The sequence below is a fragment of the Paractinoplanes abujensis genome, from assembly GCF_014204895.1.
Classification (GTDB): Bacteria; Actinomycetota; Actinomycetes; order Mycobacteriales; family Micromonosporaceae; genus Actinoplanes; species Actinoplanes abujensis.
In genome coordinates this window covers 3700298-3755412 of the sequence record NZ_JACHMF010000001.1, presented here as the reverse complement: position 1 = coordinate 3755412, position 55115 = coordinate 3700298, and the positions used below count along the sequence as shown (strand labels likewise).

General features: G+C 71.9%; 58 protein-coding genes. 28 read left to right on the top strand and 30 right to left on the bottom strand.

The window, feature by feature from the left end:
- The first annotated feature begins 36 nt into the window (after positions 1 to 36).
- Both BKA14_RS16710 and BKA14_RS16705 read left to right on the top strand, forming a co-directional pair.
- Complete coding sequence (locus BKA14_RS16710) at positions 37 to 1575, top strand: alpha/beta hydrolase (protein WP_203722852.1); 1539 nt, start codon at positions 37 to 39, stop codon at positions 1573 to 1575.
- Positions 1576 to 1966: 391 nt separating this feature from the next.
- Positions 1967 to 2512: a sigma-70 family RNA polymerase sigma factor gene (locus BKA14_RS16705; RefSeq protein ID WP_184951860.1), complete on the top strand. Its 546-nt coding sequence runs from the start codon at positions 1967 to 1969 to the stop codon at positions 2510 to 2512.
- A 151-nt stretch (positions 2513 to 2663) separates the two neighbouring features.
- Here BKA14_RS16705 and BKA14_RS16700 read toward each other — a convergent pair whose 3' ends face one another.
- Positions 2664 to 3413, bottom strand: a complete 750-nt coding sequence (locus BKA14_RS16700) for an SDR family NAD(P)-dependent oxidoreductase (protein ID WP_184951859.1) — start codon at positions 3411 to 3413, stop codon at positions 2664 to 2666.
- A 127-nt stretch (positions 3414 to 3540) separates the two neighbouring features.
- Here BKA14_RS16700 and BKA14_RS16695 point away from each other — a divergent pair, with 127 nt between their 5' ends.
- Positions 3541 to 4149, top strand: a complete 609-nt coding sequence (locus tag BKA14_RS16695) for a TetR/AcrR family transcriptional regulator (protein WP_239093608.1) — start codon at positions 3541 to 3543, stop codon at positions 4147 to 4149.
- Between the two features lie 45 nt (positions 4150 to 4194).
- Positions 4195 to 5058, top strand: coding sequence for an alpha/beta fold hydrolase (locus BKA14_RS16690; protein ID WP_184951858.1), 864 nt, complete (start codon positions 4195 to 4197; stop codon positions 5056 to 5058).
- A gap of 134 nt (positions 5059 to 5192) precedes the next feature.
- Here the strand turns inward: BKA14_RS16690 and BKA14_RS16685 are convergent, their stop codons facing one another.
- The 4 genes from BKA14_RS16685 to BKA14_RS16670 are packed head-to-tail and all read right to left on the bottom strand — an operon-like array spanning position 5193 to position 8714.
- Positions 5193 to 5906 (bottom strand): class I SAM-dependent methyltransferase, encoded by a 714-nt coding sequence (locus tag BKA14_RS16685; protein ID WP_184951857.1) that lies wholly within the window; start codon positions 5904 to 5906, stop codon positions 5193 to 5195.
- On the bottom strand, positions 5903 to 6673 hold the full coding sequence (locus BKA14_RS16680) for an ABC transporter ATP-binding protein (RefSeq protein ID WP_184951856.1): 771 nt from the start codon (positions 6671 to 6673) through the stop codon (positions 5903 to 5905). The genes BKA14_RS16685 and BKA14_RS16680 overlap by 4 nt, the downstream gene beginning before the upstream one ends.
- Positions 6670 to 7629, bottom strand: a complete 960-nt coding sequence (locus tag BKA14_RS16675) for an ABC transporter substrate-binding protein (RefSeq protein WP_184951855.1) — start codon at positions 7627 to 7629, stop codon at positions 6670 to 6672. Before BKA14_RS16675 ends, BKA14_RS16680 begins: the two co-directional genes overlap by 4 nt.
- Positions 7626 to 8714 carry a FecCD family ABC transporter permease gene (locus BKA14_RS16670; protein WP_203722844.1) on the bottom strand — a complete coding sequence of 363 codons (1089 nt, stop codon included), beginning with the start codon at positions 8712 to 8714 and terminating at the stop codon, positions 7626 to 7628. The genes BKA14_RS16675 and BKA14_RS16670 overlap by 4 nt, the downstream gene beginning before the upstream one ends.
- A 241-nt stretch (positions 8715 to 8955) precedes the next feature.
- Here BKA14_RS16670 and BKA14_RS16665 point away from each other — a divergent pair, with 241 nt between their 5' ends.
- Positions 8956 to 9468 (top strand): STAS domain-containing protein, encoded by a 513-nt coding sequence (locus BKA14_RS16665; protein WP_184951853.1) that lies wholly within the window; start codon positions 8956 to 8958, stop codon positions 9466 to 9468.
- Between the two features lie 88 nt (positions 9469 to 9556).
- Here BKA14_RS16665 and BKA14_RS16660 read toward each other — a convergent pair whose 3' ends face one another.
- Entirely contained in the window at positions 9557 to 10150 is a 594-nt protein-coding gene (locus tag BKA14_RS16660) for a TetR/AcrR family transcriptional regulator (RefSeq protein ID WP_184951852.1), read from the bottom strand.
- Positions 10151 to 10271: 121 nt separating this feature from the next.
- Between BKA14_RS16660 and BKA14_RS16655 the strand changes: the two genes are divergently transcribed.
- Positions 10272 to 10682 carry a Dabb family protein gene (locus BKA14_RS16655; protein ID WP_184951851.1) on the top strand — a complete coding sequence of 137 codons (411 nt, stop codon included), beginning with the start codon at positions 10272 to 10274 and terminating at the stop codon, positions 10680 to 10682.
- 44 nt (positions 10683 to 10726) lie between these two features.
- Here the strand turns inward: BKA14_RS16655 and BKA14_RS16650 are convergent, their stop codons facing one another.
- Positions 10727 to 11725, bottom strand: a complete 999-nt coding sequence (locus BKA14_RS16650; protein ID WP_184951850.1) for an NAD-dependent epimerase/dehydratase family protein — start codon at positions 11723 to 11725, stop codon at positions 10727 to 10729.
- Positions 11726 to 11810: 85 nt separating this feature from the next.
- Here BKA14_RS16650 and BKA14_RS16645 point away from each other — a divergent pair, with 85 nt between their 5' ends.
- A complete protein-coding gene (locus tag BKA14_RS16645; RefSeq protein WP_184951849.1) occupies positions 11811 to 12662 on the top strand; it encodes a helix-turn-helix transcriptional regulator in 852 nt (283 codons plus the stop codon).
- On the opposite strand, the gene BKA14_RS16640 is transcribed toward BKA14_RS16645, so the two are convergent.
- On the bottom strand, positions 12659 to 13213 hold the full coding sequence (locus tag BKA14_RS16640; RefSeq protein WP_184951848.1) for a hypothetical protein: 555 nt from the start codon (positions 13211 to 13213) through the stop codon (positions 12659 to 12661). The two genes, BKA14_RS16645 and BKA14_RS16640, sit on opposite strands and share 4 nt — an antisense overlap.
- Before the next feature lie 93 nt (positions 13214 to 13306).
- Between BKA14_RS16640 and BKA14_RS16635 the strand changes: the two genes are divergently transcribed.
- From BKA14_RS16635 to BKA14_RS16610, 6 genes are all read left to right on the top strand, one after another.
- Positions 13307 to 13846 carry a SigE family RNA polymerase sigma factor gene (locus tag BKA14_RS16635; RefSeq protein WP_184951847.1) on the top strand — a complete coding sequence of 180 codons (540 nt, stop codon included), beginning with the start codon at positions 13307 to 13309 and terminating at the stop codon, positions 13844 to 13846.
- Positions 13843 to 14841 carry a hypothetical protein gene (locus BKA14_RS16630; RefSeq protein ID WP_184951846.1) on the top strand — a complete coding sequence of 333 codons (999 nt, stop codon included), beginning with the start codon at positions 13843 to 13845 and terminating at the stop codon, positions 14839 to 14841. The genes BKA14_RS16635 and BKA14_RS16630 overlap by 4 nt, the downstream gene beginning before the upstream one ends.
- A gap of 85 nt (positions 14842 to 14926) precedes the next feature.
- Positions 14927 to 16369 carry a PQQ-dependent sugar dehydrogenase gene (locus BKA14_RS16625; protein WP_184951845.1) on the top strand — a complete coding sequence of 481 codons (1443 nt, stop codon included), beginning with the start codon at positions 14927 to 14929 and terminating at the stop codon, positions 16367 to 16369.
- 156 nt (positions 16370 to 16525) lie between these two features.
- Positions 16526 to 18742, top strand: coding sequence for an MMPL family transporter (locus BKA14_RS16620; RefSeq protein ID WP_184951844.1), 2217 nt, complete (start codon positions 16526 to 16528; stop codon positions 18740 to 18742).
- 96 nt (positions 18743 to 18838) lie between these two features.
- A complete protein-coding gene (locus BKA14_RS16615; protein WP_184951843.1) occupies positions 18839 to 19942 on the top strand; it encodes a sensor histidine kinase in 1104 nt (367 codons plus the stop codon).
- A complete protein-coding gene (locus BKA14_RS16610) occupies positions 19939 to 20598 on the top strand; it encodes a response regulator (protein ID WP_184951842.1) in 660 nt (219 codons plus the stop codon). The genes BKA14_RS16615 and BKA14_RS16610 overlap by 4 nt, the downstream gene beginning before the upstream one ends.
- A gap of 106 nt (positions 20599 to 20704) precedes the next feature.
- On the opposite strand, the gene BKA14_RS16605 is transcribed toward BKA14_RS16610, so the two are convergent.
- Positions 20705 to 21526: a formate/nitrite transporter family protein gene (locus BKA14_RS16605; protein WP_184951841.1), complete on the bottom strand. Its 822-nt coding sequence runs from the start codon at positions 21524 to 21526 to the stop codon at positions 20705 to 20707.
- Positions 21527 to 21652: 126 nt separating this feature from the next.
- On the opposite strand from BKA14_RS16605, the gene BKA14_RS16600 reads away from it, so the two are divergent.
- Positions 21653 to 25342 (top strand): SpoIIE family protein phosphatase, encoded by a 3690-nt coding sequence (locus BKA14_RS16600; RefSeq protein WP_239093605.1) that lies wholly within the window; start codon positions 21653 to 21655, stop codon positions 25340 to 25342.
- 61 nt (positions 25343 to 25403) lie between these two features.
- Here the strand turns inward: BKA14_RS16600 and BKA14_RS16595 are convergent, their stop codons facing one another.
- On the bottom strand, positions 25404 to 25661 hold the full coding sequence (locus BKA14_RS16595) for a 2Fe-2S iron-sulfur cluster-binding protein (protein WP_184951840.1): 258 nt from the start codon (positions 25659 to 25661) through the stop codon (positions 25404 to 25406).
- Positions 25652 to 26515: an FAD binding domain-containing protein gene (locus BKA14_RS16590; protein WP_184951839.1), complete on the bottom strand. Its 864-nt coding sequence runs from the start codon at positions 26513 to 26515 to the stop codon at positions 25652 to 25654. Before BKA14_RS16590 ends, BKA14_RS16595 begins: the two co-directional genes overlap by 10 nt.
- A gap of 311 nt (positions 26516 to 26826) precedes the next feature.
- Here BKA14_RS16590 and BKA14_RS44020 point away from each other — a divergent pair, with 311 nt between their 5' ends.
- The gene (locus BKA14_RS44020; protein WP_260416519.1) at positions 26827 to 26958 is read left to right on the top strand and encodes a hypothetical protein; all 132 of its coding nucleotides are present in this window, start codon (positions 26827 to 26829) and stop codon (positions 26956 to 26958) included.
- A gap of 26 nt (positions 26959 to 26984) precedes the next feature.
- On the top strand, positions 26985 to 27800 hold the full coding sequence (locus tag BKA14_RS16585; RefSeq protein ID WP_184951838.1) for an alpha/beta fold hydrolase: 816 nt from the start codon (positions 26985 to 26987) through the stop codon (positions 27798 to 27800).
- Between the two features lie 204 nt (positions 27801 to 28004).
- Here BKA14_RS16585 and BKA14_RS16580 read toward each other — a convergent pair whose 3' ends face one another.
- Together BKA14_RS16580 and BKA14_RS16575 are read right to left on the bottom strand one after the other, a co-directional pair.
- Positions 28005 to 28454, bottom strand: coding sequence for a DUF1707 SHOCT-like domain-containing protein (locus BKA14_RS16580; RefSeq protein ID WP_184951837.1), 450 nt, complete (start codon positions 28452 to 28454; stop codon positions 28005 to 28007).
- A complete protein-coding gene (locus tag BKA14_RS16575; RefSeq protein ID WP_184951836.1) occupies positions 28451 to 28972 on the bottom strand; it encodes a TetR/AcrR family transcriptional regulator in 522 nt (173 codons plus the stop codon). Before BKA14_RS16575 ends, BKA14_RS16580 begins: the two co-directional genes overlap by 4 nt.
- 134 nt (positions 28973 to 29106) lie before the next feature.
- Between BKA14_RS16575 and BKA14_RS16570 the strand changes: the two genes are divergently transcribed.
- Positions 29107 to 30207: an alpha/beta hydrolase family protein gene (locus BKA14_RS16570; RefSeq protein WP_184951835.1), complete on the top strand. Its 1101-nt coding sequence runs from the start codon at positions 29107 to 29109 to the stop codon at positions 30205 to 30207.
- Between the two features lie 33 nt (positions 30208 to 30240).
- Entirely contained in the window at positions 30241 to 32355 is a 2115-nt protein-coding gene (locus tag BKA14_RS45070) for an alpha/beta fold hydrolase (RefSeq protein WP_184951834.1), read from the top strand.
- A 144-nt stretch (positions 32356 to 32499) separates the two neighbouring features.
- Here the strand turns inward: BKA14_RS45070 and BKA14_RS16560 are convergent, their stop codons facing one another.
- Positions 32500 to 32649 (bottom strand): hypothetical protein, encoded by a 150-nt coding sequence (locus BKA14_RS16560; RefSeq protein WP_184951833.1) that lies wholly within the window; start codon positions 32647 to 32649, stop codon positions 32500 to 32502.
- A 76-nt stretch (positions 32650 to 32725) separates the two neighbouring features.
- Between BKA14_RS16560 and BKA14_RS16555 the strand changes: the two genes are divergently transcribed.
- Entirely contained in the window at positions 32726 to 33148 is a 423-nt protein-coding gene (locus BKA14_RS16555) for a hypothetical protein (protein ID WP_184951832.1), read from the top strand.
- 103 nt (positions 33149 to 33251) lie between these two features.
- On the opposite strand, the gene BKA14_RS16550 is transcribed toward BKA14_RS16555, so the two are convergent.
- Complete coding sequence (locus BKA14_RS16550; protein ID WP_184951831.1) at positions 33252 to 34001, bottom strand: helix-turn-helix domain-containing protein; 750 nt, start codon at positions 33999 to 34001, stop codon at positions 33252 to 33254.
- A complete protein-coding gene (locus BKA14_RS16545; RefSeq protein WP_184951830.1) occupies positions 33982 to 34710 on the bottom strand; it encodes a GOLPH3/VPS74 family protein in 729 nt (242 codons plus the stop codon). The genes BKA14_RS16550 and BKA14_RS16545 overlap by 20 nt, the downstream gene beginning before the upstream one ends.
- Positions 34711 to 34793: 83 nt before the next feature.
- On the opposite strand from BKA14_RS16545, the gene BKA14_RS16540 reads away from it, so the two are divergent.
- Positions 34794 to 34979 (top strand): hypothetical protein, encoded by a 186-nt coding sequence (locus BKA14_RS16540; RefSeq protein WP_184951829.1) that lies wholly within the window; start codon positions 34794 to 34796, stop codon positions 34977 to 34979.
- 14 nt (positions 34980 to 34993) lie between these two features.
- Positions 34994 to 35194: an alpha/beta fold hydrolase family protein gene (locus BKA14_RS16535; protein ID WP_184951828.1), complete on the top strand. Its 201-nt coding sequence runs from the start codon at positions 34994 to 34996 to the stop codon at positions 35192 to 35194.
- A 76-nt stretch (positions 35195 to 35270) separates the two neighbouring features.
- Here the strand turns inward: BKA14_RS16535 and BKA14_RS16530 are convergent, their stop codons facing one another.
- The 3 genes from BKA14_RS16530 to BKA14_RS16520 all read right to left on the bottom strand — a co-directional run bounded on the left by BKA14_RS16530 (position 35271) and on the right by BKA14_RS16520 (position 38857).
- Positions 35271 to 35411, bottom strand: a complete 141-nt coding sequence (locus BKA14_RS16530; RefSeq protein WP_184951827.1) for a hypothetical protein — start codon at positions 35409 to 35411, stop codon at positions 35271 to 35273.
- A 90-nt stretch (positions 35412 to 35501) separates the two neighbouring features.
- The gene (locus BKA14_RS16525; RefSeq protein WP_184951826.1) at positions 35502 to 37070 is read right to left on the bottom strand and encodes a ricin-type beta-trefoil lectin domain protein; all 1569 of its coding nucleotides are present in this window, start codon (positions 37068 to 37070) and stop codon (positions 35502 to 35504) included.
- A gap of 317 nt (positions 37071 to 37387) precedes the next feature.
- Positions 37388 to 38857, bottom strand: coding sequence for a family 43 glycosylhydrolase (locus BKA14_RS16520; RefSeq protein WP_184951825.1), 1470 nt, complete (start codon positions 38855 to 38857; stop codon positions 37388 to 37390).
- A gap of 174 nt (positions 38858 to 39031) precedes the next feature.
- Between BKA14_RS16520 and BKA14_RS16515 the strand changes: the two genes are divergently transcribed.
- Positions 39032 to 39547, top strand: a complete 516-nt coding sequence (locus BKA14_RS16515; protein ID WP_184951824.1) for a hypothetical protein — start codon at positions 39032 to 39034, stop codon at positions 39545 to 39547.
- Here BKA14_RS16515 and BKA14_RS16510 read toward each other — a convergent pair.
- Complete coding sequence (locus tag BKA14_RS16510) at positions 39531 to 39803, bottom strand: hypothetical protein (protein ID WP_184951823.1); 273 nt, start codon at positions 39801 to 39803, stop codon at positions 39531 to 39533. The genes BKA14_RS16515 and BKA14_RS16510 overlap by 17 nt on opposite strands.
- 210 nt (positions 39804 to 40013) lie before the next feature.
- Between BKA14_RS16510 and BKA14_RS16505 the strand changes: the two genes are divergently transcribed.
- The gene (locus BKA14_RS16505; protein ID WP_184951822.1) at positions 40014 to 41309 is read left to right on the top strand and encodes a sensor histidine kinase; all 1296 of its coding nucleotides are present in this window, start codon (positions 40014 to 40016) and stop codon (positions 41307 to 41309) included.
- Positions 41306 to 41980, top strand: coding sequence for a response regulator (locus tag BKA14_RS16500; RefSeq protein ID WP_184951821.1), 675 nt, complete (start codon positions 41306 to 41308; stop codon positions 41978 to 41980). The genes BKA14_RS16505 and BKA14_RS16500 overlap by 4 nt, the downstream gene beginning before the upstream one ends.
- Here the strand turns inward: BKA14_RS16500 and BKA14_RS16495 are convergent.
- Positions 41975 to 42646, bottom strand: coding sequence for a GOLPH3/VPS74 family protein (locus tag BKA14_RS16495; protein WP_203722842.1), 672 nt, complete (start codon positions 42644 to 42646; stop codon positions 41975 to 41977). The genes BKA14_RS16500 and BKA14_RS16495 overlap by 6 nt on opposite strands.
- The gene (locus BKA14_RS16490; RefSeq protein ID WP_184951819.1) at positions 42636 to 43538 is read right to left on the bottom strand and encodes a CPBP family intramembrane glutamic endopeptidase; all 903 of its coding nucleotides are present in this window, start codon (positions 43536 to 43538) and stop codon (positions 42636 to 42638) included. Before BKA14_RS16490 ends, BKA14_RS16495 begins: the two co-directional genes overlap by 11 nt.
- A 65-nt stretch (positions 43539 to 43603) precedes the next feature.
- Here BKA14_RS16490 and BKA14_RS16485 point away from each other — a divergent pair, with 65 nt between their 5' ends.
- The 4 genes from BKA14_RS16485 to BKA14_RS44005 all read left to right on the top strand — a co-directional run bounded on the left by BKA14_RS16485 (position 43604) and on the right by BKA14_RS44005 (position 47654).
- Complete coding sequence (locus tag BKA14_RS16485; RefSeq protein WP_184951818.1) at positions 43604 to 44752, top strand: hypothetical protein; 1149 nt, start codon at positions 43604 to 43606, stop codon at positions 44750 to 44752.
- 90 nt (positions 44753 to 44842) lie between these two features.
- Positions 44843 to 46222, top strand: coding sequence for a DUF2252 domain-containing protein (locus tag BKA14_RS16480; RefSeq protein ID WP_203722840.1), 1380 nt, complete (start codon positions 44843 to 44845; stop codon positions 46220 to 46222).
- A gap of 88 nt (positions 46223 to 46310) precedes the next feature.
- Positions 46311 to 47261, top strand: a complete 951-nt coding sequence (locus BKA14_RS16475) for a hypothetical protein (RefSeq protein WP_184951817.1) — start codon at positions 46311 to 46313, stop codon at positions 47259 to 47261.
- A 261-nt stretch (positions 47262 to 47522) separates the two neighbouring features.
- Positions 47523 to 47654 (top strand): hypothetical protein, encoded by a 132-nt coding sequence (locus tag BKA14_RS44005; RefSeq protein WP_260416518.1) that lies wholly within the window; start codon positions 47523 to 47525, stop codon positions 47652 to 47654.
- Between the two features lie 12 nt (positions 47655 to 47666).
- Here BKA14_RS44005 and BKA14_RS16470 read toward each other — a convergent pair whose 3' ends face one another.
- The 8 genes from BKA14_RS16470 to BKA14_RS16435 form a co-directional block, all read right to left on the bottom strand.
- Complete coding sequence (locus BKA14_RS16470) at positions 47667 to 47966, bottom strand: hypothetical protein (RefSeq protein WP_184951816.1); 300 nt, start codon at positions 47964 to 47966, stop codon at positions 47667 to 47669.
- 49 nt (positions 47967 to 48015) lie between these two features.
- Entirely contained in the window at positions 48016 to 49650 is a 1635-nt protein-coding gene (locus BKA14_RS16465; RefSeq protein WP_184951815.1) for a ricin-type beta-trefoil lectin domain protein, read from the bottom strand.
- A gap of 3 nt (positions 49651 to 49653) precedes the next feature.
- Complete coding sequence (locus BKA14_RS16460; protein ID WP_184956780.1) at positions 49654 to 50751, bottom strand: ricin-type beta-trefoil lectin domain protein; 1098 nt, start codon at positions 50749 to 50751, stop codon at positions 49654 to 49656.
- A gap of 161 nt (positions 50752 to 50912) precedes the next feature.
- A complete protein-coding gene (locus tag BKA14_RS16455) occupies positions 50913 to 52358 on the bottom strand; it encodes a GGDEF domain-containing protein (protein ID WP_239093603.1) in 1446 nt (481 codons plus the stop codon).
- Between the two features lie 260 nt (positions 52359 to 52618).
- On the bottom strand, positions 52619 to 53032 hold the full coding sequence (locus BKA14_RS16450) for a hypothetical protein (protein ID WP_184951813.1): 414 nt from the start codon (positions 53030 to 53032) through the stop codon (positions 52619 to 52621).
- Between the two features lie 44 nt (positions 53033 to 53076).
- Complete coding sequence (locus BKA14_RS16445; RefSeq protein ID WP_184951812.1) at positions 53077 to 53397, bottom strand: STAS domain-containing protein; 321 nt, start codon at positions 53395 to 53397, stop codon at positions 53077 to 53079.
- A 43-nt stretch (positions 53398 to 53440) separates the two neighbouring features.
- Positions 53441 to 53869, bottom strand: a complete 429-nt coding sequence (locus tag BKA14_RS16440; RefSeq protein ID WP_184951811.1) for an ATP-binding protein — start codon at positions 53867 to 53869, stop codon at positions 53441 to 53443.
- A 70-nt stretch (positions 53870 to 53939) separates the two neighbouring features.
- The gene (locus BKA14_RS16435; protein WP_239093600.1) at positions 53940 to 54758 is read right to left on the bottom strand and encodes an SAM-dependent methyltransferase; all 819 of its coding nucleotides are present in this window, start codon (positions 54756 to 54758) and stop codon (positions 53940 to 53942) included.
- Positions 54759 to 55115 lie beyond the last annotated feature (357 nt).

The window sequence follows — 55115 nt, the reverse complement described above, 5'->3', positions numbered from 1 at the left end:
ATGGCGCTTCTGACGACAAGAAAGCTGATCCGAACAGTGTCCGGGCTCGCCGCCGCGGCGCTTCTCGTGCCGCTTGGTGCCTGCACGTCGGAGGCACCGGCCCCGGCGGCCTCCGGCAACCCGCCCGGGCTCGACCGGTTCCACCAGCAGACGCTGAAGTGGACCGCGTGCGACGACTACGCCACGACCGAGACCGAAAGCACCATCATGGCGCTGGTCGACGGGCTGGAGTGTGCCCGGATGCAGGCGCCCCTGAGCTACGACGACCCCGGCGGACGCACCATCGAAGTGGCCGTGGCCCGGCGCGCCGCCACCGGGGACAAGATCGGCTCGCTGGTCACCAACCCGGGCGGCCCGGGCGGGTCGGGGGTGTTCGGGGCCGCCACCACCGCCCTCGGGCTGATCAAGGCGAAGAGCCCGCTCGTCGAGCGGTTCGACCTGGTCGGGTTCGATCCGCGGGGTGTCGGCTCCACCGAACCCGCGGTCGACTGCTACACCGACGAAGAGGCCGATCGGGGCATCGTGCCGCTGACCACGCAGGGCACGACCGTCCAGTGGACCGAGGACGACACCCGGGCGCTGGTCGAGCGCTGCGCGAAGGGCTCGGGCGGTCCCGACGTCCTCGCCCATCTCGGCACCCGCGATGTGGCCCGTGACATGGACATCCTGCGCGTCGTCCTCGGCGATGAGAAGTTCACCTTCCTCGGCCAGAGCTACGGCACCCGGCTCGGCGCGGTCTACGCCGAACAGTTCCCGCGCAACGTGCGCGCGATGCTGCTCGACGGGGCCATCGACTCCCGGCAGGGCACCATGGAACGGCGGGTCTTCGCGTTCAGCGGGTTCCAGGCGGCCTTCGACCGCATGGCCGCGTTCTGTGCCCGGCAGGCCGGCTGCCCGATCGGCCGCGACCCGGAAGCGGCCACCGCCGAGTTCCAGAAGATCGTCCGCCCGCTGTACGACAAGCCGGTCCCCGCGCTCGGCGGCGAACTCGACTTCGACGCGGCGGTGGGCGGCGTGATCTCCGGCCTCTACACCCAGGCGGCCTGGCCGCGCATCATCAAGGGACTCGGCCAGCTGCGGCAGGGCCGCGGCGACGAACTGGCCCAGCTCGGCTTCGACTTCTCCGGCCGGGACGCCAAGGGCGCCTGGACCAACTTCGCCGAGGCCCTGTACGCCATCAACTGCATGGACGAGCAGCGGCTGAGCGAGCAGCAGGGCAACGAGCTGCGCGCCGCTGTCATCAAGTCGGCGCCGTTCATGGATCCGGGCGTCGCGCTGACCGGGGCCCGCGACGGCTGCGAGCACTGGCCGGCCCCGCCCACGCTGGGCTTCCCGTACGCCCAGAACATCCAAGGCCTTCCCCGTACGCTCGTCGTCTCGATCACCGGGGACCCCACCACCCCGCACGCCGGTGGCGTCCGCCTCGCCGAATCCCTGGGCAGCGCGCTGCTCACGGTGCGCGGCGAGGGGCACACGATCGTGACCGCGGGCACGAATCCCTGCGTCAACAAGGCCGCCGCCGACTATCTCATCGACCTCAAAGTGCCGGCCGCCGGCGCGACCTGCACCTTGTGACCGGACAGGCGGGCCGCTCCGGCCGGGGCGGCCCGCCTGCCCTTCTCGCCGGGCTTCCTCCGGAACGGGTGATGACGGCCACGTCCGTGGGCTGAACGAGACGTGGCCGCCGGCCGTCGGGGATCCGGTGCCGGGCGGTCTGGTCCGAGGAGGTCAGTGAGGTGCTTTCGATGTCGGGATCACGTCGTACGTGGCGGCGGTCCTGCTGCTGGTGGCCGGTCTGCTCGCGTGGCGCGTCGTCCCCTCGAGCCGGACCACCGGCCCCGGGCCCGGCCTGGGTCCCTCTGGGCCTTAAGACTCATTCGTCCGGGACTACCGGGACATTACCGTTCGCGACACCACCGGCCGGTTCGCCGCCGGTGGCGGGAACCGCGCGGAGGGATGACCGGCGATGAGCACTGCCGTAGGCAACCGGCCCGAGATTGATTCTCCGGCCCCGGAGGAACGGATGCGTGGCCTGTTCGAGGCCACCGCGAGCCCTCTGCGCCGTTATCTGGTGCGGCTCACCCAGGGCCAGCCGGAGGCGGCCGAGGACCTGCTGCAGGAGACGATGCTGCGGGTCTGGCGCAAAGTGGACGACTTGCCCGGCGACGCCGAGTCGCGGCGCCGCTGGATCTTCACCGTCGCCCGGAACGTGGCGATCGATGCGGTGCGCAGCCGGATGGCCCGGCCGGCCGAGGTCTACGGCGACCACACGGCGTGGACCGGGGCCGCCCCCGACGACGTCGACCGCCTGCTCGACCGGCAGGTGCTGCGGGACGCGCTGGCGCGGCTGTCCGAGCGGCACCGAGCGGTCTTGCTCGCGCTCTACGGCCGGGACAGCTCCGTGGCCGACGTCGCCGAGAGTCTCGGCATTCCCGAGGGGACGGTGCGTTCGCGATCGTTCTACGCGTTGCGGACCGTCCGCGGCATCCTGGACCCCGCCGATCCACGCTGAGCGGAATCTCTTCGCTGATGGTCGCTCCGGAGCATCGCCGCCTCGGTGCGGCCGAACTCGCCGTGCCCGAGATGGCGGCGGGCCGCGCCGGCGTCATGCCCGGTGGGCAGCTCCCGACCGTTCCGGGAGCTGCCCACCCGCGTGCCTCTCGTCAGGCGGCCACCGGGGGCTTCGGGGGCTCCACCGCGGTGAGGCCACCGTCGACGGGAATGGTGGCGCCGTTGATGTACGACCCGCCCGGACCGGCGAGGAACGCGATCACCTCGGCGAGCTCCTCGGGCTGGCCGACGCGGCGCAGCGGGATGAGGTTGATGTACCGGTCCAGCCAGACCGGGCCGACGCTGGTGTACGTCGGGCCGGGCTGGACCGCGTTGACCCGGACGCCGGAAGGCCCGTACTCGGCGGCCCAGGCGCGGGTGATGGCGTTGAGCGCGCCCTTGGTGGCGACGTAGACGGCGTTGTTCTCGTCGCCCATCACGGCGGAGCCGCTACTGATGTTGATGATGCTGCCGTGGCCGCGCTCGGCCATCTTGGGGGCCAGGGCGACGGTCAGCAGGAAGACCGCGCGCAGGTTGCTGTCGAGCAGCGTGTCGTACTGCTCGGCGGTGATGTCGGCGCTCGGGCCGAAGATGTTCGCCGCGGCCCCGTTGACCAGCACGTCCACTTCCCCGGCGGCCTCGGCCAGCCGGGCCACGTCGGCCCGGTCGGTCAGATCGGCGGCGATGAACCGGGCCTGGCCGCCGTCGGCTTTGATCTTGTCGACCACCTCCGCGCCGCGCTGAGCGTCGCGGCCGGTCACCACGACGTCGGCGCCCTGGGCGGCCAGGCGCAGGGCCGTCGCCCGGCCGATGCCGCTGGTGCTGCCGGTGATGAGGGCGGTCTTTCCGGTGAACTCGCTCATGTCCATCCCTTTCAAGAGATGCCGTCGTAACGGCCTCGGCCTGCCGATAATTCCGTACCGACTGATCGGTACCGAAGTAACGTAGCACATCTGGATCGATCGGTAAGGAATTGGTAAGCTCGATCACGTGACCATTCAACGGAGCACGCCGATCGGCCGGCCGCGGGGCTTCGACGCCGACGCGGCCCTCGAGAACGCGATGCGGGTCTTCTGGGAGCACGGCTACGAGGGCGCGAGCCTGGCTGACCTGACCAAGGCCATGGGCATCAATCGCACGAGCATGTACGCGGCCTTCGGCAACAAGGAAGAACTGTTCCGCAAGGCGTGGGCGCGCTACGCCGCCGGGCCCGCGTCGTACGGTGCCGAGGCGCTGACCGAGCCGACCGCCCAGCGGGTGGCCACGGTGTTCCTCCAAGGCGCGGTGCGCAGCGCCACCCTGCCCGACTACCCGCCGGGCTGCCTCAGCCTCCGGGCCTCGCTGATCGGGGGCGAGGACGGGCAGGTGATCCGCGAGCTGCTGGCCACCTCCCGGCAGGAGACCCACGCCCAGCTCACGAAGCGGTTCGAGCGCGCCGTCGAGCAGGGCGACCTGCCCCCGGAGACCGCCCCGGCGCTGCTGGCGAGATACGTCCTGACGATCGCCAACGGCGTCGCCGTCCAGGCCGCCGGGGGCGCCGGCCGGGCCGAGCTCGAGCAGGTGATCGACGCCGCCCTGCGGAACTGGCCGCCCGTCTGAACGCCGGAGTTCCCCCCGTTCCGATCGACTGATGGAGGCTCAACCGTGCTTACCACCCGCGATGGCCGGCAGCTCGAAGTAGTGGTGAGCGGCCCGGCCGGCGGCGTGCCGCTGATCTTTCACCACGGCACCCCCGGAGCGGCCCGGCCGTTGCGTTACCTGCAGCGAGCCGTCCACGAGCGGGGCCTGCGGCTCGTGACGTTCTCCCGGCCCGGCTACGGCGCCTCCACCCGAGCGCCCGGGCGGGCCGTGGTGGACGTGGTCGCGGACGTACAGGACGTGCTCGACCACCTCGGCGCCCCGCGCTGCCTGGTTGCGGGCTGGTCCGGGGGCGGACCGCACGCCCTCGCCACGGCTGCGCGCCTGCCCGGGCGCGTCGCGGGGGCCCTGGTGATCGCGGGGGCCGCGCCGTACGGGGCCGACGGTCTGGACTTCGTGGCCGGCATGGGCGAGGACAACGTCGCGGAGTTCGGAGCGGCCGCGCGCGGCGAGCAGGATCTGCGCCCCTACCTGGAGAAGGAGGCCGAGGGGATGCGCGACACCGACGCGGCCGGCCTGATCGCCGGGCTGTCGAGCCTGCTGCCCCCGGTGGACCGGGCCGTGCTGACCGACGAGTTCGGTGCGGACCTGACAGCCGCCTTCACGGAGGCGCTGCGGCCGGGCATCGACGGCTGGCTCGACGACGACCTCGCCTTCACCAAGCCCTGGGGTTTCGACCTGGCCGAGATCACGGTGCCGGTCCACCTGTGGCAAGGCAGCGAGGACCTGATGGTGCCGTACGCCCACGGCAAGTGGCTCGCCGCGCACGTGCCCGGGGTGACCGCCCACCTGGAACCGGGGGAGGGGCACCTGTCGGTGGCGGTCGGCGCCTTCGGCCGCATGCTCGACGGGCTCGTCACCGCGCTCTGAGATCCGTCCGGCCCGGTGTGATGCTGCTGGTGCCGGGCGACGCCGGGAACCGAGCCCGGCCCGCGCGGTGCTGCTGTCGGAGGGGAGGGTCACGGTGAGTTCGCCGCCCGTCCCGTTGGCGTCGGTCGCCCGCATCACCTGGTCGATGACGGCCGGGTCGACCGGGGCGCTCTGCGCGGCCGAGCGTGCGCACGCCCGGTGATCAGGTACTGCATCTGGACCTCGTGGCCGGGCGCCACGCCGTACCTCTCGTCCAGTTCGTGGATACCGGTCAGCGGCGTGACGGTGACGTCGGCCAGGCCCGCGCCCGACAGCACGGCGGCGGTCTGGTTGATGTCGGTGGCCTGCGCGAGGGGGAGGGCCTGCCACACCGACGGGTCGTAGAAGTTCTGCGGTCCGTCCGGGAACCAGGTGCTGTCGACGACGGCAACCGTGCCGCCGGGCCGCAGCAGGCGGATCCAGTTCTTCACCGCGGCCTCCGGGTCGCGCAGCGTCCACATCACGTATCGGCCCGTCACCGCGTCCAGGCTGGCCGCGGCGAACGCGGGGTCGACGGCGTCACCGAGGCGGAAATCCACGTTCCCGTACGCGGTCCGGGCCTGTTCGAGCATGCCGGGGGACAGGTCGATGCCCGTGACGCGATGACCGAGCCCGGCCAGGATCGATGCGACCTGGCCGCTGCCGGTGCCCACGTCGAGCACGTCCAGGGGCGTCGCCGGCAGCGCGCCCGCCCACACCTGCGACCAGGCCGCGACGTCGTCGGCCATCCGGCCGGGCTGCAGCTGGTAGGCGGCGTAGCTGGGGGCACGCCCGGTCCAGTAGTCGTTGATCCGGTCCTGAGTGGTCATGTGGCCTCCCGAGCCAAGGGGTGGAACAGCAGGTGCAGGTGCCCGTCGAGCTCGATGCGTTTGATCCCGATGCCGTAGACGGGTTCGAGGGTCGCCGGGTCGAGCACCTCGTCCACGGTTCCGGCCGCGACCACCCCACCCGCGCCGAGCAGCACGAGGTCGTCGCAGTAGCGGGCGGCCAGGTTGAGGTCGTGCAGCACCACGACCGAGCAGGTCCCCAACCCGCGGACCAGGCCCAGGACTTCGTGCTGGTAACGGATGTCCAGGTGGTTGGTGGGTTCGTCGAGCAGCAGGTGGGTGGCTTGCTGGGCCAGCGCGCGGGCGATCAGCACCCGCTGCCGTTCGCCGCCGGACAGCCCGGCGAAGGCGCGCGGCCCGAGGTGGGTGGCTCCGACACGGGCCAGGCAGCGGGCGGCGATCTCGTGGTCGGTTTTCCCCGTACGCTGAAATGTGGACAGGTGCGGGCTCCGGCCCAGCAGCACCGTCTCGGCCACGCTGAGCGCGGTCTCGCCGCCGGTCTCCTGCACCACGACGGCCATGCGCAGCGCGGTCTCGCGCGCGGACAGCCGGGACAGCGGGTCGTCGTCGACGGTGACCCGCCCGGTGGGGCTGCGCAGCGCGCCGTAGAGCAGGCGCAGCAGGGTGGTCTTGCCGGATCCGTTGGGTCCGATGAGCCCGAGCACGCGGCCCGGCCGCGCGGTCACGCTGACGCCCTCGATCACCGGCGTGGCGCCGTACCGCCACGACACCTCGGCCGCCCGGATCACTGCTGGAACCGCTCGGCGATCCGCTCCAGGCCGTCGACCGACAGCGGCGAGGGCGGCTCGGTGAAGTTGAACAGCTGCGTCATGACCTGCTTGTCCTGCACCGCTTGGAGCTTCTCGGCGCCGGGCAGGCTGGTGACGGCCTGCTCGACCTTCGCCGGGTCGCCGTCGCCGTACAGCAGGATCAGCACGTCGGGGTTGCGGCCCAGCAGCTCCTCCAGCGTCACCTCGAAGACGCGCTCCTTGCTCTCGCCGAACGCGTTGGTGAAGCCGGCCGCCTCCAGCTGCGGATGCGCCATGCTGGTCGACCCGTACGCGTAGGTCACCCCGCCCCCGACTGTCGGATAGAGCACCGCCGCCGTACGCCCGTTGCCGACCTTCTCCACCTTGCCGACCCGCTCCTTGAGCGCCGTCGCCGCCGTGCTGGCCTGCTCGGGCCGGCTGAAGACCTTCCCGTACGTTTCCAGCTGCCGATAGATGTCGTCGAAGGTCGGCACGGCCGTGTTGCCGGCGCACATCGCCGGCTCCTCCAGCAGCGGGATGTCCACCGCCGACAGGGTGTCGCGCGACAGGTTGTCGACCTCACCGAAGACCAGGTCGGGCTGCTGACTGATCACCACTTCCTTGGAGATCTGCAGGTGCCCGCTGGTGTCGGTCTTGTCGGTGAGCAGCGGGATCCTCTCGAGCTCGGCCAGCGTGGCGTCGTCGTAGTACTCCTCGGGATAGTGCCCGGCGCGAGCGGTGACCCGGTCGAGCACGCCGAGGTCGTGCAGGTAGGGCACGGCGGCGCTCTTGAGCAGCACGGTCCGTTCGGGCGCCCGGTCGAAGGTGACGTCGGCCCCGCAGTTCTTCACGGTCAGCGGATAGCCCCCGCCGGCCTCGCTCGCGACGCCGTCGCCGGCGGCCCCGCATCCGGCGGAGAGCAGCAGAACGGCGGACAGGACGACGAACTTCTTCATGAGGTGCCTCCGGCGTGCAGTCGGCGGATGAGGATCAACAGGAACGGAGCGCCGAGCAGCGCGGTGATGATGCCGATCGGGATCTCCTGCGGGGCCAGCAGCACGCGGGCGATCACGTCGGCCCAGACCAGCAGGATCGCGCCGAGCAGCGCGGCGACCGGCACGACGCGGACGTGCGGGGCCCCGACCAGGCGGCGGGCGAGGTGCGGGACGACCAGCCCGGCGAAGCCGATGCTGCCGGCCGCGGAGACCAGCACACCGACGCACAGCGAGACGATCACGAGCAGCCGCATCCGGAACCGGTCCGGGTTCACGCCGAGCGTGTGCGCGGTCTCGTCGCCGACGGCGAGCGCGTCGAGGCGCCGGCCCACGACGGTCAGGAAGAACGTGGTGCCGCCGATGACCACCGCGGCCACAGTGAGCAGGGCGTCCCAGCGGGCCAGGCCGAGCGAGCCGAGCAGCCAGAACAGCACCGAGCGGGAGCCCTCGGCCGAGCCCGAGGCGAAGATCAGGAAGCTGGTGGTGGCGTACAGGGCGTAGCCGACGGCCACGCCGGCCAGCAGCAGGCGGATCGACGTGACCCGGCCCCCGCTACGCGCGATCAGGAACACCAGCAGGGAGGCGGCCAGTGCGCCCAGGAACGCGCTGGCCGACAGGGCGTACTGGCCGAAACCGGCGCCCGCCCCGAACAGGATGGCCGCGGCGGCGCCGCTGGACGCGCCCGAGTTGATGCCCAGCAGGTACGGGTCGGCCAGCACGTTGCGCACCATGGCCTGCAGCGCGACACCGCAGACGGCCAGCCCGGCCCCCACGAGCATGCCGAGCAGCACGCGGGGCAGCCGCACCTGCCAGACGATGGCTTCCTGCGGCGGTGTCCAGGTCGCGTCGCCCAGGCCGAAGATCTGGTGGGCGAGGATGCGGGCCACGGTGGCCGGGCCGATCGCGATCGCTCCCGTGCCGACCGCCACCACCCCGGTCACCACCAGGCCGACGGCCAGCGCCACGACCCAGAGCGTGGTGCGGCGGCGTTGGGCGCCGACCCCGAGCACATCCTGCTCCCGGTCCTCCGAGAGTACGGCAGTCAACGCCACTCCTTAGTTCTTGCCAACTATGTGCAAGAACCTATCAAGGTGATCACTGCGTTGACAGTGGTGGAAGTAACGCTCGGCGCGCTTGGTGCTCGGTCCGCGCTGTCTTCGCGCGTGGAGCAGCCGCGGCTCGGGGTTGACCGGCTTGTGTCGCCCCGAGGTACCATCCACTGCGAGGAATCGCGCCGTTCAAAACAGAGCCGGATGCGCTTCTGGTCACCGCCGGAGCGGTCCCACGATGTCCGAGCAGCCATCCGAAGGTGCTATCGATCATCTGCACGTCGATTCGGCCGAGGCCGGCGTGGACATGCTGGTCCTCCGTCTCGGCGGCGAACTCGACAGTGCCACGGCTCCCCGACTGATCGAGGCCTTCACGCGAACGCTGTCGGCAGCCGCGGTGGCCCGGGTCGAGCTGGAATTGAGCGAGTTGACCTTCATCGACGCGGCGGGTGTGCGATCCCTGCTGGCTTGCGGGCAAGCGGCCGACGCCGCGGGCATCGTGCTGAAGCTGCGCGGCCCGACCCCCGGCGTCGCCCACGTGTTGACGGCGCTCGGCCTGCTCGACCGTTTCGTGGTGGCGGACGAACCCGCCGGCCCCGTCGCGGCACCCGCGGGCGCCACGTTTCACGGCGACGACCCGGAAGGCTGGCGGCAACGGTCGGCCCGGATCCGCCGGGAGGCCCGGGAGACCCGTGACCGCGCGCGCATTGCCATCAACAACAGCAAGATGATTCGCCCGACCGATCAGTGACACTTCGGGCCGCCCCGGACGTGACCTGCCGCCGCTGACCGGAGACACCGGACGGCCCTGGAGCTCGTCGAGGGCGCTGAGCTTTTCGTTATGCCGCCGGGGTCCGCCACCCTTGGAGGATCGCAGTGAGGGCCTGCTCGGCGAGCCGTTCGGTGCGGTCGGGGCTGAGCGAGTCGAGGCTTCCGAGCGAGGCGATGCCGTAGAGCGCGCCCCAGACGATCTCGCAGGCCTCGTCGGGTGCGGCCAGCGCCACGCCGTGCGCGCGCGACCAGTCGGTGAGCAACTCCTGCACGAGGCCGATGGCCGGCGCCGCGGCCTGCCGGCGGGCGTCCGCGCCCACTGTGGCGTCGTTCATGGCCTGGTAGAGGTGCGGGTGCTCGGTCGCGAACCGCACGTACGCGCGCGCGATCCGCAGCACGCGCCGGTCCATGTCGGGTTCGTCGGGGAGCCGGCTGAGGTCGGCCATCATCAGGCGATATCCGTGCCCCACGAGTTCCCGCACGAGCGCGTCCTTGCCGGCGAAGTGCTGGTAGACGATCGGCGCGGTGTATTCCACGTCGGCGGCGATGCGCCGGATCGTCAGCGCGGCGGCGCCCTCGTTCTCCAGCACCGTGAGCGCGGCCTCGACGATGCGGTCGCGGGTGCCGGCCCGCTCACGGGCGCGTCGGGTGTTGCTCGGCATGGTCGTCTTCTCACTTCTCCGGTCACGCGAACCCTAGCCGTCCCTCTTGACCTCCTCGGCGATCCGGCCGTAGGTTAACGGCGTTAGAAAATCTAACCATGTTAGAGACAAGGGGCAAGAGATGATCTTCCACGTGATCCGGGCCGCGCTGAAGAAGTCCGCGTCGCCCGAGCAGGCCGAGGCGGCGCTGGAGAGCTGGCGGGAGACGGGTCGATCGGTTCCGTCTGTGCGTTCCTGGGTGGTCGGCCGTGATCTCGGCGGCGAGTTCCAGTACGGCGCGACGTTCGTCTTCGACGACCTGGACGGCCTGTTCGCGTTCCTGACCCATCCGGCGACGCTGCGCACCGACCTGATCGGCCTCGAGCTGATCGAGAACATGCAGATCTTCGACATCAGCGACGACGACGATCCCGAGCTGGCCGACAAGATCGCCGACCGGCACCGCCGCCGCAACGAGCTCAGCCCGGAGGTGTCCGGTCTGCTGGCCGACGTCCCCACCTACCTCGGTGCCGGCGTCGGCGAACGGCCGTAACCGCTCCGCTCGATGGCCGGCGAGACCCCACCCCGGGAGCAGATTCAGGCCAAGCCGAGCGACAACAGGCTCTTCGCGGTGTCGAGGACCGAGTCGGCGGCCGGGCGCGTTCGCCAGCCGAACGTCCTCTCGGCGTGTGCGGAACTCAGCCGGCTGCGCACGCCGAGACTGGGCACCACCTGGTTCAGCTCGGCGTTGAACGGCGCGGCCGCGCGGACCACCCAGTTCGGCAGCCGGCGCAGGGAGACCTTGGCCGCGTCGGGGCCCAGCCGGTCGCGCAGAATCGCCGCCATCTCGTGGAACCAGAGAAACTCACCGGCGGCGATGAAGCGCTGCCCGGCCGCGGCAGGGGCGGTCATCGCCTCGGCGTGCAGGACGGCCAGGTCGCGCACGTCGACGATCGAGTAGCCCATGTGCGGCAGCGCCGGCATCTTGCCGGTCAGCATCAACCGGATCAGCGTCACCGACGGGGACAGGTCCTCGTCGAGCGCGGGGCCCTGAATGTTCGCGGGCAGCACGGTGGTCAGCTCGGGGCCGTCCGGCCAGCCGCGGACGATGCGCCACGCGTCCTGCTCGGCCAGCGTCTTCGCCCGCGGATAGACGTAGCGGGGCTGGTCGGGCAGGTCGCTCCAGGTCTGCTCGTCCGCCGGGGCCTCCGGTTCGGCGGGGATCGCGGCCGCCGTCGACGAGGTCAGCACCACCCGCCGCACACCGGCGCGCCGGGCGGCCTGCAGGACCCGGCGGGTGCCCGCGCGCGCCGGTGTGGTGATGTCCTGCCCGCGGTGTTCACCGACCGGCATCGGCGACGCCGTGTGCACCACGTACGTCATGCCTTCGGTGGCCGCGTCCCACCCGTCGTCGCTCAGCAGATCCGCGGCGACGAACGACAGGTCGCCCTCGACCCCCAGCTTCCTTCGTACGGCCTCGCCGCGGCGCAGATTCCGCAGGGTCGCCCGCACCCGGTGGCCCCGGCCGAGAAGTTCCCGCACGACGTAGCCCGCCACAAAACCGGATCCCCCGGTGACCAGCACTGATTCGCTCATGCCGCAACCGTGGCGGGCCCGCATCCGGGTAACCAGAGACCGGTAGTCCATGGCTGAGCCGCCCACGCGCCCGTAGGCTCGGGCCATGGACAAGCAGGCGCTGGCGGCGTTTCTCCGCGGCCGCCGGGAGCGGGTCAGCCCGCGCGACGCCGGCCTTCCCGCGGGCAGCCGGCGCCGCACGCCCGGGCTGCGCCGCGAGGAGGTGGCCCAGCTGGCGATGATCTCGGTCGACCACTACACCCGTCTGGAGCAGGGCCGCGGCCGCCACCCCTCACGGACGGTGCTCAACGGGATCGCCCGCGCGCTGCGGCTCGACGGGCAGGAGCAGGAGCACCTGTTCCGGCTGGCCGGCCAGGCCGAGAGCGGGAGCGGCGACGGGCCCGCCGAGGACGTGCCGGCCGGAACGTTGCAGCTGCTCGACCGGATCAGCGACGCCGGTGTCGTGGTGATCAGCGGAGCGTGCAAGGTGCTGGCATGGAACCCGCTGGCGGCGGCGCTCTTCGAGGACTTCTCCGCGCTGGGCGCCGACGACCGCAATCTCGTACGCCGGTACTTCCTGCACCCCGACCCCTCCCGCCGGGGCTACGGCATGGGCGCCTCGCCGCAGTTCGCCCGGGCCGCGGTCAGCTACCTGCGCGTCGCCGCCACCCGTTATCCGCACAACGACGAGGTCCGCGACCTGATCCGTGACCTGCTCGCCGCCAGCACCGAGTTCGCCCGGCTCTGGCGCGAGCAGGAGCTGCACATCGACCATCACAGCCATCAGGTGATCGACCACCCAGCGGTCGGACGGCTGGAACTCGACTTCGAGATCCTCACCCTGCCCGACCGCGATCAGCAGCTGGTTCTGTTCACGGCCGAGCCCGGCTCACCGGTCCACCGGGCCCTCGAGCTCCTCCGCGTGATCGGCACGCAGGACTTCTCCGCGTCCCGCTAGTTGGTGCCGAGCCCCTTGTCGAGCACCGTGGCCGACGCCTTGATCGTCTTGACGCGGGCCGGTCCGGTGCCGCCGACGGTGTAGAGCGCATACGTGTGGGTTTCCTTCGTGCCGACCTCGCCGCTGCAGGAGAACAGGAACTCCTGCGAGCCTTTGAGCTCGACCTGGCCGTACGTGCCGGGGGTGTGGGTCGGGTCGTCGACCGAGAGCGCGCCACCGGCCGCACCGGTGATCCTCCACTCGATGATCAGCGGGACCGGGTCGGCGCGGAAGACGGCGGTGCCCTCGGCGCACTTGGGCTTCTGGGCGATGCGGAAGGAGACGATCCGGGGGCCGCGCGGCGCCGCTTTCTTCGCCGCCGGTTTCTTCCCCGCCGGTTTCTTCGCCGACGACTTGACGACGTCGGCGGCCGGGGGAGAAGCGGCGGGCGGGGCGGTGGCGGCGGCCGAGCGGACGACGTCGTCCGAGGCATTCGGGGCGGCGCACGCCGACAGCGTCGCGACACCGAACAGGAGGGCGGAAGCGGTGACTAGCCTGCGGTATTGGCTCACATCGAGAACGATGAGCGGTGCCGCCAAAGAACCACCAAAGGTTTCTCCGGCCCCCAGCCCAACCTTTCGCCGACCCGCTACGTCTGAGGGATCATGAGGTTCAGACGAGGCCGGGACACCGACGAGTCCTTCACCGCGTTCGTGGCGACTCGCTCCCACCGGCTGATCGCGCACGCCGAGTTGCTGTGCGGGCACCGCGAGCAGGCCCGGGACATCGTGCAGAGCGTCCTGACGCGGGCGTATCTGCGGTGGTCGCGCATCGAACACGACGACCCGTACGGCTACGTCCAGCGGTCCGTCACGAACGCGGTCACCGACTGGTGGCGCACCGGGCACCAACGCCACGAACGCCCGGTCGACGTTGTTCCCGATGCTCCCGCGGGCCCGGACAACGCGCTGGAGGACCGCCGATCACTGCTGGCCGCGCTCGACCTTCTCACCGGTCGTGAACGCGCCGTCGTCGTGCTGCGCTACTTCGACGACCACACCGAGCGGGACGTCGCCAAGATCCTCGGCATCAGTGTCGGCACGGTCAAGTCGACCTGCCACACGGCTCTGCGCAAGATGCGCATCGCGCTCGACGACGAGGTTCGCGGGCCTCGCCCCTCCCACGGCACCCAGGAGCAGTCATGACTCGCACCCCGGACGACCTGCGCAGGGCCATGAACGAGCTGGCCCGCACCACCGACCCGCTCGAGCCGGGTCCGATCCTGCGGTCCGGCCGGCGCCGCCGCGGCCGGCGGCGTCTGGCCGTCGTGACCGGGGCCGCCGTCGCCCTGGTCGCGGTGAGTGGCGGCATCATCGCGCTGCGGCCCGGCGGTGACGCCCCGGTCGTCGTCAGCGGCGCCCAGGCGGTCCGGGACCTCGCCAACGCGCGGGCCGGCCTGAGGGCGGGGGATTACGTCTTCGCCCGCACCGGCGCGTACCTGATGACCGACATCGTCCGCGCCGACATCGGCACGGCCGGCAGCTACCTCGTCGAATACCGCAACAAGCTGGCATTGATGCGGGTCGGGAACACCACGTACTTGAAGCCGCCCGGCGCCGGGACGTACAGCGGCCCCGGCGTCCTCGAGCAGCTCAAGAACGCTGGGCTGCCGCAGGCCGAGATCGGCCGCTACCAAACCGCCATCGCCCAGCTGAGCGGCACCCGCTGGCTCCGCGTGGACCAGCAGCGCCTGGCCGAGGCGGCCCGGGTCGACGAGCAGAGTTCCCTGGACTACATCGCGCCCGTCCCCACCGCGAGCAAGCTGGACATCACCGGGGCCGACGCGCTGATCGGCGCGGTGACGACCGCGGAACGCCGGGGCGACACCATCACCGGAACCCTGGACGCCACCCGGATCGACGATGAGCTCAACCTCGTCATCGGCGACCCGGCCGGCTATTACGGACCGTCGGCCAGGGCGATGACGTACGAGGCGACGCTCGACGGGCAGGGCCGGCTGACCAGTTTCACGCTCAACCTTCCGGGCACGCTCGCGTCCCAGGCCCCGGACAGCCGGCCCGAGCCGCCGCTGATCATCACGGTCTCCCAGTACGGCGGGGTCGAGGCGCCGCAGCCCCCGGCCGGCGCGGCAACCGTGACCGACCTGACGTACGAGCTGCTCGCCCGGGACAACGACTGATCGACGGCCGCGACCCGCTTTTAATTGACATTTGTCTATATTGGGGGGAGGGTGGGAGCGCTCCTGGCGGGAATCGGAGGTAGTCATGCGTCGCATGATCGTCGTCGGCAGTGCCGTCGCCGCGCTGGCTCTGGGGGCGGCACAGCTCGCGGTCAGCGGGCCGGCGGCTGCCGGAGCCGACTTGGCCGACCCGCAGGAGGTCGCGACCGGCCTGACCGTCCCGTGGGGCCTGGGCTTCCTGCCCGACGGCAGCGCGCTGGTCGCCGAACGCAACAGCGGCCGGGTGCTGCGGGTGACTCCCGGCAGCGCACCGGTCACCGTCACCACCGTCGCCGGTGTTGCCGCCACCGGCGAGGCGGGTCTGCTCGGCCTGGCCGTGTCGCCCACGTTCGCCCAGGACAACCTGGTGTACGTGTACTTCACCGCGGCCTCCGACAACCGGATCGCCCGGTTCCGGCTGGACACCCCGCAGACCCAGCAGGTGATCCTGAGCGGGCTGGCCAAGGCGAGCATCCACGACGGCGGTCGGATCGCCTTCGGCCCCGACGGCATGCTCTACGCCGGGGTGGGCGACGCCGGTGTCACGGCGAACGCGCAGAACCAGCAGAGCCGCAACGGCAAGATCCTGCGCATGCGTCCGGACGGCGGTGTCCCTGCCACCGGCAACCCGTTCGCCGGTTCGCTGGTCTACAGCCTCGGTCACCGCAACCCGCAGGGCCTGGCCTGGGACGCGCAGGGCCGCCTGTACGCCGCCGAGTTCGGGCAGAACACCTGGGACGAGGTGAACCAGATCGTCGCGGGCGGCAACTACGGCTGGCCCGTCGTCGAGGGCCGGTCCACCGACACCCGCTACCGCAATCCGATCGTCGTGTGGAGCACCGCCGAGGCGTCGCCCAGCGGGGCCGCCATCGACGGCCAGACCTTGTACGTCGCCGCCCTGCGCGGTCAGCGGCTCTGGTCGGTGCCGCTGGACGGCGCCGGTGGTGCGGGCACGCCGGTCCCGCTGCTGCAGGGCCGGTACGGGAGGCTCCGTACGGTGGAACGCGCCCCGGACGGCGCCCTGTGGGTGACCACCAGCAACCGCGACGGCCGGGGCACGCCCGCCACCGGTGACGACCGGATCCTGCGCTTCCCGCCCGCCGGCTCGCCCAGCACGCCGCCGGCCACGACCCCGCCCGCCACGACCCCGCCCGCCACGACCCCGCCCTCGGCCGCGGCCTGTTCGCTGCGCTGGACGGCCGACCAGTGGGGCACCGGCTTCACCGCGAACGTCAGCGTGACCAACCTCGGCGCGGCCCGGAACGCGTGGACCCTCACCTTCACGTTCCCCGGCAACCAGCAGGTCACCGGCGCCTGGAACGCCACGGTCAGCCAGACCGGCGCCGTCGTGACCGCCCGCAACGCCAGCTGGAACGGCACGCTGGCGACCGGTGCGACGGCCACGTTCGGCCTGCAGGCCACCTACAGCGGCACCAACGCCAGGCCCACCGACTTCCGCCTCGACGGCACCGCCTGCACGGTGTCCTAGCCGTCCCCCTGCTCCTACCACGGGAGGAGGAGGCGGCCGGCTCCTCCTCCCGGGGCAGGGCCGGGGACGGTGCTGCGCTCCGACGATTTCGCGGCGCGGCGTCGACAGAATTTCCTCTCGTACGGCTCGGAACGCCCGGGCCGGGGAGAGGCTCACATGTTCACCGCACTCGGCAGACTCGTCGTCCGGCGGACCAAACTGACGTTGTTCGTGTCGCTCGCCGTCGTCGTGCTGACCGCGGTCCTCGGCAGCGGCGCCTTCACGGCCCTGAAGAACGGCGGCTTCGACGACCCGTCGTCGGACTCGGCCCGGGCCCGGGTGATCCTCGAGAAGGAGCTCGGTGCGGGCTCGCCCAACCTCCTGCTCGTCGTCACCGCGAACGGAGGTGACGTCGACGCCCCGGAGGCGGCCGCCGCGGGCCGGGCCCTGTCGCAGGAGCTCACCACGACGGCCGGCATCGACGAGGTGACCTCCTACTGGTTGCTCGGCTCGCCACCGCCGCTGCGCTCCGAGAGCGGGGGGTCGGCGCTGGTGATGGCGCGGGCCGGTGGCTCCGAGGCGGAGGTGGAGGCCACCGTCGCCCGGGTGCAGGACAGCCTCGAAGGGGACCGGGGCGCGGTGACCGTGCAGGTCGGCGGGTCCGCGGCGGTCGACGCCGCCCTCGGCCACACCCTGGAGGACGACCTGGTCCGCGCCGAGCTGATCGCGATCCCGTTGACCCTGCTGCTCCTGCTGATCGTGTTCCGCGGGGTGGTGGCGGCTCTGCTCCCGCTGCTGGTCGGGGTGGCCGCGGTCATGGGCGCGTTCTTCGTGCTGTGGGCGTTCGCACAGTTCACCGACGTCTCGGTCTTCTCCATCAACCTCGTGACCGCGCTCGGCATCGGTTTGGCGATCGACTACTCGCTGCTGATCGTCTCCCGGTTCCGGGAGGAGCTCAAGGCGGGCTACGACCCGAAGGTGGCCACCATCCGCACGGTGGAGTCGGCCGGACGTACGGTGGTCTTCTCCGGGGTGACCGTAGCCGTGGCGCTGCTGTCGCTGATCGCCTTCCCGATGTTCTTCCTGCGCTCGTTCGCCTACGCCGGGGTCGGCGTGGTGCTCGTCGCGATCGCCGCCTCGGTGATCATCCTGCCCGCGGTGCTGGCGCTGCTGGGCCACCGGGTCAACGCGTGGCGCCTGCCCGGCCTGCGCCGCGACGCCGAGGGCGGCTCGCGCCGCTGGGCCGCCCTGGCCGGCGGCGTGCTGCGCCGGCCCGGCCTGGTCACCGGCACCGCGGTGGTGCTGCTGCTTCTGCTCTCCGCGCCCGTGCTGGGCACCAGGTTCGGCAACCCGGACGCCCGGGTCCTGCCCGCCGACGTCGCGGCCCGCCAGGCCACCGAGGCGGCGCAGCGCGACTTCGGCTACGAGGCGCTGCCCATCGTGATCAAGGGAGCCGCCGAGCGGAGCGACATCGAGGCGTACGCCCAGGCCGCCTCGCGGGTCAGCAACGTCACCGAGGTCGACACCCGTTACGGCACCTGGGCCGGCGGGCAGCGTACGGCCGGTCCCGGCCCCGAGGCCGAGCGGTACGCCACGGACGCCGGCCAGTGGCTCGAGGTCGTCCCGGCGGTCCAGCCGATCTCGAGCGAGGCCGAGAACGTGGTGCACGACCTGCGGGCCATCGACGCCCCGTTCGACGCCCTGGTCAGCGGCAGCACCGCCGAACTGGTGGACACCAAGGCCGGCATCACCTCGGTCGCGCCGTGGGCCGCGTTGTGGATCGCCGTGGCCACCTTCGCCCTGCTGTTCCTGATGTTCGGCAGTCTCCTGGTACCGCTGAAGGCGATCGTGCTCAACACGCTCAACCTCACTGCCATGCTGGGGGCGATGGTCTGGATCTTCCAGGACGGCAACCTCTCCGAGCTGCTCAGTTTCACCTCGACCGGGCTCACCGACGTGTCGATGCCGCTGCTGATGTTCGCCGTCGCCTTCGGCCTCTCGATGGACTATGAGGTGTTCCTGCTGGCCCGGATGAAAGAGGAGTACGACCGTACGGGCGACAACGAGACCGCGATCGTCTCCGGCATCGCCAACACCGGCCCGATCGTCACCGCCGCCGCCCTGGTGCTGTCGATCACGTTCTTCGCCTTCGGCACCGCCGGTGTCACGTTCATGAAGATGTTCGGCCTCGGCCTCGGCCTAGCGGTGCTGATCGACGCGTTCCTCGTCCGGGCCACGCTGGTGCCGGCGCTGATGAAGATGGCCGGCCGGGCCAACTGGTGGGCGCCGGCGTGGGCCCGCAGGCTGCACGAGAAGGCCGGGATCGACGAGACCGGCGGCACCCTCTCCACCACGACCGGGCCCGCGGCCCGGGAGCCGCAGCGGGTGGGCTGACCACCGATGACGCAGCCCGGCGCCGCCCGCACCCGCAGGCGGCGCCGGGCCCTCGGCACCGAAGGGACCCTGGTGAAGCTGCCTTATATTGCACGGATGCCCTCACCCCTGCGCAGCCGCGACCAGTTCGCCGCGGCGGCCGCCCTGCTCGGCCTGGGCGCCGGTGTGCTCACGTTCGCCTACGCCGAGTCGTGGGGCTGGCTCGTGGCCCTCGTCCTGTTTCCCGCGCTCGTGGTGCGGGCCTGCTGGCCCGCCATGCCGGGCTGGCTGCTGCTGACCTGGGTCGCCGTCCCGACCATCGCCGGCGAGGCGTTCCGGGTCACCCAGACCAGCTATCTCATCGTGACCGCCGCGCTGGCGGTCGTCGCCGCGGCCCGCCGCAGCCGGCTCGACACCGTCGCCATCGGCGTCACCATGGCGTCCCCGTTCTTCCCGCTGCTGTTCGAGGCGAGCGACTGGCACCGGCGGATCGGCGCCTGGCTCTGGTTCGGCGGGCTGCTCGTCGGCCTGGCCTTCGGCCACGTCGTGCGAAAGCAGTGGATGCTGATCGCCGAACTCGACCGCACCCGGACCCGGCTGGCCGAGGCCGCGGTGGCCGAGGACCGCCAGCGGATGGCCCGCGACCTGCACGACCTGGTGGGCCACAGTTTCAGCGTGGTCCTGCTGCACCTCTCCGGAGCCCGCATGATTCTGAACTCCTCGCCCGAAGCCGCGGCCGAGGCCCTGCGCGACGCCGAGGCGGTGGGGCGCCGGGGCATGGACGAGCTGCGCCAGGCCCTGATGCTGATGCACGAGGGCTCGCCCGCGCCGGCGACCAGCGAGGCGGGCGACCCCGAACAGGTAGTGGCCGGCTACCGCGACGCCGGCATGCGCATCGACCTCGTCGTGACCGGCGCCCTGGACGGGGTGTCGGCGGCGCCGCGGATGGTGCTGTGCGACGTCCTGCGCGAAACACTGACCAACGCCGCGAAACACGCCCCGGCCCCCGAGGCCGCCGTCCGCATCGAGGTCGGTCTCGACGAGGTCGCGCTGCGCGTCGAGAACGCCCTCGGCGCCGCCCCGGCCGGGTCCGGCCTGGGCCTGACCGGTCTCGAGCACCGGGTGGGCGCCATCGACGGCGTGTTCCGGGCCGGGCCGCAGGCCGGTCACTGGATCGTCGAGGTCAGCCTGCCCCGGCGCCTGGCCGCGGTGACGTCGTGATCCGGGTGCTGCTGGTCGACGACCAGCCGATGGTCCGCGCCGGGCTCGCGCTGATCCTGCGCAGCCAGCCCGACATGACGGTCGTGGCCGAGTGCGGCGACGGCGACCAGGTGGTGGCGGCCGTGGCCGAGCACCGGCCCGACGTCATCTGCATGGACGTCCAGATGCCCGGTGTCTCGGGGGTGGAGGCGACCCGCCGGGTGCGCGCGGCCGGCGGCCCCCCGGTGTGCGTGCTGACCACCTTCGGCGAGGAGGACGTGCTCTGGTCGGCGGTCGACGCCGGAGCGGCGGGCTTCGAGCTGAAATCGGCCACCCCGGAAAACCTGATCGAGGCGATCCGGACAGTGGCGGCCGGCGGCACCTGGATCGACGGCACGCTGCTGGGCCCGATGCTGGCCACGTTCCGCAAGGTGACCCGGCCGGGCGCCGGCGGCGCGGACAGCCATCGCGTCGCCGCCCTGACCGATCGCGAGCTGGAGGTGTTGCGCCTGATGGCCCGCGGCGCCTCCAACCGCGAGATCGCCGAGGGCTTGTTCCTGGCCGAGACGACGGTGAAGACGCACGTCAGCGCCGTTTTCAACAAGCTCGGAGCGCGCGACCGCGCAGCGGCGATCGTCATGGCCTACGACGCGGGCATCGTGCAGCCCCGCCGCTAGTGGCCCGTGGAAGCCCGGCTCCCGGGGTTGGAACCGGGTTTTCGCGGGACGCCGCCAGGCGGGATCGGGGCCCGGCCGCAGCCCCGCCTCAGTTGCGAGACAGACCCTAGCTGGGCTCCGGCTCGTCGCGCAGGTAGAGATACCAGTACGACGTGGCGACGAAGACGACCGCGCCGACCAGGTTGCCCGCGAAGGCCAGCCCCCAGTTGCGGATCGTGTCGTCCCAGCCCAGCCCGGGCACTCCGGCGAAGATCGCGGCGGGCAGGAAGAACATGTTGGCGATCAGGTGGTCGAAGCCCATCGCGACGAAGGCCATGATCGGGAAGAAGATCCCGATGACCTTGCCCGACACCGAGTCGGCGGCCAGCGAGATCCACACCGCCAGGCAGACCAGCCAGTTGCAGCCCAGCGCGCGCAGGAAGACCTGCCAGCTGGTCTCGTGCAGGCCCTTGGCCTCGGCGATGCCGGCCAACCGCTCGTAGGCCAGCGCCCCGGGCGTGCCGGCGTCGCTGCCGACGTCGCCGATCACCCCGGTCTGCACGGCGAGGAAGTACGCCACGAACAGCGCCCCGGCCAGGTTGCCCACCAGCACCAGCGTGAAGTTGCGGGCGACATCGCCCCAGCCGAGCCGCCCGGTCATCGCGCTGATCGGCACGAGCAGCATGTTGCCGGTCAGCAGGTGCGACCCGGCGATCAACACCAGCACCAGGCCCAACGTGAACGCGGCGCCGGTGAACAACGTCGGCAGGCTGCCCCACCGCGCGGGATCGAGCCCGGCCGAGACGGTGATCGCGACCAGCCCGCCGAAAGCGATGTACGCCCCGGCCAGGAACGACCCCACCAGCACCTTGTCCCACCGCAGGTGGGCTTTCTTGACGCCGGTCGCCACGGCCGTACGGGCGATCTCGGACGGTTCTTTGGTGGACATCACAACCCCCAGCCGGGAGAAGGGCTCGACCCGGACACGAATACCCGTCGATGCCCCGGCTAGTCACCGCACCGGCTGGCCGAGGGCTGCGGGAGTGAAATGTGCTGCCGTGGGTAGCGTGGCCTCGTGACAGATGACCTTTTCGCCGGTGGTGGCGCTGCGGGAAGGCTCATGCGTGAGCTCGACTGGCCGGCGACCGACGTCGGGCCGGTGGAGAGCTGGTCGCAGAGCATGCGGGCGGCCGTACGGATCGTGTTGTCCTCCCGGTACCCGATGCTGCTGCTCTGGGGGCCGACCTACACCCAGCTCTACAACGACGCCTACTCCGCCCTGATCGGCGATCAGCACCCGGCCGCGCTCGGTGGTGACGTCCGGGTCACCCTGGCCGAGGGCTGGGACGTGCTGGAGCCGCTGATCGCCGAGGCCCGGGCCACCGGCGTGGCCAGCTGGGTGCCCGCACTGCAGCTGGCGCTGAACCGGTCCGGGTACCGCGAGGAGGCGTACTTCAGCGTCTCGCACGCCCCGGCCCGCGACGACGACGGCGCCACCACCGGCATTCTCACGGTGTGCAGCGAAGTCACCGAGCAGGTGGTCGGTGAGCGGCGGCTGCGGCTGCTGCGTGACCTGGCGGTGCCGTCCGGCGGGAAGGAAGCCGATGTCGACCAGGTCTGTGCCCGGTTGTCCGCGGTGATCGGGGAGCACCGGATCGATGTGCCGTTCGCCGCGATCTATCTGCGGGACGGGGAGCTCCTCCGGCGCGCCGCGGCCGTCGGGCCGGACGACGCCGACGCGGTGCTGCCGTCGCTGGTGAGTCCGTCCGGTGACGACTGGCGCCTGCACACCGCCGCCGCAGGCACCGCCATCGACATCGACGACGTGGCGGACCGGCTGGCCGTGAGCGGCGGCGCCTGGGACGACCCGGTCCGCACCGCGGTCGTCATCCCGCTGCCGTCCGCCGGCCGATCGCAGCCGCTGGGGGTGCTCCTGGCCGGGGTCAGCCCCAGCCGTGGCCTCGACGAGACGTATCGCTCGTTCTTCCAGCTGCTCGCCCAGCAGGTCGCGGTGGCGGTCCGCAACGCGCAGGCCTACCAGGAGGAGCGGGACCGGGCGGCGGCGCTGGCCGAGCTGGACCGGGTCAAGACCGACTTCTTCACCAACGTGAGCCACGAGTTCCGTACGCCGCTGACCCTGATGATGGGCCCCCTGGCCGACGCCCTGGCCGACGCCGCCGAGCCGCTCGGACCGGCCCAGCGGGAACGGGTCGAGATCGCCCAGCGCAGCGCCGACCGCCTGCTCGCGCTGGTCAACGACCTGCTGACCTTCTCCAGCCTCGAGGCCGGCAACCACGCCGGCAACCGGCCGCGACCGGTCGACCTGGCTCGCTACACCACCGAGCTGGCCGGCGTCTTCCGCGCGGCGATCGAGCGCGTCGGCCTGCGCCTGGTGGTGGACTGCCCGCCGCTGCCCCGGACCGTGGCCCTGGATCCGCTGAACTGGGAGAAGATCGTCAGCAACCTCTTGTCGAACGCGCTCAAGTTCACGTTCGTCGGCGAGATCCGGGTGCGGCTGGAGGCCCGCGAGAACACCCTGCGGCTGCAGGTCTCCGACACCGGAATCGGCATCGCCCCCGACGACCTGCCCCGGCTCTTCGACCGTTTCCATCGCGTACGCGGGGTGCAGTCCCGCAGTCATGAGGGCAGCGGGATCGGCCTGGCGCTGGTCCGCGAGCTGGCCCGGGTGCAAGGCGGGGATGTGCAGGTGGACAGCACGCCCGGCGCCGGGACCACGTTCACCGTCACCGTGCCGCTGATCGAGGCCGCGGTGGCCGAACCGCTGCCGGACATGGTGACTGCGCAGGCGGCCGCCCGGGTGGCGGCCGGCTGGCTCGGCGACCCCGCCGCACCGGCCGGGCCGCCGCCGCCCCCGACCGGCGGCGGCGCCCGCATCCTCGTCGCCGACGACAACAGCGACATGCGCGCCTACCTGCAGCGGTTGCTCACCGGCGAAGGCTGGCAGGTGGAGCTGGCGCCGGACGGGCAGACGGCGCTCGAGATGATCCGCCGGAACCGGCCGGACCTCTTGCTGACCGACGTGATGATGCCGCGGGTGGACGGATTCGTCCTGGTCCGGACGTTGCGCGGGGACGAGGCGACCCGAACCCTGCCGGTGATCATGTTGTCCGCCCGGGCCGGCGACGAGTCCGGGGTGGAGGGCATGGAAGCCGGCGCCGACGACTACGTGGTCAAGCCCTTCATCGCGGCCGAACTGGTCGCTCGGGTCCGCAACACGCTGCGGCTGGCCCGTCTCCGGGCCACCCACACCCGGCAGCTGTCCGCGCTGGCCGACACGGCCGCGGTGATCGCCTCCGGCCGCGCCCTCGAGGAGGCCTTCCAGAGCGTCACCGAGCAGGCCCGGACCCTGCTCGACGGCATCGCCGCCGAGGTCGTGGTGGCCGGGGGCGACGGCCGGCCCGAGCTGCGGTTCACCTCCGGCGCGGACAGCCCGTCAGCCGACACGGCCGGAACCGTACGGGCGCCGATCCGCGGTCGCGGAGGTGACCGGATCGGCACCCTCACCGTGCTGGTCGATCCCACGCGCCGGCTCAGCGGCACGGAACGGGCACTGCTCGTGCCGATCGCCACCATGCTCGCCTCGCTGGCCCAGACCGGCTGGCAACTCGACCACGACCGGCAGCTGGTGCTGACCCTGCAGCAGAGCACCCTGCCGGAGAACCTGCCCGCGCTGGACGGCTGGGATCTGCAAGCCGTCTACCGGCCCGCGGCCGGACGGGTCGGCGGTGACTGGTACGACGTCGTAAGGCTGCCCGACGGCGACGCCGTGATCAGCATCGGCGACGTGGCCGGGCACGGGCTGGGCGCGGCGGTCATGACCGGTCAGGTGCGCAACGCGGTCCGCGCGTACGCGGTCGAGGACTCCTCCCCGGCGACGATCGTCACGAGGGTGGCCGCACTGGTCAACCGCCTGGGCGCGCCGCTGCTGGCCACCCTGTTCGTGCTCCGGCTGCGCCCGGGCACCGGCGACTTCGCGTGGTGCAGCGCCGGCCACCCCACCCCGATGTACTCCGCGCCGTCGCGCGACAGCCGTCTGCTGGACGGGACCGTCGGGCCGCCCCTGGGCCTGCGCCGGGCGGCGTACGGGCCGAACGAGGGCTTCCTGCCGCCCGGCGGTCAGCTGCTGCTCTACACCGACGGGCTGGTCGAGGACTCGGCGAACGGTATCGACGTCGGGCTCGAACGGATCCAGCGGACCGGTCACGACGCGTACGCGGCCGGCGCTCCGGTCACCGTGGTCCTCGACTCGGTGCTGGCCTGCGTCCCACAACCCCAGCAGGACGACATCGCCGCGGTGGTGCTGCGCCGGCGGCCGGAGGTCAGGGTCCCGGTGGAGTCCGACGTGCCGGATCTCGAGGTCACGTGGGTCTACGCACTGACGGCGTCGGCGGCCGGAGCGATGCGCCGGGACCTGCGGAACGCACTCGACGGCTACAAGATCGACACGGATCTGCTGTACGACCTGCAGGTCGCCGCGACCGAGGCGGTCAACAACGCGGTGGAGCACGCCCAGCGGCCGACCCGGCCCGAGGTCGAGGTGCAGATGCGCGTCCTTGACGGCACCGTACGCATCGTGGTCCGCGACTTCGGCGGCTGGCGGGCCCGCCCGGCGGCCCGCGACCGGGGACACGGCGCCGCGCTGATGAGCGCGTACGGCGACGTCCGTGTCGTCCCGACCGCCACCGGCACCACCGTCACCATCGAACGCCGCTGGCGGCCCCGCCACCCCGCCGGCCGCAGCTGACCGGACGGGCAGCGCGGTCGCAGCCGGCAGAACGGTCACGCCGCGCGCGGCATCTCGGCGGCTACGGCATCAGGCCCCCCGCGGCGGCCGAGCGGTGAAGGGTGCTGACCTGCATGCCGGTGGCCTGCACGGCCAGCATGAGGCAGGAGCGGATCGTGTCGCCGTCGACCACCGCGGCGCAGGTGTCGCAGGTGCCGTCGGGGCAGGCGACGCGGTAGCCGGTCGCTGCGCACTCCGCGCCGAGCACGTCGGCCAGGGTGCGGCCGGGGTCGACATCGAGATCGTGGTGCGCTCCGTCGACGGTCAGCGTCACCCGCACGGGGCGGCTCCCTTGCGGGCGTCGCGGAGCGCTCGACCGGTCAGGACCCGGAACGCGTGCCGCTGCCGCGGCTGCTGGGCCTCGTCGTCGAGGTGGCGGACGTCGCGCTCCGACGCGATCTGCGCGGCCGCGGAGATCGCGGTGTCGGAGAACGTGGTGCCGAGCAGAACATCCTCGGCGGCGCGAGCCCGTACGGGGAAAGGGCCGGAATTGACCAGGCAGATCGCCGCCGAGCTGATCACGCCGTCGGTCACGGTGACGGCGGCGATCGCGGCCGCATGCGGAAAGACCGAGGTGCGCCGGTCCTCCGCGTAGCCGATCCCGGTTCCGTCCGGCAGCGTGGGCAGCTGCGCTTCGACCAGCAGTTCCTCGGGACGGCGGGTGGTGGTGAAGGGCGCGGTGAAGAAGTTCTCCGCGGCCACCGTCCGGCGCCCGTCCGGTCCGTCCAGGACGAGCCGCGCCCCGAGCGTCACCGCCACCGCCGGCCACTCCGCCGCCGGGTGCGCATAGGCCAGGCTGCCGAGCATCGTGCCGCGGGCCCGGATGGGCGGATGCCCGATGTGCCGCACCACCACCCGGAGCAGATCACCGAGCGGCCCGGCGACGGTGCCCGACTCGAAGGCCCGATGCCTGACCAAGGCTCCGACGCGAAGGTAGCCGTCCGCCTCGGCCAGGGTGCCGAGCCCCGCGACCCGGTTGATGTCGACCAGACGACGCCTCGGCGCACCCCGCTGCGTCACCAGCGGGACCAGGCTCTGCCCTCCGGCCAGCACCGACGTCCGGCCGTCGGCCAGGGCGCCGAGCACCTCGTCGACACTTCGAGCGGCGACGTAATCAACGGCTGCAGTGTTCATCGATGCGTTTCCTCCCCCGGCGAGAGCACCCGTATCGACCGGCAACGGCCGTTTAAACCTCGTGACACCAAAGAGGAGCAAACTCCCGGCTCGGACCGCGGTCAGCCCTTGCGCGCAACCGGGGCAGCCGGCCGCTCGTCGCACGCTCCGGATGCCTGAACCGTGTCGCCGGATCCCGCTGCCGAAAGGGCCTCCCGATGATTCCGGCCCCGGCGCCGCCCTCGCCGCCGACCACGCCGACGATTTCGCCCTGGCCCGGCTCACGGCGCTGACGACGGCTGGCAGCTGCCCGCGAGGCGGTGGCCCTGACGGTGCTGACGGTTGCCCTGAGCCGGCTGGGCCGTGACCGGCAGGCGATCGAGGCGGCGGACCGGGCCGCGCTGCGCGTCCACGACATGGCCTCGTCATCCGATCGGGTGACGGGGTCGCCGGGTGCTGGATGATGGCTGGAGACGAAAGGTCGGAAGCGATGACTGAGCGGGCAAGGGAAACGATACGGCGGCACGCCGTCGAGATCGGCGGCGTCCCGGACGGCCAGCCGATGATGTTCGCGCACGGCTACGGCTGCGACCAGAACATGTGGCGTCTGGTGGCGCCGGCCTTCGCCGGCCAGTACCGGGTGGTGTTGTTCGATCACATCGGTGTCGGCCGGTCCGATCTGCGGGCGTACGACCCGACCAAGTACGCGACGCTGGACGGGTACGCCGACGACGTGCTCACCATCGTCGACGATCTCGACCTGCACGACGTGGTGTTCGTGGGCCATTCCGTCAGCGCCATGATCGGTGTGCTGGCCGCGATCCGCGAGCCCGCGCGTTTCGCCGACCTCGTGCTGGTCGGCCCGTCACCGTCCTACATCGACGACGGCGACTACATCGGTGGGTTCAGCCGGGCCGACATCGACGACATGATGCACGCCCTGGACAGCAACTACCTCGGCTGGTCCAGCGTCATCGCCCCCATGATCATGGCGAATCCGCAACGGCCCGAACTGAGCCAGGAGCTGGTCAGAAGCTTCTGCGCCACCGACCCGGCCATCGCCAAGAAGTTCGCGCACGTGACGTTCCTGTCGGACAACCGCGGCGACCTGGCCTCCGTCCGGACGCCGTCCCTGATCATGCAGTGCACCGACGACATCATCGCCCCCCGCGCCGTGGGCGAATACGTCCACGACCACATGCCCGGCAGCACCCTGGTCGTCCTGAACGCCACCGGCCACTGCCCCAACCTCAGCGCCCCGGAGGAGACCATCGACGTGATGACGACCTACCTGTCCCGCCGCTGACCCCGCGCCGGCCGTGCGGGGCCAGGGCTGTGACGCCGGGATGCGTTCGATCGACCAGTTCGAGACGAGGTGGCGCAGGCCGTGGTCGCGGGCTGCGGGGTTGCCGAGCTGGGTGGGGTCGAAACGGGTGCCGCCCTTCCAGGCGCCGATGCGGGGGCGGCGGCCGGTCGGTGAACCCACTGAACGACGCGATTTCGCAGCCGGCTAGGGAAGAGACTGGTGCGCCGGGGCCGCAACCTGCTGGCGGAGCGCCATCCGGACACCCGTGGCGTGACCCAGAACGCCGAGGCCGCCGCCGAGAACCGGCCAGACGAACCAGGGGTACCAGACGTCGGCGGCCAGGGCGACGGTCAGCCAGACACCCGCTGTGACCACGGCCATGAGCAGGTAGGCGGCCAGGTGGATGCGCACGCCGAGCCGGGCGTGGCGGGCGCGGCGGGCCCGGGTCTCCGGGTCGTGGCGCCGCAGTTCGGCGAGGGGCAGGTCGGCGGTGAGCCGGTCGAGCTCGGCGACGGTGCCGGCCCGCATCGCCGTGGCCATCCGATCCTCGTACTCCGTGAGATCCAGATAGCCGAGGCTGAGCGCCACGCCGAGGCGGCGTCCGGTGCGCTCGCGCTCGGCGGTGCCGCTGCGCTGAACGGTAGTGACAGTCATGACGTGATCCTTTCGGCGTACGTTTCCAGGAGTCCGTGAGCCAGCTCGGGCCGGGACGCGGTGCCGGCCGGGCCGCCCAGGGCCCCGTCACGGGTGAGCAGCACCAGGCCGTGCACCAGGGCCCAGCTGATCAGCGTGAGCGACTGGTCGTCGGCCACGGCCCGCAGGCGGTGCAACGACGCGTCCTGCGCCGCCAGCAGGTGCGGATCGTCGGCGTGCAGTTCGGTGGGCCGGAACATCAGGTCGTAGAGGGCGGGGTTGGCCAGCCCGAACGCGAGGTAGCCCTGCCCCAGCGCGGCCAGCGTCGGGTCCGGAAGCCGGTTCAGGCTCGCGGCGAGCGCGGTGAAACCGTCGGTGGCGATGGCGGTGAGCAGCGCCGCCCGGTCGGGGAAGTGATGTTTCGGCGCGGCGTGCGAGACGCCGGCCCGGCGGGCCACCGCGCGCAGGCTGATCCCGGCGTGGCCGTGCTCGTCGAGCTCCGCCCGTGCGGCGGCGAGCAGATCGTCGCGGACGCCCATGTCCCCACCTCTCCTTGACGGTGTCAAGCAGAGCCTCCCACCGCGCGCTTGACACTGTCAAGCACTTTGGGCGGGGTGAGGTGCTTACCTTCGGCAGTGCCCGGCCCGGCCGTCCGATTTCTACCGTACGAGGCATGACCGCACACCTGTTCCGCCGCGCCCTGGCCGGCTTGTCGGCGCTGCTCGTGGCGACGCTGCCGGCCGCCGCCGCGACCGCCGCGCCCGCCCTGGGCCTGCCCCGCCCCACCGGCCCGTACGCCGTGGGTACCACCTGGCTGCACCTGACCGACGCGGCCCGCGCCGATCCGTGGCGGCCCGAGGTGAGGCGCGAGCTGATGGTGTCGCTGTGGTATCCCGCCCGGCCCGGCCCCGGCCCCACCGCGCCCTACACCACGGCCGCCGTCTCGTCGCGGATCGTCGCCGCCGAGGGCTTGCCCCTGCCGGCTGACGTGCTGACCACTGTGGCCACCAACGCTCGCCGCGACGTGCCGGTCCGCCCGCCGGCCGGGCGGGGCTGGCCGCTGGTCGTGCTCTCACCCGGCTTCAGCCTGAGCCGCGAGTCGCTCACCGGGCTGGCCGAGGACCTGGCCTCCCGCGGCTACGTGGTGGCCGGAGTGGACCACCCGTACGAGGCCCGGGGTGTCGAGTTTCCCGACGGGCACGTGGCCGGCTGCCTGGCCTGCGAGCTCGACGGAGTGCTGCCGGAAGTGGTGCGGGGCCGGGCCGCCGACGTGTCGTTCCTGCTGGACCGGCTGACCGGTGCGAAGCCGGCCTGGCGCGGCGCCCGGTACGTGGACCGCCACCGGATCGCGGCGGTGGGCCACTCGATCGGCGGGGCGAGCGCCGCGCATCTGCTGACCACCGACCGGCGGGTGGACGCCGCGGCCGACCTGGACGGCACCCTGTTCGTCCCGGTCGCCACGAAGCGGCCACTGCTGCTGGTGGGCGCGGACCGCCCGGCCGACGCTAGCTGGGTGCGCGACTGGCCCAACGTGACGGGGTGGAAGCGGTGGCTGACCGTCGCCGGCGCCGGGCACATGTCCTTCACCGACCGGCCCGTGCTCGGCGCCCAGCTCGGCCTGGACCCGGGCGCGATCCCGGCCGAGCGGCAACTGCGGATCACGCGGGACTACGTGGCCGCGTTCCTCGACGTGCACCTGCGCCACCGCGACCGGCCGCTGCTGGACGGGCCGTCCCCGGCCTTCCCGGAGGTGACCCACCGTACGGGTGCTTGACCCTGTGCCCGGAACACGGTGTCGCCTGTCAGCATGACGTTGGAACTCGCGATCCGGGCCGACGACGCCGCGACCGTCAGCGACCTGCTCGAAGCCGGGGCTGACCCGCACGGCCCCGGCTCCGGCGGGCAGACCCCGCTGATGATCGCCGCGGGCCTGGGCCGGGCCACCATCGTGGAGCTGCTGCTGGCGGCCGGGGCGGACGTGTTCACCGCCGAACCCCGGATGGGGGCGACCGCCCTGCACAGGGCGGCGCAGTCGGGCGACACCGAGGTGATCGGCCGGCTGCTCGACCACGGCGCTCTCGTCGACCAGCAGTCGGCCCGGCTGGGGCACACCCCGCTGATGGACGCCGTGCAGCACAAGCAGGAGGCGGCGGTCCGGCTGCTCCTGGCCGGCGGGGCCCGGGTGACGATCCGCAACCACTGGCAGGAGACGGCGCTCGACCTGGCCCGCCGCGACGAGTCGGACATCATCGCCGGTCTGCTCCGGGCCCGCCCGGAGCGCCCCCAGCCGCTCGTGTCCGCCGTCCGGGCCGGCGACCTCGGCGAGGTGGAGCGGCTGATCGCGGCGGGCGCGGCAGTGGACGAACGGGTGCCGGCGACCGGCGACCCCGACGACGACTACACCCCGCTCGGACTGGCCGCCCGCGACGGGCACACCGCCGTCGTGCGCGTGCTGATCGCCGCGGGCGCGGACCCGCGCCGACTGAACGGGCTGATGGGGGCGACACCGGCCCACGAGGCCGCCTTCGCCGGGCACGCCGAGGTCGTACGGGCGCTGACCGCCCCCGGCCCGATCGGGGCGCCGGTGGTGGACCTCGACGCGCAGGGCGCCTACAACGGCTTCACGGCCCTGCACGACGCGGTGTGGCACGGGCACGAGGAGGCGGCGCGCGCCCTGGTCGAGGCGGGCGCGCGGCTCGATCTCGGCACGCACACCGGTCACACGCCGCGGCAGCTGGCGGAGCTCTACGAGTACGACGACCTCGCGCGGTACCTGGCCGAAGCCGAGCGGACCGCGATCCGGCCCCGGCCGTTCGCCTTCCCGCAGGCCGCGCTGGACGACTTGCGGGAACGGCTGGCCCGTACGCGGTGGCCCGCACCCGAACCGGTGCGCGACTGGAGCCAGGGTGTGCCGTCCGCGCGGATGCGGGCGCTGTGCGACTACTGGCGCGACGACTACGACTGGCGGGCCTGCGAGGCCCGGCTGAACGCCCTCGACCCGTCGGTGACCCGGATCGACGGACTCGACATCCACTTCCTGCACCTGCGGTCGCCCGAACCCGGCGCCACGCCGCTGGTGATGACGCACGGCTGGCCGGGCTCGGTTCTCGAGTTCGGAAAGATCGCGCCGATGCTGGCCGACCCGCGGGCCCACGGCGCCGACCCACAGGACGCCTTCCACGTCGTCCTGCCGTCGCTGCCCGGCTTCGGCCTCTCGGAGCAGCCGGCCGGGACGGGGTGGGGCCCCGAGCGCATCGCGCGGGCCTGGGTCGAGCTGATGCGGCGGCTGGGCTACGACCGTTTCGTGGCCCAGGGCGGCGACTGGGGGCACGCCGTCACGACCGCGCTGGGCGGTATCGGGGAGCCCGCGGTGCGCGCCGTGCACTCCAACATGTTCCCGACGTACGGCACCGAGCACGCCGTCGACGAACAGGAGGAGCGGGCGCTGCAGCGCGGACGCGACTTCCAGGCCAACGAATCGGGCTACCAGCACGAGCAGATCCAGAGCCCGCAGACCATCGGGTACGCCCTCACCGACTCGCCGGCCGGGCAGGCGGCGTGGATCTACGAGAAGTACGAGCAGTGGACCGACCACGGCGGCGACCCGGAAACGCTGCTGAGCCGCGACGAGATGCTCGACAACATCACGCTCTACTGGCTGACCGGGACAGCGGCCTCGTCCGCCCGCATCTACTGGGAGAGCTTCCGCAGCTACCGGGATCCGAAGGTGGAGGTGCCGGTCGGGGTCAGCCTCTTTCCCCGCGACATCTACCTGGCCAGCCGGCGCTGGGCCGAGGAGAAGTACCCGAACCTGGTGCACTACAACGAGCTGCCCCGGGGTGGGCACTTCGCGGCCTGGGAGCAGCCCGGCCTGCTGGCCGAGGAGATCCGGGCCACTTTCCGCCGCGCGCTCAGGCGATGAGGTCACCGCGGCCGGCCCGGCCCGGAAAGTTCTTTCCAAGCGGGCCGAATCGCCTATCTTTCGGCCCGCCATTGCCTGGGCATCAATTGCCTGGTCGATATCCGCAGGGGCGTTGAGCCGGCGGCGCGAGGTGAGGCCGAGTTCTCAGAAGATGTTGCGTAAAAGGGCGTCCATCGTCCGTTTGCTGATGAACAGCCGGCCGGCCGCCGGCAACTCGCCGGCCGCGCGTCGCGCGAAGCCGTCGCACCCGGCCCTGGTCAGCAGCTCATGGGCGGTGCGCGAGGTTGTTGTCATGCCACGAATGTGCGCCGCCCGGCGGTGGGTCCAGCAGTGCCACCGGGGCCGCGCGAATCCGAGGCACCATGGAGGCATGGGCGAGTTGGCGCGGGTTCTGCGGGCAGGGCCGGATCTGCTGCGCGGGGCCGTGCTCTCCGCCCACCATCGCGGGGGAGCGGTGTCCGGGGCGGGCTTCTCACTGGTCATCGACGGGACGCAGGGGCGGCTCGAGGTCACCGGCGCGGAGTTCCCGCACATCGGTCCGGTGGTGGTGCGCGGCGTACGGGGCCGGGGTCGCCTGGCGGAACTGGCGCTGCCACCCGCGTACGACAAACACCCGCACCTGTCCGGCACCCTCGTTCACACGCTGGCCCACGCCTACACCGCGATCCGCGACGACCTGCTCGACGGCACCGCTGGGGCTCCCGATTTCGGCCACGCGGTCGCCCGCCACCGGCTCCTCGACGCGATCGTGCGCAGCGCCGCCACCGGGCAGCGCACCCTCACCGGCAACTGAGTCACCCCCGCGGCGGCGTGCCGACGTCTTCGCCGGTCTGTTCAGCGAGCTGTCGTACGGCAAGACGGCGGCCCGCGGAAACTCCGGCCCGGCCGGCTGAACGCTAGGCCTGGGCAGTGGACCGGTGCCGGTGGGACAGCTGCTCGCGGGCGAGCCCACCGGCCCGGCTCAGCACATCGACCTGGGCCGTGTTGTAGAGATCGACCACCGCGTCGATGAAGGTCTGCCGCGTGAGGTGCTCGCTTTTGACCAGGTGGGCCGCCGGGTCACGCAACCAGGGATAGTCGACGAGATGCCGTACGAGGGTGGGCGCGAGGCGGTCGGCCAGATGCTGCCGGGTCGCCTCGTCCGCGTCGTGCGGCAACGCGTCGAACTCCTCGTCCACCGGGTCGGGATCGGTCTGCATCATCCGCCTCAGGTCGTTCAGCGCGTCCTCGTCGCACAGCTGGGCGATGACATGGATGAGCGAGCTGCCGGCGGCCGACAGGCGTGGCGCGACCGAGGCGAAACCGGCCGGGGTGTCCGCGGGCGCGCCGTCGCGCAGGACGGCGGCTATGTCCGAGCGCACCTTGCGCAGACGCTCGATCTGCTGGGCGAGGTCGTTGTCGACCTGCCGCAGCACCTGCGAGCCGACGTCGCTCTCGGAACTGACCGCCGCGATCTGCGCGAGCGGCACCCCCAGCCCGGCCAGCCGCCGGATGCGCAGCAGGCCGACGAGGTCCTCCACGCCGTACTGCTTGTAGCCGTTGTAGCGCCGCGTGGGCTCGGCGAGCAGTCCGAGCCGGTGGTAGTGGCGGATCGTGTTCACCGTGGTACCGGCGAGATCCGCGAGCTCACGGGTGCTCCAGGCCACGTGCGCCCCCCTTTCGGTCGTCCGGCCGGTCCGGGCCGGGAAGAGCGGCGGCCGCGACGATCACGTTCTCGACGAGCGCCGTGGCCACGGCCCGGCCCACCGCTTCGGCGGCCGCCCCGGCCTCGGGGACCTCGCGCTCGAGCTCTCCGGCGCGGACGATGACCGTGGACGTCCACGAGATCTCGGGGTCGAACCGGCGCAGGAGCCCGCTCGCGGACAACACCGCCGCCAGGGCGACGTCACGCCGTGGCGCGTCGGCTTTTCCGGCCAGGACGTCGCGCACGACGGCGACCAGGCCGGCCCGGCGCCCCGATTCCTCGTTCTCCACGGCGGCCGGGCCGGCACCCTCGGGCGCCGTCCGGCGGAGGTCGCCGCGCCGGACGAGCCGGTCGAGCAGCGGGCTGCGCAACGTCGGCCCGATCACCGCGAGCGCCGCCTGCACGCCGCGGGGACGAGCCAGCAGGGATTTCCAGGCGACGTGCAGGACCTCGTCGGCCGGTTCGCGTTCGGCGACCGCTTCCACCCGGGCCGACCCGCCTCGGCCGGGGAGCATGCGCACGTGCGAGCCGAGACCGAGATCGGCCAGCACCGCCGCGGCCAGAACGGGGAAGAGAGCGTGCTCGCCCGCGACGTCCGCGGCGGGGACGAACCGGGTCACGAGGAGCAGGACGTCCTCCGCCAGAATCGGAGGGCCGAGCTGGGGTGTCATGCGGCTCCTCGAAGACGATCGGTGTCGCCCGCAACTGAACACCATGTTCCCTGGACAGGGTCAAGCCCGGCTACGGTCCGGAAATGACCGAAACCGTTGCCCTGGCTCACGTCGTCGACGGCTCGGGGCCGTCGCTCGTCGCCCTGCACGGCATGCCCGAGGACCGCAGGTTCTGGGATCGTGTGCCGCTCCACGAGCATCCCGCACGGTTCGCGGGGACCTGCGCGGGCACGGCGAGTCCCCGCGCCTCGGGCCCGGCGACCCGGTGACGCCGGCCGGCGACGTGCGCGACCTACTGAGCACTTCGGACGTCGGCGAGCCTCCGCTGGTGCCGGGCCACTCGTACGGCGCCATCGTGGCCACCGCCTACGCTTCGCGTTTCCCCGTACGGGGTGTGATCGCCACCGACCAGACGCTGACCGTCACGTCCCTGCCCGCCGAGATCGCCGAGGGCCTTCGCGGGCCGGGTCACCGGGTGTTGTGACGGCCGGCTTCGCCCGGATGTACGGCGAGCTGGATCCCGCGCTCGCCGGGGAACTGGATGAGCGGCGCCGGATGCGTCAGGACGTGCCGGTCGACGTGTGGGCCCCGTTGCTCGACCTGAACGCGGCCGAGCCGACCGTTTTCGCCGCCATCGCCGGGCCGGTCAGGTAGCCGGTCTGCCGGAGCAGACCCTCGGGGTGCAGAACTTCCACGCTCATGGGGACCAGTGCAAACGATGTTCCAGGAACACGGTCAAGACCCGCCCGCGCCGGCCGCCCTCGGGACGGCCGGCGCGGACTTGCTGACGTCTAGCCGCGCCGCCATTTCTGGTTCGCGCCGCCGGTGCACTCCCACAGCACCAGCACGGCGCCCTCGTTCGGGTTCCACGCGTCGATGTCGGCGCACTTGTTGGCCTGCGGGTTCACCAGGTCACCGGCGGCCGACAACACCCAGCCCTGGGCCGGGTTGCCCGAGCAGCCGACGATCTGCAGGATCGCGCCGTTGGCCGTCGACCCCCACGCCACATCCAGGCACTTGTTGTTTCCCGTACGCAGGGTGCCGTTGACGAACTCCCACTTCTGCGCGGCCGAGCCGTTGCAGTTCCACATCTGCACCCGTACGCCGTCGGAGAAGTTCCCGTTCGGCACGTCCAGGCAGCGGCCGTTGAGCGCGCTGATGACGGCGCCGCCGGTGCTGCCGCCGCCGCTGGTGACCAGGGCGATGCCCCAGCGCGAGAGGATGGGGTTGACCGGCTGGAACCAGGTCTGCGGGTTGGCCGAGCCGCAGCCACCGGCGATGCCGGACGTGACGCCCTGGGCCTGGTTGCCGGCGATGACCGAACCACCGGAGTCACCGGGGTTGGCGCACGCACTCATCCGGCTCATGCCGTACACGGGGCCGTTGGAGTAGTTGATCGTCTCGTTGCGGCCCTGCAGGGTGCCGCAGGTCCACGACGAGGTGCGGCCCGAGCGGCAGATCGAGGAGCCGATCGCGGCGTCGTTGGAACCGGCCACGATCACGTTGCCGCCGGAGTAGTTGTTGACCCACGGCTGCGGGGTCCAGTTGCCGTTGGCGGCGACGTAGGCCATGTCGGTGTTCGGGAACTCCGACTCCGCGAAGCTGCCCAGGTCGACGTTGTTGAAGCCCTTGACCGGGGCGCCCCGGCCGCCGCAGTGACCGGCTGTCACGAAGCCCGGTGCGCCGCCGCGCCGGGCCGGGAAGCCCACCGAGCACAGCGTGTTGCCGTTGATGACGTACTGGTCGCCGCCGCGGATGTCGTACACCGGCCGGGGGGCCACCGCTGACGTCTCGACGGTGATCTCGGCGACGCCGCTGTCCTTCGCGAACGCGCGGGCCTGGGCCTCGGCGCCCGGCTTGACCGTCACGACGACGCTGTTGGCCGCCGGGTCGATCCGCCAGGCGCGGATGGCGCCGGCCGCCTTCGCGCTGCGCTTGTCCAGCTTGGCCCGGTCGGCGGCCAGGGCGCTCTCGCCACGGTCGACGATCACGGCTTCGGCCCCCTCGGCCCGCACCGTCTTCGCGGCGGCCTCGGTGGTGACGGCGACGGTGAGGCGCTCCTGGCCCTTCTTGATCCAGGCGCCGCCGTACGCGGCACCCAGCTTGGTTTTCAGCCGCTTCTGCACGAGCGGGGCCGCGGCCTCGGTGCGCAGGCGACCGGCCACCTGCTCGTCGCTGGTCAGCTTGAGGTCGCGTTTCAGGGCCTGGACGACGCCGGCCGGGAGGTCCAGCGTCTGGGCCACGTCGGCGCGGGGATACGCCGTGGGGTCGGGCTCGTCGGCGAAACTCGTGAGGGGGGTCAGGCCGATCGCCGTCACCGTTACGGCGGCGACCGCGATCCACTGGTACGGACGAGCCATGGGGGAGCTCCTCATCAGGGGATATCGGGGTTCATCGAAGTCTTCTGAACTGTTAATAAGGTGTCAAGAAAATGCCGGAGGCTGTGGCCGCCCGATCACCGCCGGACGGACAAGCGGGCAGATCCGCGTCGACCGGATCCACCTTGGAACCCACCTGGGCGGGAGCGTCCCGCAATCGGTGCGCCGGCGGCCTGGCGGGTTCTCGGCGGCACCGGCGTGACCCGGGCCGTGCTGGACGGCGGCATCGACGCCACCCGCCGGACTTGGCTGGGAAGGTCGTGACGCGGCCGCCGGAAGCTGTACCACGAGTCCATAAGCTAAGGACGGGCCGTGACCGCGACGTTGTCGAAGGCTGCCGCGGCGTTGTAGACACGTACGCCGGAGGAGCCCGCGGCGTACGTGGTGTCGGTGACGGTGATTCTCGGCCGGGTCATGTCGTCGACGAAGACCTTGAGTGACGCGCCCACCGCCTCGACGCGCAGGTGGTAGCGGGTGCCGGGGGAGACGGTGAGGGAGGCCGCACCCAGCCTGGTCCAGTTGTTGTTCGCCTTGCCCAGCACGACCTGCCCGGCCGGGGAGAGGCCGGCGTAGTAGCCGCGGTAGCTGTCGGTGCCGACGGCGGGGGCGGTGGCCCGGAAGACCAGGCCCGCGTCGCCCGCGGCCGAGGTGACCGTGACGTCCGCGTCGTAGACCGCGTTCGTGTGGTTGTCGGAGAGCAGCGCCTTGCCCCCGTACGAGTGCTGGGCCCGGTACTGCCCACCGGTTGCGCTCCACCCGCCGCCGAAGGTGCGCCAGCCGATCGCGTTGTTGTCGTCGAAGTTGTCCTTGACCAGCATTTTGACCGGCTGGATGGTGCCGTCGGGGCGGAAGGTCATCCGGTCGTAGGCCAGGTACCGGGCGTTGCCGTCGGTTTCGCCCAGCGGACGCCGGTGGTAGAAGGTGTACCAGGTGTCGGTGCCCGGAATGTTCAGCGCCGAGTTGTGACCGGCGCCGCGGGCCACCGTGGCGTCCTGGGCCAGGATCCGGTCGAGGCGCTGGAACGGGCCGGTGGGGGAGTCGGCGATGGCGTAGGCGACCGAGTAGTCGGGCCCGGTCCAGCCGCCCTCGGACCACATCAGGTAGTACTTGCCGTTGCGCTTGAGCATCTGCGGGCCCTCGGTGTACCCGGCCGGGGTGATCTCTTTGTACACGCTGCCGTCGGCGAAGGTGCCCAGGCTGGTCATGTCACTGTTGAGCCGGGCCACGTTGGCGTGGCCGTGCCCGCCGTAGTAGATGTAGGCCTGCCCGTCGTCGTCGATGAAGACGTCCTGGTCGATCGGCTGCGCGCCGTTGACGAACTGCGCGATCAGGGGCCGGCCGAGGGCGTCCGCGTACGGGCCCTCGGGCCGGTCCGCGACGGCCACACCGATGCCGCCGACCTGAGTGTTGTTCTGGATGTCGTTGGCCGCGAAGTAGAGGTAGTACCGGCCGTTGCGCTGGATCGGCGCGGGCGCCCAGACGGCGTACTTCGCCCAGGAGACGTCGGCGGTGGTCAGCACGTTGGGGTGTCTGGTCCACGTGACCAGGTCGGCCGAGGAGAAGGCGTCCAGGTAGGTCTGCTCGGCGTAGCTGCGCGACGAGGTGGGGAACACCCAGTACCGGTCGTTGTAGATCACCACGTCGGGGTCGGCGTACCGGCCGTCGACGAAGGGGTTGCCCGCCTCGGCAGTGGTGTAGTCGGCCGGGGCCGCCACGGGTACGGCGGGCGCGGCGAGCAGGGCAACCAGGACGGCGGCGACGGTGTTCACGGCTCTCCCATCGATGCACACCAATGAATGGGGAGGATTGTTCACAGATGCCGAGCCGAGGGTCAAGCAATGCGACGGAACTTTCGTCCCTTGCGGCAAAAGATCGATGGTCGTGAGCAAAAGACCGAAGATCGGTACAGTGCTCCTGCTCCGACCGAAACGACAAGGATCGATATGACTGTGTTCCGTTCTCTGCGCGCCCTGCTGGCCGTCGTGGCCGTCGCGGCCGGCGCCGCCCTGCTGCCCGCGTCCGCGCGGGCCGCCGCGCCGCAGTTGACTGTGGTGGTGGCTGACTTGCAGGCCGGGCCGGCCAGTCCGTTGACGCCATGGACCTACCTCGGCCTGTCACCTTCCTCCGACTGGCAGGGGTTGCTGTACGACGCGCGGCTGGAGCTCGACGCCTCCGGCCTGGGCGGGGTGGCCACGGTGTTCGTGCCTTCGGTGGGGGCCGACGGCGTGATCCGCCCGGACACTCAGCAGTGCCGGCTGCGGGGGGCGGTCACGGTGTGCGCCATCGGTGATCGGGCGCCGGGCAGTTGGTTCCCGTTGCCGTACATCGTGGTGCAGTCGGTGCCGGGTGCCCCGGCCGGGCGGTCCGGCCCGCTCCGGATCTCGGTGAGCGGGAGGACGGAGACCGGCGCGGCGGCCGGCCCGTTCGTCGCGACCCCGACGGTCACCGTGGTGCCGTGACGCTTTCGGTCATCGGCTCCGCCTCGTCGGCGTGCGGCACCACGCTGCCGGGGCGGTGCGAACCGGAGTGGCGGCGGCCCGCGATGTCGGGGGCGGGGGCCAGGCCGACCATCAGCGCTGCGGTGATGACGGCCACCCCGCTCGGGGTGCTCGACCGCCGGGACTTCGCCGGAGACTCGGGCGTTTGCTGGGCCATGGCGGGCTCCTGGAACAGGCTGTGCGGAATCGTCGAATGCTCCATAACGGTGCCGTTCACGGTCTGACCAGCGCATCTGCCTGGGGCAGGAAGTTCGGCTTGCGACTTCCGACGGAGGCCGCGGGCGGCGGTTGCGTCGCCGGCATGAACTTTGCCCGCGGGGCCGCCGTGAGCGGGCCGTCCGGACGCCGGCGTCGGTAGCATCGGGTCGGCCGGACGTTACCGGCCCGGACAGCGAAACGGAACCGGCCCGTAAAGGCGTGAGACGCGATGGATGAACCCCAGAGGTTCGCTGGGTCACCCGAGCGGCGACGCTTCCTCGACGACTGGGGCCGGTGGCTCGACGCGCTGGGTCTGAGCACACCGTTCCGCCGCGACTGCGCGTTCGCGGCGGTGGTGGTGGCCCTGTCCGCGGGCCTGTCGTTGCTGCCCGGCGGCGGGGCCGAGCCGCCCGGTTCCAGCATCGACCTGCCCTTACCGGTGCTGATCCTGTTGCTGGTGCAGGCCGCGGTCCTGTGTCTGCGCCGGGTGCGGCCGCTGTGGTGTGTGGCAGCGGTCCTCGCCCTGCAGGTCGCCCTGGCCGTGGCGGCCCCGGAGGGGCAGGGTCTGCGCGGGGTGGCCCTGCTGGTCGCCGTCTACACCTGCGGCACGCAGCTGCCCGCGGCGCGCGCCTACGGTCTGGCCACGCTGGCCGCCGTCGTCGAGATCGGGAGCTACGTGGTGCTGAGCGCGATTCCCGCCCTCGCGGGCGCGTCGCCCTGGCCGCTGATCACCAGGGTGTCCGGGCAGCTGATCCTGACGCTCCTGCTGTACGGCACGGCGGCTCTGCTGGGCCGCAGCGCCACCCTGCGCCGGCGCTACACCGAGGTCGTCGAGCTGCGCGCCGCCGAGGCCGCGGAGAACCTGCGCGTACGCACGGACGCCGCGCTGGCCGCCGAACGCACCCGGATGGCGCGCGAGTTGCACGACGTCGCCGCCCATCACCTGACCGCCCTCATCGTGCAGGCCACCGTCGTGGAACGAATGCTCGACCGGGACCTCGAAGCCGCCCGCCGCGCCGCCGCCGCCATCCGTACGGAGGGAAAGAGCGCGTTGGGTAATCTGCGCTCGGTGGTGGGCGCGCTGCGCGAGAGCGGGCCGGCCGAACCGGACGACGCGGCCGTGCCGGGCCTGCTGGGCATCAGCGAACTGGTGGCCAACCACGCGGACTCCCGCAACCGCCCCACGCTGATCGTGTCGGGGGACCCGGGTGACCTGTCGGCGGCGGCGGATCTGACCCTTTACCGTGTGACGCAGGAGGCGCTCTCCAACGCCCGCGATCACGCTCCCGGTGCCGCGGTGACCATCAAGATCGACCACCGTACGGAGGCCAGCGTGCTCGAAGTCGTCAACGGCCCGGCCCCCGCCGGGCCGGCGCGCACCGACCGCAGCCACCGCGGGTTCGGCCTGATCGGCATGCGGGAGCGGGCCGGACTGGTCGGCGCCGCCCTGGCCGCGGGCCCCACTCCGGACGGCGGCTGGTCGGTCAAGCTGACCGTTCCCCACAAGAGCGGGCGGCGTTCGTGATCACGGTGTTGCTGGTCGACGATCAGCCGCTGCTGCGGGCCGGTTTCCGCTCGTTGATAGAGCTGGCCGAGGACATCCAGATCGTCGGCGAGGCGGCCAACGGCCCCGACGCGGTGGCGCTCGCGCGGCAGCTGCACCCCGACGTCGTCTGCATGGATGTCCGCATGCCGGGCGGCAACGGCCTCGACGCGACCCGGATCATCGTCAACGAGATCGTCCCGCCCCCGGCCGTCCTGGTGCTGACGACTTTCGAGCTCGACGAGTACGTGTTCGGCGCGCTCGAGGCGGGGGCGAGCGGGTTCCTGCTCAAGGACACCGACATGGACGACCTCATCCAGGGGATCCGCCGGCTGGCGGCCGGGGACGGGCTGGTCGACCAGACGGTCACCCGGCGCGTGATCGCGGAGTTCGCGCGCCGGCGTCCGGTCACCCCCGCGCCCGCCCCCACGTCGGCGGCCGGTCAGCTGCTGACGTCGCGTGAGGCCGAGATCGTACGGCTGCTGGCCGAGGGCCTGTCCAACGCGGAGATCGCGGCTCAGCTCGTCGTCGAGGTCAGCACCGTGAAGAGCCACCTGAGCCGGGCCATGGCCAAGATCGGGGCCCGGGATCGCGTGCAGACCGTCATCTGGGCCTACCGGCACGGCGTCGCCCCGCTGGACAACACCCTATAGGTGGCCGGCGACGGCCGCGGTCACCGTGCGCGCGATCGCCGCCGCGGTAGCCGTGGCGCCCCAGCTCTCCTGTTCGAGTTTCTTGGCCCGCGCGACGACCGCCGCCGTCCACGGAATGCCGGGCCCGTACTGCGGAAGCGTGCCGCTCGCCGACAGCAGAGCGGCCAGCGCGGCGATCCTGGGCTGCGGCCGCGCTCCTTCGACAACCGTTTCCCGTACGGCGGCCAGCAGGCGTTCGCGGCGGCCGGAACCGCCGTCCTCGAAGGTCTCCACGTCGACCACGCCGAGCGCCGTACGGTGGGATCGACGCAGGTCGCCGCGCCCGACAAGCCGGTCGACCAGCGGGTCGCGCAGGTCCGGCCCGATCGCGTCCAGCGCGGCCGGGATCCCGCGCGGTCCCCGGGCCAGGTAGTCCCAGGCGTGCCGCAGGATGTCGTCCGCCGGCGGATGCTGCGCGACCACTTCCAGCCGGATCGCTCCCACCCCGTCCGGGACGGTTCGCACATGCCGGCCGAGGCCGAGTTCGGTCAGCACCGCCCCCGCGAGGGCATGGGCGAGGGTGCTCTCACCGGTCGCGCCGGCCGGGCCCGGAGGCGCGGAGTCCGGCTGGAACAGGAGCAGCAGCAGATCCTCGGCCAGGGTGGATGCCCCGTGGTCAGCGGGCACGGTTCGCCCGCTCGCGGAACCCGACGAAGGCCAGCACGGCCACGTTGACGACAACCAGCACGAGCAGCGAAGAACCATCGCCGGCGCCCTCCGAGCGGTCGACGACCAGCACGCCGCCGTCAGCCATGAGCACGTTGACGGTCGTCGTGACCATGTTGTTCGCGACGTGGAAGGCGATCGCGGCTTCCAAACCGCGGGTGAGCAGGCCCATCAGGGCCGTACAGAGGGACAGGAACACGTAGTAGGCGCTGAGCGCCGGGTCGCCGGCCGCGTGCACCGCGGCGAAGGACAGGCTCGACACCACGAGCCCGGCGATGAACGCGGGCCGCACGGCGCGGAACCACGAACCGGCAGCCGGGAGCACCGCACCCCGGAACATGATCTCCTCGCCGGCCGACTGCAGGGGAGTGGTCAGGAGTACGACCACCAGCAGCGCCACGGTGGTGCCGCTGACCCCGAAGCCCACCCAGCCGGGGGCGTCGGGGGTCACGACGGCCACCACGGCGGTGCCCGCCCCGACCAGCAGGGCCGAGCCGGCGAAGTAGGTCGCGAGGCGCCGCCGGTCGAAGCCTCGCGGCGAGCTGAGAACCCGGCGCCACGGGACCTTCGCGAACGACGAGACGAGCACCAGGGCCAGCAGCGCCGTCAGGGCGGTGCTCAGGTTGGCCGCGAGCAGCTTGAGCGGGGTCAGGTTCGACTCGAGCGGGTCCTCTGCGCCGTCCACGAGGCCGGCCACCAGATACAGCGCGAGCTGAAGCAGGAGCAGCGCCACCGGCAACCCGGCGATGACGATCAGCGACTTCCACCACGCCATGCGAATGTGCGTGCCGAAGGGACGCGTGTCGTCCGGCGCCGCGGCCTCCGGCGTGGTGGTTCCGGTCAGGGACTTCATGGCTCCCCAGTGAAAAGCGTGTGGCCGCCACACAGTCAAGGCACCACGGCAGCTACCATCCGCGCGTGATCGCGAACATGGTGGCCGTGCTGGCCATGACTCCGGCCGCGGCCGGGCTGCCCGCCGCGCCCGCGCCGAGCGTTCCGGCGCCGTCGGACGTGCGCGTGGCCTGGACCTCGGCCGCGCACACCGACGTGGAAATCACGTGGGAGGGGACCGCCGCGACGCGGAGCCGGCTGACACTCGTCCGGGCCGGTGACGGCGTCACCGAGAACCTGGCCGCGAAGGTGGTCGAGGCCGGTCGGCCCAGCCGTGCGCTGCTGTGGCCAGGTCTGCACGACACCGATTACCGGGTCCGCGTGGTGGCCGTCGACTCCGACGGCGCGGAGATCAGCGAGCCGGCGTTCTCGCCGGTGTTCGACACCGACCGGGGCCCGAAGGCTCGCATCGTCAGCGTGGTGCCGCGCGAGGACGGGTCGATCCTGATGACCTGGCGGCCGGGCGCCTACACCGATCCGAACCCGGGTGACCCGCTGGACGTCCCCGGCCCGGTCCGCTACATCCCGGTCGCCACACTGTTCGAGTTCAACGAGTACGACGATCTGGCCGCGCCGACCACCGCGACATCGTTCGTCGTGCCCCCGCGCCGGACACCCGTCGGCGTCGGCGTGCGTGCCGAGTCGGTTGGCTGGTACGACGACAGCGGCGTCGATGCGCCGGTGGCGGGCGATCGGCTGACCGCAACGATTCCGCAGCAGGCCACGATCGGGGGCACGGTGACCGTGACCGGCCGGTCGATCAAGCTCGGCCGGCTGTGCGACAGGGGTCCGTGCCCGACCGTGGAGGAGGACGACGCCGGCCGGGAACTGCGGCTGGAGGAGCGCGCGGGGGCCACGGCCGGGTGGCGGACGGTCGCGACGGCGAAGGCCCGCAAGGACGGCACCTTCACGCTCACGGCGCCGTTCGCCGGCACTCGCGACTACCGGGTGGTCGCGCCGGTCCTCGCGCTGGCCCCGGACCGGGCGGCCCGGGTCCGCGCCGTGACGGCCGCCACCACCACGACCGGCGTGACCGGCCCGGCCGGTGACGGCGGTTCCGGTGGCGGCCTGCCCATCACCGGCGCGCCAGTGGTCGCGCTCGCGGTGGGCGGCGGGTTGCTGGTCGCGCTGGGCGCGGCACTGACGCTGACCGGCCGCCGCCGTCGCCGCCGTTGACTGTGTTCCAGGCACAGGGTCTTCACTGAACGATCAGCGCGCCTCCCCCCGGAGCGGCGCCACCATTCAGTGAAGGGTCCCGGGCAGCGCATGACGAGCGAGTCAGCCCCCCGTGTACGCGCATCCGCCACCGTCACCGCCGATGTCCGCGACGGGCGCCGGGCGCGCCGCCGGGCACCGCGCCGGGCCGCCGCGCTGTGGGATCCCGGCGCCCGGCGGATGCGGGCCCTCGACCGGCTCCGCGCGCAGGAGGCCGTACGGGATCCCGCGCTGCTGCCGCTGCGGTATGCCCGGATGGCGTCCTCACCCTGGGCCTACCTGCGGGGTGCGGCCGCCGTGATGGCCGCCGACCTGGCCACGGCGCCGCACTCCGGGTTGACGGTGCAGATGTGCGGTGACGCGCACATCCTCAACTTCGGGTTGTGGGCCTCGCCCGAGCGGCAGCTCCTGTTCGACGCCCGCGACTTCGACGAGACCCTGCCCGGGCCCTTCGAGTGGGACCTGAAGCGCCTCACCACCAGCATCTACGTGCTCGCGGAGACGGAACGGCTGAGCCCGGCCTGCGCCGAGGAAGCGGCCACCGCCGCGGTCGGCACGTACCGGGAGGCGATGGGCCGGTACGCCGTCATGGGCGAGCTGGACGTCTGGTACGACCGGATCACGTCCGATGTGCCGTTGAAGGGCTTGACCTCGGAGTTCGCCGAGGCCACGGCGCGCACCATCGCGAAGCAGTCGCGCAAGCGGACCCACCACGGGGTGGCGCAGCAACTGGTCACCGAGGAGGACGGGCGGCGCCGCATCGCGCTGGACCCGATGAAGCGCCTCGACGACGGGCTGAGCCACGAACAGCGCGTCCGGGCCGCCGAGGAGTTCTACGACACGTACCTGGCCTCGATCTCGCCGCACCTGCGCCGGTTGGTCAACCGTTTCCAGCGGGTCGATTCCGTACGGCAGATCGTCGGGGTCGGCAGCGTCGGCATGCGCGTGTGGCTCAACCTGCTCGAGGGCGACAGCGGGCGGCAGCCGGTGTTCTCGCAGGCCAAACAGGCGACCGCGTCGGTCTACGAGGAGTTCCTGGGCCCCGGCGGGTTCGCCAACCACGGTGAACGGGTCATCGTCGGCCAGCGCCTCATGCAGTCGGCCAGCGACATCTTCCTCGGCCACATGCGTGTCGACGGCTTCGACTACTACGTACGCCAGTACCGCGACATGAAGATCATCCCTGACGGGAAGCAGATCGCGGGATACCTGCCCCAGTTCGCCGCGACCTGCGGTCACGCGCTGGCCAAGTCGCACGCCCGCAGCGGCGACCCGGCCGCGATCGCGGGCTACATCGGCCGGGGCAACGCGTTCCGGGACGGCATCCTCGGCTACGCCCGCGACTACGCCCAGCAGACCCACGGGGATCACGCCGAGTTGCGGGCCGCGATCGCCGCCGGCGAGATCCAGGCGGCCGAACGAGGCTGGTAGGGCCGACATCCGGGGGCAGACTGCACCTGCCAGGCGTAGCCATGAGCCGGTCTGGATAGCGCGTCAGCGCCGTTCCAAGCTGGTCGGCATGAACCAGCGAATCACCCGAGCCCTGCTCGCCGCGGCGGTCCTCGCCTCCGGCGCCCTGCTGGCCGCCCCCGCGAGCGCCGCCCCGGCCACGCGCGGCGCCACGATCGTCCACCTCGATCTGGCCGCCGGTCAGATGCCGGAGAACGTCGTCCCGGACCGCGGCGGCAGCGTCGACGTCACGTTCGCCGGCGCGCGGCAGGTCGCGCGCCTCACCCCGTACGGGAAAGTGCAGGTGCTGGCCACCCTGCCCGCGCCGGCCGATCCGGCGGCCGTGACGCCGCTGCTCGGTTTCCCCCTGACCAGCGGCCTGGTCCGCGACGGCCACACCTTCTATGTGCTTTACGCGACCGGCTCCGCGCGGGAGACCGGTGTCTGGACGTTCTCCGAGGGCGCCGCGCCCCGCAAACTCGCCGATCTGCCGGCCGACGGGCTGCCCAACGGCCTCGCCCTGGACGACCGGACCGGAACGCTCTACGTGACCGACTCGGCCCGGGGCGCGGTCTACGCCGTTACCACCACAGGCCGGGTCAGGGTTTTCAGCACCGACGCGGCGCTCGCGCCGGCCGGTTTCTTCGGCGTCAACGGGGCCAAGATACGTGGCGGGCACCTCTATGTGTCCAACCTCGACCGCGGCACGCTGCTGCGGACGCCGCTGAGCGGCCGCGGGGCCGGGGTCTTCACGACGATCGCGACCGGGCTCACCGGGATCGACGACTTCGCTTTCACCGGCCCGGGCGAGCAGGTCCTGGCCGGTCTGGTCACCGAGAACCGGGTCGTGCTGGCCGGTGGGGGCCGACCGGCCACGACGGTGCTGACCGCCGCCGACGGCCTGTCCAACCCGACCGCGGTGCTGATCCACGAGGGCAAGGTGTTCGTGCCGAGCGCCGCCTACACCACCCAGAAGGATCCCAACCTGCTGGTCACCCGGCTCGCCCGGAGCCGTCGCTGACACGGGCCGGCAAAGCGGCCAGGGCCGTCGCGGAGGCCGATCCGGGCCGTGTGGTCACGGTGACCAGGCTCTGGCCCGCCTCCTGAGGGATGCGCAGGGTCTGCTGGGTGATCGTGACAGCACCGGCGGCCCCTCGGCCGGCCGGGCATACGACCTTCGTCGTAGTCGGGCCGGCCGAGATCCGACTGCCTGCAGATGTCCGGAACGGGTGCCGCGGCGAAGAATCGAGGCGTCAACGCACCGACATCGCTGGGAGTGGACATGACTGTCGCACCGAAGACCTCCGAACCCGTCGCGTGGGCCTGGCCCGCCGTCTTCGCGTTGCTCATGCTGGTGGTCGCCGGTGCCGTCACCTTCGCCGCGGTGTGGTCGTGGAACCACTACACCGGCTGATCGCCCGCCCGGTCAGCGGACGGCGACGTCGTTCTGGCCAACCTTGACGTCCCTGGGGCGCGGGGGCCCGAAGCCGGCGCCCAGCGTCGTCCGGTCCAGCGTGTTGCCCGGCCGGTCGTTTCCCATCCACTCGGCGATCTTCATCGACGCGAAGCCGCGGTCGAGTCCGGTCGTGCTGCCGTCGAGCGCACCGATGAGGTCGGCGCCCGCGTCACGCAGCTGACAGCACGCCTGTATGGTCGCGTCGCCGCGCACGGCCGGCGGAGCGCCGGCCGTGCGCAGACGGAACCAGACCTTGGACCGGCCGGCCACACCCCGCGCGGGGTGTCGCCGGCCGGCTGGTCCCAGGCCCGAAGGACTCTCAGGATCGGCGGCTCCACTGCTGGTTGGCCGCGCCTGTGCAGGTCCAGAGCAGGGTCAGCGTGCCGTTGGCGGTTTGGTTGTTGTTGACGTCGAGGCAGAGCCCGGTCTGGTTGTTGCGGATCGTGCCGCCGGTCTGGGTCCACTGCTGGTTGCTGCCGCCGTTGCAGTCCCACAGCTGCACCTTGGTGCCCGCGGTGCCGTTGATCGGTGCATCGAGGCACTTGCCCAGGGCCTGCAGCGTCTGCCCGGAGGCGGTCCACTTCTGGTTGGCGGCGTTGCTGCAGTCCCAGACGACCGGTTGGGTGCCGTTGGTGGTGTTGCTGTTCGGCACGTCCAGGCAGCGGCCCGACGAGGAGCTGACCAGGCTGAAGACCGCCGGTGTGCTCGGCTCGCCCGTGGTGCCGCCGCTGACCCGGTACACGGCCGTGCCGTGCGCGGGCACGGCGGCGCTGATCGTGCCGGCGGTGGTGGTCGTGGCGCCGGTCCAGGCGTCGACCAGGGTGTACGAGGACGCCCCGGACTTGCCGATAGCCGCGGCCGTGGTGGCGATCGTCCGGGTCGAGCCGCTCTGGTTGAACAGGGCCACCGCGACGTCGCCGTTGGACAGGCGTTTGGCCAGGACGCGCTGGTTCGTGTCGCCCGCGACCTGGACGCCCTGGCGGCCCAGGGGGTCCTGGTTGACGGCGATGAGCCGCGGGTTCTTCAGGATCGTCTGGGTGGCGGCGGACATCGAGCGGATGTCGTTGCCGGCGATCAGCGGGGCGGCCATGACCGCCCACATGGCGAAGTGGGAGCGCTGCTCGGTGTCGGTCAGCGTGCCCCGGCCGACCTCCATCATGTCCGGGTCGTTGAAGCCGCCCGGCTTCGCGTAGCCGGCCAGCGGCACGGTGACGTCGATGATGTTCTGCACACCCATCGGGTAGCCGTTGACCTGGTCGGTCTTCCACACCAGCTGGATGTCCTCGGTGGTGCGCCAGATGTTGGCCACGTCGCCCCAGTCACGCTGCGGGCCGGTCTTGGCGTGGATGCTGTTGGGGTTGATGCTGTAGAGGATCGGCCGCCCGGTGGCGGCCAGCGCGTCGCGCATCTTGGCGAACGTGGCGACCTGCTCGGCGATCGTGCCGCTGGGGGAGCACCAGTCGTACTTGAGGTAGTCGACGCCCCACGCGGCGAACTGCCGCGCGTCCTGGGTCTCGTGGCCCTGACTGCCGGTCGCCCCCGGATAGTTGCCGAAGTACTGCGCGCAGGTCTTGTCCAGCGGTGCCTGATAGATGCCGAACTTCAAGCCCCGGCTGTGGATGTAGTCGCCGAGCGCTTTCATGCCGCTGGGGAAGCGGGCCGGGTCCGCCTGCAGGTTGCCGCCGGAGTCGCGGTTCGGGTTCATCCAGCAGTCGTCGACCACCACGTACTGATAACCCGCGTCCCGCATCCCGGTGCTGACGATGCTGTCGGCCATTCCCCGGATCAGCGACTCGTTGATGTTGCAGAAGAAGGTGTTCCAGCTGTTCCAGCCCATCGGAGGCGTGCGGCCCACCCCGTTGTCCAGGGCTTGCGCCGGGGTGGCGGTGACGACGAACGCGGTGCCTGACAGCAGCAGAAGCGCCGCCGCGAGCATGTTCCTGAGACGTCTCATGGGTTATCGACCGGTCCAGACCTGGTTGGCGGCGCCCGTGCAGGTCCACAGCTGGACCCGGCTGCCGGCGGCGGTGGCGTTGGCGCTGACGTCCAGGCACAGACCGGACGCGACGTTGCTGATGGTTCCGTTCGCGTTGCGGTTCCAGCGCTGGTTGGCCGCCCCGGAGCAGTCCCAGATCTGCACCTTGCTGCCGGCGGTGGCGCCGGTCGGTGAGTCGAGGCACTTACCGAGGGCTTGCAGGGTCTGGCCGGAGGCGGTCCATCTCTGGTTGGCGGCGCCGTTGCAGTCCCAGATGACCGGCTGGGTGCCGTTGGCGGTGTTGCTGCCCGGCACGTCCAGGCACCGTCCCGAGCCGGCTCCGGCCAGCGCGCCGCCGGTGGGTGTGCCGGTGGGCTCGCCGATGGTGCCGGGGACGGAGCGCAGCGCGGCGTACCAGACCGCGGCCATCTTGTCGTAGCCGCCGGCGGTGGGGTGGATGCCGTCGATGAGGTCCGCGGTGGTCAGCGCGGCGTGCATGTCGACGAGGTGGACCCGTTTGCCGGCGGCCACCTTGCCCTGCACGATGCCCGGGAGCGCGGCGTTGAAGGTACGGGCGGCCGACTCCTGGCTGGGCGAGGCGAGCGGGATGATGGTGGCCACGAAGACGTCCGCGGCGGGCGCGGCGGCGGCGATGCGGTCGATCAGCGTGGACAGCCGGCCGGGTGCGGAGGACACGTTGTAGTTCTGCAGGATGTCGTTGGTCCCGATGTGCAGCAGCACGGTGCGCGGGGTGGTGGTCTGCAGCCAGCGGGTGATGTTGGCGTCGATCTGGTCGATCCGCCAGCCCGGGTGGCCCTCGTGGTCGTGGTCGCCCAGGGCGGCGGGCCCGTTGAACTGGGAGCCGACGAGGTCGACGCGGTAACCGGCGCCGGCCAACCGCTGCCAGAGCCCGGTGCGATAGCCCCCGGGAACCTGTGTGCCCTCGGTGATCGAGTCGCCCAGCGGCATGACCCGAACCCCGCCGTTCGACTCCGCGGCGGCCGCGGCGGTCGGTGCGGCCAGTCCGATCAGTGACAGTCCCAGGGCGAGGGCGGCAGCCAGAAACCGGCTTTTTCGCATGCGCACAGATGCTCCTCCCGGCAGCGTGTGGAGCTGCTGGTTAACGTTAACAGGCTATTGCCAGCACGTTGCCAGAATGCGCCTAGGCATTCAAGGAGGACAATGAACTTGCATTGATCGGTTTTAACCGAAGGCTGCGGAAAACCGTTTCGTGAAAAGTGTTACCGCGCCATGTGCGGAGCAGTCGAGCCGGCGCCGGTGCCGCCGAGGACCCAGGTGCCACGGCCGCGGCGCTTCGCTTCATACATGGCCGTGTCGGCCTCGCGGAGCAGGGCCGTCGTGCTGCAGGGACGAGTGCCCTGATGCGCGGCGATGCCGATACTGGCCCCGATGGCGAGGCGCACGCCGCGGAAGGCAACCGGCCCGGCCAGTTCCTGCAGCACTCGCTCGGCCAGCTCAGCTGCCTCCTCGGCCGGCAGTCCCGGGCAGAGGACGACGAACTCGTCACCGCCCAGACGCGCTACGACATCGGTCTCGCGGACCGTGCTCGACAGGCGTGCGGCCACCGCGGTCAGAATCGCATCGCCGGCTTCGTGCCCGTGCTCGTCATTGATCTGCTTGAAACCGTCCAGGTCGAGATAGAGCACCGCGACCGAGGCGTCCGGGGCCGACAGCTGTCGTTCCAGGCGGCCGGTCAGCACCGCCCGGTTCGCCAGCCCGGTCAGCGGGTCGTGCTGCGCCTGATAGGCCAGCTGGGCCTGAGTGCGCTCCTGCTCACGCACCGCGATGGTGAAGCGGGTCAGCACGAACGAGGCGCACAGGGCGGTCGCCAGCAGCGCGGCGATCTCGGCCCGGCCGAAACCCGCGTGCATCAGGGTGAGCGTGGGTGCGGTCATCAGCGCCAGGCCGAGGAACAGCACGCGAGCCGGGTGCAGATTCGCGGTGGGTTCGGCCGGTGTCGTCAGCTCGGCTCGCGCCGGATGCAGGCAAGCAGCCACCACCGCGGCGTTGCCCAGCAGGATCAGTGGCCCGATGCGCTCGACCACGCTGTAGTCCAGCACGTACGGCAGAGCGTTGTAGCCGATGTCGACGAGCAGGTACAACAGCACCGCGCCGAGCAGCAGGCGGGTCGGCGCGGTGCGCGCGCCCGGCGACAACGCCACGAACAGGATCGCCGCCAGCAGCACGACGTCGCCGATCGGGTAGAGGACGGGAACGACCGTCTCCGCCATCGAGTAGCCCTGCCCGAGCTGCGGTTCGATGAGGAACTGCCACGCCGCCGCGGCGGCCGCGACCGTCATGGCCAGCGCGTCCAGCACCCCGCTGCGCAGCCGTCCGGGGGCGCGGCGGCGCGCCATCAAGGTCAGCGCCACCGCCATCAGCGGGTAACCGGACAACCAGAACGCGTCGGCCACCCCCACGCTCGGCACATCGGCGAACACGTAGAAGTTCACCAGTTCGGTCGCGTCCCCGGCGAACCACAACGTCTGGGCCAGCGCGACCAGCAGCCAGGGCCGGCGGGCCGGGCCGGGCGGCAGGCGCAGCGCCGCCCACCACGCCACCGAACAGACGGCGAGATAGAACGAGGCGTAGAGCAGATCACCGGGTTTTGTCCCGTAGCCCACCACACTGACCACGACGGCTCCGGTGACAGCCGCCAGTAACATCCCCACCCTGCTCGCACGCATGGTCGATCCGTCGGCCGTTCGCCGGGCGGCCTGAGCGGATGTGATCCGGATGACGCCGGGCGATCATTCGCAGCGAGGTCCTCGGTGCAGGTGAGGCGGCGCAGCGCGGGCAGCAGCACCGCCACCGTGGTCACCAATACCAGGACGGCGCCGGCCGCGACCGGGCCGTGAACCGGACCGGCAGCCCGGACAGCCACATCAGCAGGGCCCCGATCCGGGTTCCGGTTGCGACGGCAGGATCAGACCGGCACGGCCACTTGCAGCAGCACCGACCAGACCACCGTGCAGCCGCGGACAGCACGCCCAGGACGCGACGGCGCTCGTGCAGCCGGGAGGTCACGTCGAGCAGCAGGCCGGCCGTCATCAGCAGCAGGATCAGCCGCCCCCGGATCGCGTTGCCGCCCTACCGTGCGTCCATCCCCGCGACGATCGTGGTGCGGCCGGCCGGGGATCACCTCGCCGCGCACATGGTCCGAGCGGGCCTCGGTGCGCGCGTGCCGGGCGTCCAGCGTGACGGGCACCGACGCAGCCATCGGCGGCCCCGCCGCGCCGATGGCCACGCCCAGCGCCGCCGTCGCGGTGCGGGTCCAGCCGCGCCGGCCGCCGGCGAAGGCCAGCCGCAGGCCGAGGGCGAACCCGGCGGCGATCGTCATGGCGCGCCCCCATACACGTGGATGTACAGGGGGCGGCGGGGCTCCTATCGGCAGAGCACCTCGGACAGCCCGGTGATGTCGAGGACCTCCTGGACGGTGCCGCGGCCGTTGACGACGGTGAAGCCGCGCTCGGCCCGGCGAGCCGTCTGGTAGCCCGCCACCAGGCCCGCCACCGCGTGCGAGTCGATGAAACGGGTGTGCTCGAGGTCGACGACCACCTCGTCGATATGGGGCCGGCGGGCCGCCTCGATCAACGCGCGGGCGAGGGTGTCCCCGACGCTCACGTCGAAGTCACCGGTCAGGCTTACGCGCAGAACACCGGTGGGTGCCTCCCGCTCGGAGATCGTGAAGGGTGAGGTTGTCACGACCGCAGTTTCTACCATCGGGGTACGACAAAGGCGGCTGACGTCACCGGGAACGGGGAAAAGAGGCCCAGACGTGCTTGGCCGTCCCGGTGGTGTACCAGCAGACCTGCTCGGCCACGGCCAGGCAGATCGGCAGCCCGCGGCCGCCGGCGTGAATGTTCTGCGGGGCCGGGTCCGGTCGCGGCATTTCGCCCACGGCGCCGTCGCTGACGTCCAGGATGTAGTGCCCGTCGCTGCTCAGCAGCCGCGCCGTCGCCGGGGGTAGGCCGTGGCGCAAGGCGTTGCCGGCGAGTTCGGTGGCCACGAGTCCCATGTGCTGCGCGACCCGGTCGTCGGCGAGCCCGGGCGTCCGTTCCGCGAAGAACCGCCGGATGTCCTCGCGGATCCGGCGCAGGTCCCCGTCGCTCTCGATGTTCCAGGTGAGCAGCGTGGAGGTCGCCTCGGCCGGGCTGAGCATCCGCAGGGACTCCATGGGCCACGGTGATGCCCGCAGGCCGGAATCGGAAACGTACGTGACAGATTCTCGTCTTTTCCCGGCCGGTTCAGGGCTTGCGGCCGACCGCGCCGTAGATGCTGATCCGGCTCGGGTCGGTGTCGTCCCCGCCCGCCTCGGGACGCCAGCGGCTGATCAGCTCGACACCCGGCTCGACCAGCTCCAAACCGTCGAACAGGGCGGTGAACGCGGACCGGTCCCGCGGCCAGATGTCGCTGATGCCCGCGTCGAGCATGCCCTGGTAGCGGACCTTCTCCTCGTCGGGCATGAAGTCGGTGGTGAAATGCGTGACGGCCAGACAGCTGCCGGAGGGCAGCGCGTCGAGCAGGGTGCGGACGATCTTCTGCGCCTCGCCGGTGCCGGGCCGCACGAAATGCAGCACGGCGATCAGCATCAGCGCCACCGGCTCGGTCAGGTCGAGCGCCTGCCGTTCGCGGGCCGCCTCCAGGATGGCTCGCGGATCGCGCAGATCGGCCTCGATGTAGTCGGTGGCACCATCCGGGCTGCTGGTGAGCAACGCCCGTGCATGCGACATGACCAGGGGGTCGTTGTCGACGTAGAGCACCCGGCTGTGCGGAGCGATCCGCTGGGCCACCTCGTGCGTGTTGTCCGCGGTGGGCAGGCCGGTGCCGATGTCGAGGAACTGGCGCAGCCCGGCCTCGGCCGCCAGGTAGGTCGTCATGCGTCGCAGCACGGCGCGGTTGGCCCGGATCCCGGCGCGCATGCCGGGGAACTTGGCCTCGATGGCGTCGGCGGACTCCCGGTCGGCGGCGAAGTTGTCCTTGCCGCCGAGCCAGTAGTCGTAACGCCGGGCCGGATGCGGCACCGAGGTGTCGATCCCCCTCGACGTGGCGTCGGAGCCGGTCACGGAACCCCCATCGGCGGCAATGGATGCGGACAAGCGCACTGTAGCCGCCCGAAACGGATTCCGTGGCCCCGGCCGCGACGGCGGCACGGTGGCCGAGCGCGACACCCTGCTCACCGCGAGCGTGACCGGCGGCTGGTCGAGACGTACGTGCCGGCGCCGCCGGCGGAGCCACCGCGCCCAGGTCGTGGTCACTGCCTGCGAGCCCAGCCTGATCATCCGGCCGTGCTCAGCCCGGCCCAGCCGGACAGCGGCGTCTGAATGGTGCCAGAAAAGGGTGCTGAAAAACTGTTAATCACCGCGTGTTCATTGGCGTTCTTGAATCGGTGGGAGCGCTCCCGTAACGTGCCGGTAATCGTT

Excerpts from the sequence above, each read along its gene's own strand:
- BKA14_RS16525 (WP_184951826.1), bottom strand. The coding sequence starts at position 37,070 with ATGGCTCGTCCGTACCAGTGGATCGCGGTCGCCGCCGTAACGGTGACG.
- BKA14_RS16555 (WP_184951832.1), top strand. The coding sequence starts at position 32,726 with ATGGGCGAGTTGGCGCGGGTTCTGCGGGCAGGGCCGGATCTGCTGCGC.
- BKA14_RS16455 (WP_239093603.1), bottom strand. The coding sequence starts at position 52,358 with ATGTTACTGGCGGCTGTCACCGGAGCCGTCGTGGTCAGTGTGGTGGGC.
- BKA14_RS16515 (WP_184951824.1), top strand. The coding sequence starts at position 39,032 with ATGACTGTGTTCCGTTCTCTGCGCGCCCTGCTGGCCGTCGTGGCCGTC.
- BKA14_RS16685 (WP_184951857.1), bottom strand. The coding sequence starts at position 5,906 with ATGACCACTCAGGACCGGATCAACGACTACTGGACCGGGCGTGCCCCC.
- BKA14_RS16490 (WP_184951819.1), bottom strand. The coding sequence starts at position 43,538 with ATGAAGTCCCTGACCGGAACCACCACGCCGGAGGCCGCGGCGCCGGAC.
- BKA14_RS16465 (WP_184951815.1), bottom strand. The coding sequence starts at position 49,650 with ATGAGACGTCTCAGGAACATGCTCGCGGCGGCGCTTCTGCTGCTGTCA.
- BKA14_RS16480 (WP_203722840.1), top strand. The coding sequence starts at position 44,843 with ATGACGAGCGAGTCAGCCCCCCGTGTACGCGCATCCGCCACCGTCACC.
- BKA14_RS16605 (WP_184951841.1), bottom strand. The coding sequence starts at position 21,526 with ATGTCCACCAAAGAACCGTCCGAGATCGCCCGTACGGCCGTGGCGACC.
- BKA14_RS16475 (WP_184951817.1), top strand. The coding sequence starts at position 46,311 with ATGAACCAGCGAATCACCCGAGCCCTGCTCGCCGCGGCGGTCCTCGCC.
- BKA14_RS16655 (WP_184951851.1), top strand. The coding sequence starts at position 10,272 with ATGATCTTCCACGTGATCCGGGCCGCGCTGAAGAAGTCCGCGTCGCCC.
- BKA14_RS16650 (WP_184951850.1), bottom strand. The coding sequence starts at position 11,725 with ATGAGCGAATCAGTGCTGGTCACCGGGGGATCCGGTTTTGTGGCGGGC.
- BKA14_RS16540 (WP_184951829.1), top strand. The coding sequence starts at position 34,794 with ATGACCGAAACCGTTGCCCTGGCTCACGTCGTCGACGGCTCGGGGCCG.
- BKA14_RS16665 (WP_184951853.1), top strand. The coding sequence starts at position 8,956 with ATGTCCGAGCAGCCATCCGAAGGTGCTATCGATCATCTGCACGTCGAT.
- BKA14_RS16585 (WP_184951838.1), top strand. The coding sequence starts at position 26,985 with ATGACTGAGCGGGCAAGGGAAACGATACGGCGGCACGCCGTCGAGATC.
- BKA14_RS16630 (WP_184951846.1), top strand. The coding sequence starts at position 13,843 with ATGACTCGCACCCCGGACGACCTGCGCAGGGCCATGAACGAGCTGGCC.
- BKA14_RS16660 (WP_184951852.1), bottom strand. The coding sequence starts at position 10,150 with ATGCCGAGCAACACCCGACGCGCCCGTGAGCGGGCCGGCACCCGCGAC.
- BKA14_RS16645 (WP_184951849.1), top strand. The coding sequence starts at position 11,811 with ATGGACAAGCAGGCGCTGGCGGCGTTTCTCCGCGGCCGCCGGGAGCGG.
- BKA14_RS16440 (WP_184951811.1), bottom strand. The coding sequence starts at position 53,869 with ATGGAGTCCCTGCGGATGCTCAGCCCGGCCGAGGCGACCTCCACGCTG.
- BKA14_RS16705 (WP_184951860.1), top strand. The coding sequence starts at position 1,967 with ATGAGCACTGCCGTAGGCAACCGGCCCGAGATTGATTCTCCGGCCCCG.
- BKA14_RS16620 (WP_184951844.1), top strand. The coding sequence starts at position 16,526 with ATGTTCACCGCACTCGGCAGACTCGTCGTCCGGCGGACCAAACTGACG.
- BKA14_RS16700 (WP_184951859.1), bottom strand. The coding sequence starts at position 3,413 with ATGAGCGAGTTCACCGGAAAGACCGCCCTCATCACCGGCAGCACCAGC.
- BKA14_RS16460 (WP_184956780.1), bottom strand. The coding sequence starts at position 50,751 with ATGCGAAAAAGCCGGTTTCTGGCTGCCGCCCTCGCCCTGGGACTGTCA.
- BKA14_RS16505 (WP_184951822.1), top strand. The coding sequence starts at position 40,014 with ATGGATGAACCCCAGAGGTTCGCTGGGTCACCCGAGCGGCGACGCTTC.
- BKA14_RS16615 (WP_184951843.1), top strand. The coding sequence starts at position 18,839 with ATGCCCTCACCCCTGCGCAGCCGCGACCAGTTCGCCGCGGCGGCCGCC.
- BKA14_RS16560 (WP_184951833.1), bottom strand. The coding sequence starts at position 32,649 with ATGACAACAACCTCGCGCACCGCCCATGAGCTGCTGACCAGGGCCGGG.
- BKA14_RS16450 (WP_184951813.1), bottom strand. The coding sequence starts at position 53,032 with ATGACGATCGCCGCCGGGTTCGCCCTCGGCCTGCGGCTGGCCTTCGCC.
- BKA14_RS16570 (WP_184951835.1), top strand. The coding sequence starts at position 29,107 with ATGACCGCACACCTGTTCCGCCGCGCCCTGGCCGGCTTGTCGGCGCTG.
- BKA14_RS16580 (WP_184951837.1), bottom strand. The coding sequence starts at position 28,454 with ATGACTGTCACTACCGTTCAGCGCAGCGGCACCGCCGAGCGCGAGCGC.
- BKA14_RS44005 (WP_260416518.1), top strand. The coding sequence starts at position 47,523 with ATGACTGTCGCACCGAAGACCTCCGAACCCGTCGCGTGGGCCTGGCCC.
- BKA14_RS45070 (WP_184951834.1), top strand. The coding sequence starts at position 30,241 with ATGACGTTGGAACTCGCGATCCGGGCCGACGACGCCGCGACCGTCAGC.
- BKA14_RS16590 (WP_184951839.1), bottom strand. The coding sequence starts at position 26,515 with ATGAACACTGCAGCCGTTGATTACGTCGCCGCTCGAAGTGTCGACGAG.
- BKA14_RS16675 (WP_184951855.1), bottom strand. The coding sequence starts at position 7,629 with ATGAAGAAGTTCGTCGTCCTGTCCGCCGTTCTGCTGCTCTCCGCCGGA.
- BKA14_RS16530 (WP_184951827.1), bottom strand. The coding sequence starts at position 35,411 with ATGAGCGTGGAAGTTCTGCACCCCGAGGGTCTGCTCCGGCAGACCGGC.
- BKA14_RS16545 (WP_184951830.1), bottom strand. The coding sequence starts at position 34,710 with ATGACACCCCAGCTCGGCCCTCCGATTCTGGCGGAGGACGTCCTGCTC.
- BKA14_RS16625 (WP_184951845.1), top strand. The coding sequence starts at position 14,927 with ATGCGTCGCATGATCGTCGTCGGCAGTGCCGTCGCCGCGCTGGCTCTG.
- BKA14_RS16575 (WP_184951836.1), bottom strand. The coding sequence starts at position 28,972 with ATGGGCGTCCGCGACGATCTGCTCGCCGCCGCACGGGCGGAGCTCGAC.
- BKA14_RS16635 (WP_184951847.1), top strand. The coding sequence starts at position 13,307 with ATGAGGTTCAGACGAGGCCGGGACACCGACGAGTCCTTCACCGCGTTC.